Source organism: Rhodococcus sp. OS5 (assembly GCF_056837585.1).
Window position 1 is genome coordinate 1 of record NZ_CM166368.1, and the last position, 55,858, is coordinate 55,858.

Consider the following 55,858-nt stretch of genomic DNA (forward strand, 5'->3'; position numbering starts at 1 on the left):
CTGCAGCACACCCACTGTCGGCGAAACACGGGAAGGAACCACGTGAACGACGATCCCAACGCGCTCGCACGGGTCTGGGTCGACGTGGTTGCAGAACTCACGAGTGATGACCCCGGAAGTAATCTTCCGGCTTTGAGCAGCAAGCAGAAGGCATTTGTCCGTCTGGTGAGGCCTCTTACACTTGCTCAGGGTTTTGCACTTCTCTCGGTTCCATCGCCATTTGCTCAAGAGACGATCGAGCGCGATCTACGCGAGCCGATCCTGCAGGCACTCGGACGCCACCTCGGCGGCCAGGTCGAGGGACTCGGTGTCCGCATCGCACTCGAAGACGATGCCGACGCACCCGCCGAACCGGTCGAGGAGCGCACGGGCAGCCGTCAGTTCGAGTCGGTCAACTCATCGGGCGCATACCGTCGGCGCAGATTCACCGAAGGCGACGGCGAACCTTCGGACTCCGAGACTGCCGAGACCGAAGAAGTCGACGACGACCGCGAAGCACTCGCGAGCGTTCACGAATCGTGGCCGTCGTACTTCACGAAGCCGCCCGCTACTCCTTCTGCTTCGGGGTCCGGCGCCAACAGCCTCAATGCGAAGTACACCTTCGACACTTTTGTGATCGGATCGTCCAACCGATTCGCTCATGCCGCTGCCGTCGCGATCGCGGAGGCGCCGGCGCGTGCCTACAACCCCTTGTTCATCTGGGGAGCTTCGGGCCTGGGCAAGACGCACCTTCTTCACGCCGCCGGCCACTACGCACAGCGACTGTTCCCCGGCATGCGGGTCAAGTACGTCTCGACCGAAGAATTCACCAACGACTTCATCAACAGTCTTCGTGACGACCGCAAGGTCGCGTTCAAGCGTCGCTACCGGGAAACGGATGTCCTGCTGGTCGACGACATCCAGTTCATCGAAGGCAAGGAAGGTATTCAGGAGGAGTTCTTCCATACCTTCAACACCTTGCACAACGCGAACAAGCAGATCGTCGTTTCCTCGGACCGTCCGCCCAAACAGTTGGCAACCCTCGAGGAGCGTCTGCGGACGCGCTTCGAATGGGGCCTGATCACCGACGTTCAGCCGCCTGAGCTCGAGACGCGTATCGCGATTCTGAGCAAGAAGGCGAGGATGGATCGCCTCGAGGTCCCGCACGACGTCCTCGAGTTGATCGCCAGCCGTATCGAGCGCAACATTCGTGAACTCGAGGGCGCGTTGATCCGCGTCACCGCTTTTGCCTCGCTCAACCGCCAGCCGTTGGATCTGACGTTGGCCGAGGTGGTCCTGCGCGATCTGATGCCCGATTCGTCGAGCCTCGAGATCAACGCGGCGACGATCATGGCGGTGACGGCCGAATACTTCAACATGTCGATCGACGACCTGTGTGGGCCGGGTAAGGCCCGGCCACTCGCTCAGGCCCGCCAGATCTCGATGTATTTGTGCCGTGAGCTCACTGATTTGTCCTTGCCGAAGATCGGTCAGACGTTCGGCCGTGACCACACGACGGTCATGTACGCCGACAAGAAGATCCGTAAGGAAATGACGGAACGCCGCAAGGTGTACGACCAGGTTCAGGAGTTGACCGCAAGGATCAAGCAGCGCTCCAAGCGTTGACCTGCACTTATTTCGATCGATGCCGCTCGAGGCAGAGGTTCCCTCGAGCGGCATCGGTGTATTCGAAGGGTTCCACGTGCGGTCCCCTCGAGGGCGGTTGTCCACCTCGAGGGACGACACGCCGGAGTCAGACACGCCGATGAGAACAAACTCTTCGTTTCTTGTGAAAAGTATTCACATCTGTGGATAAGTGTGTTGATAACTCCGAAAGTCTGTGGAGTTCTCGAGGAGGAATCCGAAAACTTTCAGAGAGTGCACAGAGGGGGTCGATTGGTCCTCGAGTCTGTCCTCGAGAAGTGCACAGGCCCTCGAGGGGACCTACCAGCGTCGACAACCGTTGCTCCACAGATTGCACAGGACTTATTACTACTACTGAGAATTTCCTAGGAAAAGCTCTTTGAAAATAGTTCTGGGGACAACTCCTGTTGAGAACCTCGCCTCAGGCTGCGCTCGCCGCGGCTTCGGCTTTCCACTTGCGCCCTCGAGGGCATACGGTGGGCATCGCTTGGTCTGTGTCAGACTTCAAGTGAGCTGATGCAGATCCGCAGCAGACGAACATGCCTACCGAGAGGAATAACCCGGCGATGGAGCTTGGAAGCCTGAAGTTTCGCGTTTCCCGGGAAGAGTTCGCTGATTCAGTAGCGTGGGTTGCTCGTAGCCTGCCCTCGAGGCCGCCCGTGCCGGTTCTCGGCGGAGTTCTTCTCGACGCAACCGAAGCCGGCCTCACCGTTTCCGGGTTCGACTACGAGGTATCCGCGCAGGTCCGCGTCTCGGCAGATGTCACAACTGCAGGTCAGGCACTCGTCTCCGGTCGCCTCCTCGCAGATATCACCAAGTCGCTTCCCAACAAGCCGGTCGATGTGACCCTCGAGGGCACTCGCGTGCTCATCTCGTGCGGAAGCGCCAAGTTCTCCCTGCCCACGATGCCGGTCGAGGACTACCCCCAGCTTCCGACGCTTCCGCAGCAGTCCGGGTCCATTCCCGTCGACCTGTTCTCCGAAGCCATCAGCCAGGTAGCTGTTGCAGCCGGCAAGGACGACACCCTTCCGATGCTCACGGGTATCCGTGTCGAGATCGAACAGAATTCGATCGTCCTCGCCGCTACCGACCGCTTCCGTCTCGCCGTACGTGAACTCGAGTGGACTCCGGCCAATCCCGACGTCCAGGCTGCTGTTCTCATCCCGGCCAAGACTTTGTCCGAGTCCGCGAAAACGCTTGCCGGCAATGCAAATTCGCCGGTCGAGTTGGCTCTCGGCTCCGGTACGACCATCGGAAACGACGGACTCCTCGGCATCGTCAACGACGGACGCCGCACCACGACGCGCCTCCTCGACGCCGAGTTCCCGAAGTTCCGTCAGTTGCTGCCTGCTCAGCACACCGCGATGGCAACGGTCGAGGTCACGCCTCTCATCGAAGCCATCAAGCGTGTAGCACTCGTCGCCGAGCGTGGCGCACAGGTTCGCATGCAGTTCTCCGCTGACGGCCTGCTCCTCTCTGCGGGTGGCGACGACGCCGGCCGCGCGGAAGAGACGCTCAACGCGTCGTTCCAGGGCGAAGCACTCACCATTGCGTTCAACCCCGGTTACCTGATCGACGGGTTGAACTCGCTTCACAGCGAAAACGTTCTGTTCGGCTTCACCACTCCCAGCCGTCCGGCTGTTCTTCGCCCCGCGGCCGAGGAAGAGCCCACGGCAGACGAGTCCGGTAACTTCGCTGCGCCCTCGAGCGAGTACACGTACCTGCTGATGCCGGTTCGCCTTCCGGGCTGAGTGGAACCCCGCACTTCAGTTCGCGCCTGACCAGGGAGAACAGTATGAAGATCGGACTCGTAGGTCTCGGCAAGATGGGCTTCAACATGCGTGAGCGCTTGCGCGCGCATGGCCTCGAGGTGATCGGATACGACCCTCGACCGGAAGTCACCGATGTCGGGTCACTTGCCGAACTCGCTGCTTCCCTCGAGGGACCTCGAGTCGTCTGGGTGATGGTTCCGGCCGGTGAAATCACCCAGAGCACCATTGCCGAACTGGCGGATGCCCTCGAGGGCGGTGATCTGGTCATCGACGGTGGGAACTCGCGTTACACCGACGACGCTGTCCATGCCGAGCTTCTGGGCGCCCGTGGGATCGGTTTCCTCGACTGCGGTGTCTCCGGTGGCATCTGGGGCCGTGAGAACGGCTACGGCCTGATGGTGGGCGGATCCGAGCCCGACGTCGAGAAGGCAATGCCGATCTTCGACGCCCTTCGCCCCGACGGTGAGGCTGCAGACGGCTTTGTCCACGCCGGTCCCGTCGGTGCTGGTCATTACGCGAAGATGGTGCACAACGGCATCGAATACGGCCTGATGCAGGCGTATGCCGAGGGGTACGAGCTCCTCGAGGCGGAAAGCCTGATCGCGGACGTTCCCGGCGTGCTCCGAGCTTGGTCGAAGGGGACCGTCGTACGTTCGTGGTTGCTCGATCTGCTTGTCGACGCCCTCGAGGAAGATCCGGAGCTTGCGCAGATCACGGGCTATACCGAGGATTCCGGCGAGGGCCGCTGGACGGTCGAGGAAGCTATCAAGCACGCTGTGCCCGCTCCCGTCATCTCCGCTGCTCTGTTCGCGAGATTTGCTTCACGACAGGATGATTCACCGGCCATGAAGGCTGTGTCCGCCTTGCGCAATCAGTTCGGCGGTCACGCGGTCAAGAGCGCTTCGCCCAAGAATTCGGCTTCTGGAAGCTAAGTGTTCGTTCGTAGATTTTCGCTGCGGGACTTCCGATCCTGGGATTCGCTGACGCTTGACCTCACACCGGGAACAACCGTTTTCCTCGGTTCGAACGGGCACGGTAAAACCAATGTCCTCGAGTCACTCGGGTATCTGTCGACGCTGTCGTCTCATCGAGTGTCCACGGACGCACCGATGATCCGCAGCGGTTCCGCCAGTGCTTTTGCCGGTGCAACGGTGGTCAACAACGGACGCGAACTGACCATCGACGTCGAACTGATCGAGGGAAAGTCCAACCGCGCCAGGATAAATCAGTCTCCGACGCGTCGCCCACGCGAAGTGTTGGGGATTTTGCAGTCGGTGATGTTCGCGCCGGAAGATCTGTCGTTGGTTCGCGGAGATCCTGGCGATCGTCGACGCTATCTCGACGAGTTGTTGACGTCCCGGATACCCCGAATGGCTGCTGTCCGTGCGGATTACGACAAAGTTCTGCGTCAGCGCTCAGCCCTACTCAAAACTGCCGGTGCGGCTTTGCGTCGCGGTTCTCGTGGTGGCGAGTCCGACAACGTCCTCTCCACCCTCGAGGTGTGGGACGGGCATCTGGCCGCTCACGGCGCACAATTGTTGGCCGGGCGCCTCGAGTTGGTCCATGATCTGGCGCCGCATCTGGCGGAGTCGTATCGTTCCATCGCACCCGAATCCCGGCCGGCGTCGATTCGATACAAGAGCAGTCTGGGGTCCTCGTTGGATCCCGAATTCACCGACCCTGCAAGGATTTCCGGTATCGACGACGTTGCGTACCTCGAGGAGAGATTCCATCTCGAGTTGGCACAGATGAGGTCGAAGGAAATCGATCGCGGAGTGTGTCTGGTCGGTCCGCATCGGGACGATCTGGAGCTGATTCTCGGTGACAGCCCGGCGAAAGGCTTTGCAAGCCATGGTGAATCGTGGTCTTTTGCGCTTTCGCTGCGGCTGGCAGGTTTTGCCCTGTTGCGCGCGGACGGCAGCGACCCGGTCCTGATGCTCGACGATGTCTTCGCGGAATTGGACCGTCGTCGGCGTCGTGCGCTCGCCACCGTTGCAGCCACCGCCGAACAGGTGCTGATCACGGCCGCCGTTCCCGAGGATGTACCGGACGAACTCGAGGCGGCCAAGTTCGGCGTCGAAGCCTCCAATACCGGAGACGGTCGGATATCTCGGATAGTGCCCGTAGGCTCGGCAGATCAGGAGGTCGAGTTCGATGACTGAAGACAGCAGCGCCGCCCCGGAGCCCGAGCTCAAGGGGATCGATCTGGCGCGCCGTGCCCTCGAGGAGGCACGCGCGACAGCCAAAGCCAACGGTAAGGCCGTCGGGCAGGGGCGCTCGTCGCCCAAATACGGAAGCGGCCGCCCGCGTCGACGCAGCGGTTGGTCCGGCCCCGGCCCGGATGCGCGGGACCCTCAGCCGTTCGGTGCTCTCACCAGCGCTATCTCCAAATCGCGTGGGTGGTCCCCCAAGGTGTCCGAGGGCACGGTCCTCGGTCGGTGGCCGCAGGTCGTCGGAGAAGACATCTCCGCGCACGCCGAGCCGATCTCTCTGAAAGAAGGTGTTCTCAGCATCTCCGCCGAGTCGACGGCGTGGGCTACCCAGTTGCGCATGATGCAGTCCCAGATTCTGGCCAAGATCGCTGCCGCCGTCGGTGACGGCGTCGTGAAGACACTGCGGATCACCGGTCCGAGTGCGCCTAGCTGGCGCAAGGGAGAAAGGCATGTGAAAGGCCGCGGACCTCGCGATACGTACGGCTGAGGAAAACTCAACCAGGCCCTGGTTCTACCTATTACTTCGTGTTACAGTTAAAACTCGCTAGTGAGTGAACTGTGTCACAAGGCTGTCGTTCCCCACCGATCGGCAGGCATGAAGGAGTAGCTAGATGTCGCAGAAGATATCGACACCCGCTTCGTCGTTCGCCGAGCCGGATCACATCCTGTTGCAGGCTCGCAATGTCGAGTTCGACTGGTCCGATCTGCCCATGCACTGGATTCCGGGCGATCCGTTCAGCACACACGTTCTCAACGTGCTTCACCTTCTCCTCCCCGCCGGTGAGGAATGGTTTGTCGAGACCTTCAAGGAAGCTCTTCCTCTGATCGAGGACGAGAAACTCCGTGAGGACGTCGTCGGATTCATCGGCCAAGAGGCGATGCACTCCAACGCGCACTCGGGTGTCCTCGTCCATCTCAAGGAAAACGGCCTCGATCCGACGCCGTACACCCAGCAGATGGAGTGGGCATTCTCGAAGCTGCTCGGACCGCGTCCGATGACGGGTCTGCGTGCCGAGAATCACCTGGTGGAGCGCTTGGCGATCATCGCGGCCATCGAACACATCACTGCTTTCCTCGGCGACTGGGTGCTCAACGCCAAGGGACTGGACAAAGCCGGCATGCACCCGACCATGCTTGATCTCCTTCGCTGGCACGGCGCCGAAGAAGTCGAACACCGAGCCGTCGCGTACGACGTTATGCGCTACTTCGACAAGCGTGAGACCCGCCGGATCCGTACCCAGATCCTCGTCACGCCCGCAATCGTGTGGCTGTGGATTCGCGGTACCCGGTTCTTGATGCGCAACGATCCCGAGCTTGCCGCTCAGGCTCCCAGCCGTCGACGCCCCCACCTGTCCGATTTCATCGCGGCCGGTAAGCGCGGCACAGTTCCCACGTCGTTCGAGCTGGTCAAGCGGATGTCGACCTACTTCAGCAAGTCCTATCACCCCAGTAACGAGGGCTCGACCGCCCAGGCGGTGCAATACCTCGCGTCGTCACCCGCAGCCCAGGCGGCCGCACGGTGATTTCACTCTCGAGGGTCAAGGACGTCATCTCCGGGCACGACGGGTTGCCGCGGTTTCCGGCGCCACCCGATCTGTCCGGCAAGAACCGTCCCGACCGCGCCATGCGCATCACGGAGTTGTTGGCGGACAAGTACCTTCGGGTGTTGACGGCCTACGACTACAACCCCGAGATCGCGGGCCACAACCCCGACACGGCCATGAACATGGTGGTCAGCACACGTGAGGTGGTGGCAACCGACGAGAACGTCGTTCGCCTGCGCTTCGAATCCGCCGACGGCTCACCGATTCCGCCGTGGCATCCGGGTTCGCACCTGGACTTCCATCTACCTTCGGGTCTGCGGCGTCAGTATTCGCTGTGCGGCGACCCGGCCGATCGCACGGGATACAGCGTCGCGGTGCGCCGGATCCCCGACGGCGGTGGCGGTTCCATCGAGATGCACGCTCTCCAGCCCGGTGAGCACGTCACGGTACGCGGACCACGCAACGGCTTCCCGTTTGTCGGAGAAGGCAGCGCGTTGTTCGTCGCCGGCGGCATCGGTATCACGCCGATCATCGCAATGGTCCGTGCGGCAAGAGAATTGGGGATGGACTGGTACTTCGTGTACTCGGGCCGCTCCCGTGAATCCATGCCGTTCCTCGACGAGATCGCAACCTGGGATCCCGAGCGTGTCTTCGTGCGCCCGGACGACGAGTTCGGATTGCCCACCACCACAGACCTTCTCGGACGAGCGCCGGTCGGCGGCGCCGTGTACTGCTGTGGCCCGACGCCGATGCTCGATGCCGTCCGCCGCGGTTTCCGCGATACACCCTCCACCGCTTTGCATTTCGAGCGGTTCGGGGCTCCGCCGGTGATCGACGGCAAGGAATTCGAAGTGCAGCTTGTCAATTCGGGTCAGGTACTCACCGTGCCCGCCGACGAGTCCGCGCTCGACGTCATCAAGAAGACATTGCCCGGTGTCGGGTACTCGTGTCAGCAGGGTTTCTGCGGAACCTGTCGTGTGAAGGTACTCGCGGGTAAACCCGATCACCGCGAAAGGCGTCTGACCGACACCGAACAGGAAACGGAGATGCTCATCTGCGTATCCCGTTCCGACGGTGGACGTCTCGTTCTCGATCTCTAGATATTTCCCGACTCCGAAGGGTTCGACAATGTCGAAGCACTCTCCTGTCCATGCCGTGACCGCGCGTCGCGTGACCAACGGTTCCGTCAGCCTGGCCGTGTTCGAGCAGGGCAAGGCAGACGGCGAGACCATCGTCCTGGTGCATGGTTGGCCCGACACCCATGAATTGTGGAACCGCATCGTGCCTTTGCTAGCAGACGACTTCCGCGTCGTCAGCTACGACAGCCGCGGGGCCGGTGAGAGCACAATCCCCTCGAGGGTGCAGGACTACCAACTGAGCGCACTGGCCGGCGATCTTTTTGCCGTCATCGACGCGGTCAGCCCGGGCAAGCCGGTGCACGTCCTCGCGCACGACTGGGGATCCGTCGAAACGTGGGAAGCGGTCTGCGAGCCGGGTGCCGAAGAGAAGATCGCGTCGTTCTCGTCCATCTCGGGCCCCAATCTCGATCATCTCGGCAAGTGGATCCGGGCGAGCGCGTCCAAGCGTCGTTTCCTCGGCCCGGCGGCGCAGGGAATTGCGTCGGCCTACACCGTTCTGTTCCAGATTCCCGGCCTGTGCACCCTTCCGTTGCGTCTGTGGTTCTCCAAGCACTGGCCGGCGTTTCTGGGCTTCTTCGACGGTCTGGACCCCCGTGTGGTCAACACCGCGCCCACCATCGCCGACGACATGGTGAACGGACTCAAGCTTTATCGCGCGAACATCCGGCCGTCTCTCGGCAAGCCACGGGATCGGTACACGGACGTGCCTGTTCAGCTCATTCTGAACAAGTACGACAAAGCCGTTCGTCCGGTGGGATACGAAGACACCGAAAAATGGGTCTCCGACCTGCAGCGACGTGAAATTGCCGCGGGACACTGGTCGCCGTTTTCACATCCGGGTGAGGTTGCCGAACATGCGCGGGCATTTATCGCGAGCCTGAGAGAGCGTCGCTCGGAGAAGCAAAGTTCCTAGCGTTTCACCTTCCGGGGATCGTAAAAATTCGTCTGCGGCGCAGCCAGGGGTGTCATTGGCCGCTTCTAGTCGGTGCTTACCAGTAAGATGGTCAACGGTAACTAGCGGCAACATTCTCGAACCCGCTCCGACGACACCCGCAAGGGCTTGCTGACGGCTGCGCTCGAGTATTGACGGAGAAGGAGAGCTACCCACCCGTGGCTGCCCAGAAGTCAGATACAAGCACTTCCAGCAAGGACTACAACGCGTCGTCCATCACCGTCCTCGAAGGACTCGAGGCGGTACGTAAGCGTCCAGGCATGTACATCGGTTCCACCGGTGAACGCGGCCTGCACCACCTCATTTGGGAGGTCGTCGACAACTCGGTCGACGAGGCGATGGCCGGACACGCCACCAAGGTCGAGGTCACCCTCCTCGAAGACGGCGGAATCCGCGTCATCGACGACGGCCGTGGCATCCCGGTCGGCATGCACGCCTCCGGAGTTCCCACCGTCGAGGTCGTGCTGACCCAGCTGCACGCCGGCGGCAAGTTCGACTCCGACTCCTATGCCGTCTCCGGTGGTCTGCACGGCGTCGGCATCTCGGTGGTCAACGCGCTCTCCACCCGGCTCGACGTCGACATCAAGGTCGACGGCTACCGGTGGCAGCAGACGTACACCGATTCCAAGCCGGGAGAACTCGTGCAGGGCGACCCGACGAAGGAGACCGGCACCACCGTCAGTTTCTGGGCCGATCCCGAGATCTTCGAGACCACCCGCTACAACTTCGAGACCGTTGCGCGTCGTCTGCAGGAAATGGCCTTCCTCAACAAGGGCCTGACCATCACGCTGACCGACGAGCGCGCCGAGGTCATCGACGACGAAGCTGCCGAGGTGGCCGAGGCTCCCAAGTCTGCTGCCGAAGAAGCCGAAGAAGCTGCTCAGGCAGCGCCGCGTAAGTCCAAGACCCGTATCTACCACTACCCCGGTGGACTCGAGGACTACGTCCGGCACATCAACAAGAGCAAGACCCCGATCCACAACTCGGTCGTCGGATTCACCGCCAAGGGCACCGGCCACGAGCTCGAGGTCGCAATGCAGTGGAACTCCGGCTACTCGGAGTCCGTGCACACCTTCGCCAACACGATCAACACCCACGAGGGTGGTACCCACGAAGAGGGCTTCCGCGCCGCACTGACCGCAACGGTCAACAAGTACGCGCTCGAAAAGAAGCTGCTCAAGGACAAAGATCCCAAGCTCACCGGTGACGACATCCGTGAAGGACTCGCGGCCATCATCTCGGTGAAGGTCGGTGAACCCCAGTTCGAGGGTCAGACCAAGACCAAGCTCGGCAATACCGAGGTCAAGTCCTTCGTGCAGAAGGCGTGCAACGAGCACCTCGCGCACTGGTTCGAGGCGAACCCCGCCGACGCGAAAACCATTGTGAACAAGGCTGTTTCGTCGGCGCAGGCCCGCGTCGCCGCACGTAAGGCGCGTGAGCTGGTCCGTCGTAAGAGCGCGACCGACCTCGGTGGCCTGCCAGGCAAGCTCGCCGATTGCCGCTCCAACGATCCGGAGAAGTCCGAGATCTACATCGTGGAGGGCGACTCCGCAGGCGGCTCGGCCAAGTCCGGCCGAGACTCGATGTACCAGGCGATCCTCCCGCTCCGCGGAAAGATCATCAACGTCGAGAAGGCGCGTATCGATCGCGTCCTCAAGAACACCGAAGTCCAGTCGATCATCACCGCGTTCGGCACGGGCATCCACGACGAGTTCGACATCGCCAAGCTGCGCTATCACAAGATCGTGCTCATGGCCGACGCCGACGTCGACGGTCAGCACATCGCAACGCTGCTGCTCACGCTGCTGTTCCGCTTCATGCGGCCGCTCGTCGAGCACGGCAAGGTCTACCTCGCGCAGCCGCCGCTGTACAAGCTCAAGTGGCAGAAGGGTGCGCAGCCGGAATTCGCGTACTCCGACCGCGAGCGCGACGCGATGGTCAAGGCCGGCCTCGAGTCCGGCAAGAAGATCAACAAGGACGACGGCATCCAGCGCTACAAAGGCCTCGGCGAGATGAACGCCAAGGAGCTGTGGGAAACCACGATGGACCCGACGGTGCGCGTTCTGCGTCTCGTCACGCTCGACGACGCGGCTGCTGCCGACGAGCTGTTCAGCGTGCTGATGGGCGAAGACGTCGAAGCACGACGCAGCTTCATCACCCGCAATGCCCGGGACGTTCGTTTCCTCGACGTGTAGGCCTGCGGCCCTGTGAGCGGTTGCGGAGTCCCCGGACTCCTTTTCCGCGCACAGGGGCTTGCCCCCTCTTTTAAGAAAGTGAGCTCATGACCGACACCACGTTGCCACCGGACGGTCCGCAACACGACCGGATCGAACCGGTCGACATCCAGCAGGAAATGCAGAACAGCTACATCGACTACGCCATGAGCGTCATCGTCGGTCGCGCTCTGCCGGATGTCCGCGACGGACTCAAGCCGGTGCACCGCCGCGTGCTCTACGCGATGTACGACAACGGATATCGCCCAGACCGCGGATACGTGAAGTCTGCCCGACCGGTCGCCGAGACCATGGGTAACTACCACCCCCACGGCGACTCCTCGATCTACGACACGTTGGTCCGTATGGCCCAGCCGTGGTCGCTGCGTTACCCGCTCGTCGACGGTCAGGGAAACTTCGGCTCCCGCGGCAACGACGGCGCAGCCGCCATGCGTTACACCGAGTGCAGGCTCACGCCGCTCGCGATGGAAATGCTGCGCGAAATCGACCACGAGACAGTCGATTTCACCCCGAACTACGACGGCAAGACGCAGGAACCGACGGTTCTGCCCAGCCGTATCCCGAACCTGCTGATCAACGGTTCCAACGGCATCGCCGTCGGTATGGCCACCAACATTCCGCCGCACAACCTGCGTGAAGTTGCCGAGGCCATCTACTGGGCGCTCGACAACTTCGAAGCGGACGAGGAAGCCACCCTCGCGGCCGTCATGGAGCGCATCAAGGGACCCGACTTCCCCACGCACGGGCTCATCGTCGGTGGACAGGGCATCCAGGACGCCTACACCACCGGCCGTGGCTCCGTTCGTATGCGCGGCGTCGTCGAGATCGAAGAAGATGCCAAGGGCCGCACCACAATCGTCATCACCGAGCTGCCCTACCAGGTCAACCCGGACAACCTGATCACCTCCATCGCGGAGCAGGTTCGTGACGCCAAGATCGGTGGCATCTCCGACATCCACGACGAGTCCTCGGACCGCGTCGGCATGCGCATCGTCGTCACCGTCAAGCGTGACGCCGTTGCCAAGGTCGTGCTGAACAACCTTTACAAGCACACCCAGCTGCAGACCAGCTTCGGCTGCAACATGCTCTCCATCGTCGACGGAGTGCCGCGCACGCTGCGCCTCGACCAGATGATCCGTCTGTACACGGCGCATCAGCTCGAGGTCATCGTTCGTCGTACCAGGTACCTGCTTCGCAAGGCACAGGAGCGCGCCCACATCCTGCGCGGTCTGGTCAAGGCCCTCGACGCTCTGGACGAGGTCATCGCCTTGATCCGTGCGTCGCAGACCGTCGACATCGCTCGCGCCGGATTGATGGAACTCCTCGACGTCGACGAGATCCAGGCCGACGCCATCCTCGGCATGCAGCTGCGTCGTCTGGCCGCCCTCGAGCGTCAGAAGATCGTCGACGAGTTGGCCGAGATCGAACTCGAAATCGCGGACCTCGAAGACATTCTGGCTCGCCCGGAGCGTCAGCGCGCGATCGTTCGTGACGAGCTCAAGGAAATCGTCGACAAGTACGGCGACGACCGTCGTACCCGCATCATCGCCGCCGACGGAGACGTCAACGACGAGGATCTGATCGCCCGCGAAGACGTCGTCGTCACGATCACCGAGACCGGTTACGCCAAGCGCACCAAGACCGACCTGTACCGCTCGCAGAAGCGCGGCGGCAAGGGTGTTCAGGGTGCCGGCCTCAAGCAGGACGACATCGTCTCGCACTTCTTCGTCACGTCGACGCACGACTGGCTGCTGTTCTTCACCACGAAGGGCCGCGTCTACCGCGCCAAGGCTTACGAACTGCCCGAGGCGAGCCGTACCGCTCGCGGTCAGCACGTTGCCAACCTGCTGGCCTTCCAGCCGGACGAGCGCATTCAGTCCGTCATCCAGATCAAGACGTACGAAGACGCGCCCTACCTGGTGCTCGCCACTCGCAACGGTCTGGTCAAGAAGTCCAAGCTCACCGACTTCGACTCCAACCGCAGCGGTGGCATCGTCGCCATCAACCTGCGCGGTGAAGACGAACTGGTCGGCGCTGTCCTCTGCTCCGCCGAAGACGACCTCCTTCTCGTCTCGGCACAGGGCCAGTCGATCCGCTTCTCGGCCACCGACGAGGCACTGCGTCCGATGGGCCGCGCCACTTCCGGTGTCCAGGGCATGCGTTTCAACGGTGACGACGAGCTGCTCTCGCTCAACGTCGTTCGTGAAGGAACGTTCCTCCTGGTCGCCACCTCGGGCGGTTACTCCAAGCGAACCGGCATGGAGGACTACCCGGTGCAGGGTCGCGGCGGCAAGGGCGTGCTCACGATTCAGTACGACAAGAAACGTGGCACTCTGGTCGGTGCGCTCATCGTCGACGACGACGACGAGCTGTACGCGATCACCTCGGGCGGCGGCGTCATCAGGACGGCTGCCAAGCAGGTTCGTAAGGCGGGACGCCAGACCAAGGGCGTGCGTCTGATGAACCTCGGCGAAGGCGACACACTGCTCGCGATTGCGCGCAACGCCGACGAGCCCGAAGAGCTCGCTGCAGAGACCACCGACAACGCAGACAATGCCGATGGAGCTAAGGAGTCCTAGTGAGCACTCCCAACCAGCCGGGCAGTGACCAGAAGAGCGAAAGCACTTCAGGTTCGACGCCACCGAAGCCGGAGCAGGCAACTGCTCCGGCGGGGCCGCAGACCTCGAAACCTGCAGCTCCAGCGGACGGCGGACCCAAAGCTTCCGAGGCAGCTCCGGCGCCCAAGGCGCCGGAGCCGCCTCGCGGCCCGTCGGCTCAGAAGCCGGCGGGTGGGGCTTCCGACGCCGCGGGTGCGGCCAAGGGTCAAGCTCCTTCCGCTCCTTCAGTGGCTCCGGCTGCGCCGGTAACTCCGGCAAAGGGTGACGGTCAGGCTCCGCCGCAACCGGTTGCCAATCAGGCTCGTGGCAGCCTGGCGCCGCCGTGGCAACGCGGACCCCAGCCGCAGGGGCAGCCAGCTCAGAACCCGGCTGCTCAGAACCCGGCGTCCAAAGCCCCGGCGTCGAAGACTCAGCCACCGCAAAGTCAGGCGCCGCAAAGTCAGCCGCAGACCAACATCACGCGCCCAGCCGGCGCTGGTGCTCCTGCGGGTCGTCCGGCAGCTCCTGCCGGGGGTAAGCCGCCTGCGGGTCCGCAGCGTCCTGCAGCGGCCGGCCCGGCGCAGGGTGGTCCGGTGCAGGGTGGTCCGGCCAAAAACCCCGCGCAGGGTGGTGCGCCGAAGGGACAGCCGCAATCGGGTCGCCCCGCTGCCGGTGCACAGACGGGTCGTCCTGCCGGCAACCCGTCGGCACGTCCCGTCGTGACGGGAACGGCGGCTGCCGCAGCTACCGGTGGCGTCGCCGGCGCGGCAGCAGCCAAGGCTGTTACACCCTCGGGCACAAATCCCAAGGCTGCAAACGCCACGGTCGCCAATCCCACGGTCGCTAATCCGAAAGCAAAAGCCGCCGCGATCGACGGGCCGACTCGGCACATCGATCGCAAGGATCTACCGAAGGACATGCCTGACCTCTCCGAGGCCAAGCATCCGTTGCCTGCTGCGGTGAAGGGTGAGAAAACTCACGCCGTATCGGCCTCGGTCGTGGACGGTGCGCCGCTGCGCGCAACGGTCCAGATCCGTCGTATCGACCCGTGGTCCACGCTCAAGATCACATCCGTGATCTCGGTGTCGCTGTTCTTCGTGTGGATGGTGGCCGTCGGACTGCTCTACGTGGTTCTCGACGGCATGGGCGTCTGGGATCGCCTGAACAACGCGTTCACCGACATCGTTGCCGACGGCGGCTCCGACGGTCTGGTGACGGCCGGCCAGGTGTTCGGCTACGCCGCGCTGATCGGCATCGCGAACATGGTGCTTTTCACGGCACTCGTCACGATCGGATCGTTCATCTACAACCTCTGCAGCGACCTGGTTGGCGGCGTAGAGGTAACTCTCGCCGACCGCGACTGACCTGCGAAAACATTGCTCCGCCGGGCCCGTTTTGGTGTCAGCGGCCCGGTGGGGTAATCTTTGGAATCGGTTCAGGGGCCTATAGCTCAGGTGGTTAGAGCGCTTTACTGATAATGAAGAGGTCGGAGGTTCAAGTCCTCCTAGGCCCACTCCCATGTGCCGAAGAAGGGTTGCTGGAATGAAGGTTTTCCTGCTTGTCGGGGCCGGAATTCTGGTAGCTCTCGGGGTCACCAAGCTGATCAAAAGTCAGCGCGGAGACAAGGTTTGGCACGATTTGGAAACAGGATAGAACCTAGGTACTCTGACTCCGGTCAGAAAACCGAACGGGGCCTTAGCTCAGTTGGTAGAGCGCTGCCTTTGCAAGGCAGATGTCAGGAGTTCGAATCTCCTAGGCTCCACAGTAAGAAAACACCCTCCCGGGATCCGGGAGGGTGTTTTTGTATGCCGATGTCCGACCAGCCGGTGCCCGACTTGCCCGACTTGTGTGCCCCCTGTTTTTGAGCGAACGGCACTTTCGGCGCACTGGAGGCGATGAACATGCCGTTCGCTCGGAGTGGGGTGGCCAGAACCGCGCCCACTATGGACCGTTCGTCCCGAATTCTCCGGAAAGTCTAGTGGTCATAACCAGCCGGGCGTAGCGTGAGGAGAACCCAATTTCAGGAGGTTCGTAGTGCTTCACAACGACATTCCCAGCCACGGTGAAATTGCCGCACTCGCGGAGGTGGAGGGGCCCACCTGCATCACCATCGTGACTCCGACTGAAGATGCGCCGCAGGATCATGACAAAGCGCGCATCGCCTTCAAAGACCAGGTCCGCTCGGCACTCGCATCGGTGGAGGATCCGGCCGAGCGCAAGCTGTTCGAGGCCGAATACGCAGAGCTCGACGACGACGACGATTTCTGGCGCTTCCAGTCGCGCTCATTGGTCACGTACGCGACGCCGGACCGTCTGGTGACCTTCCGCCTCCCCAACCGTCTGCAGGCGCTCGAAACGGTCAGCGATCGGTTTCATCTCAAGCCACTGCTCCGTTCGGTGACGTTCCCCCAGACGGCGTTTGTTCTCGCTCTGGCAGAGGGTTCGGTGCGACTGATCGAGATCGCTGCCGATCAGCCGGCCGACGAGGTCCGTGTTCAGGGAATGCCGAAGAACGCTGCGGATCACGCGGGCAAGTCGTCAATCAACAGCCGTACCGAAGCGGGTCGGTTGTCGGGGTCGGACAGCCGAAAGTTGCGCGTCAATCAGTACGCCCGCGCAGTCGATCACGAGGTCCGCGGTGTGCTCGCCGGCCGTGACGTCCCCTTGATTCTGGCCGCTGCGGAACCCCTCGCGTCGGTGTATCGCTCCGTGAATTCGTACCGCCACCTGGTCGACAAAACCGTCGAGGGAAACCCGGAAGCCTTGTCGACGCAGGAAGTGGCGGACGGTTCGCGTCCGGCGCTCGACGACTTCCATGCCGAGCAGCTGGCGGCGGTGCGGGACACCTTCAATGTGCGCACGGAACAAGGTCGCACTCAAACCGACGTCGCCGACGTGGCAACAGCCGCGACGTACGGACAGGTCGACACCGTTTTCATCGACATCGATTCCGTCGTACCCGGAAGTCTCGATCCCCAGACGGGCGCTCTCACGACCGGTGAGTCGACTAACGGAAGCACCTACGGGGTCGTCGACGAGATCGCTCGTCGTGCGCTCCTGACGGGTGCACGGGTGCTCGCTGTTCGCGCGGAGGACATTCCGGGCGGCGGCGCAGTTGCCGCGATTTTGCGCTTCGCCCCGTAAACAGACTGGACGCGTGTGCGCTTCGTGACCTGATTCGGGCACGGGGCGCATACGATTCCGGCATGAAACGTGTGTGGGAACGGCTGCGCCTCTACTGCAAGACGCTGCACCCGGTCGGGCTTGCCTTTGCTCTGGTCTTCTTCACCTGGTCGATGAGTCCGTCCCTGTTGCCGCGCGCGTGGTACCTGCAGGGCGTTGCGACGGGCATCTCGCTCGCGATGGGATACGGCGTCGGCGTGACGGTCGCCTGGATGATCCGCAAGTGCGGCGTCGAACCGCAGTGGTCGGATCGCACCAAGAAGATCGGCTGGCGAATCCTGTTGGTCGCGGCCGTCATTCTGGTGCCGACGTTCTTGGTCCTCGGTTCGTGGTGGCAGCAGATCGTTCGCGATCTCGTGGAAGCTCCACGCACCAATCAAGCGAATTATCTTCTGGTGCTGATGATTTCGCTCGGAATCTGGTTCATCCTGCTCGAGGCAGGCCGTGGTCTTCGGTTCACCACCAACAAGCTCACCGCCGTCGCACTACGGTTCGTTCCCCTCGAGGCGGCGAAGGTCGGCAGCTTGATCGTCATCTTCGCCCTCGGCATCTTCATCGTGAACGGTGCGCTGTACAACGGGCTGATCGCCTTCGCGAACTGGAGTTTCTCCGGTGCGGATCACGAAACACCGGACGGCATCGAACAGCCCATGATTGCAGAGCGCAGCGGTTCGCCGATGTCCGCCGAGGCTTGGGATTCTCTCGGCCAGGAGGGGCGCACCTTCATGGGTAGCGGTCCCACCGCAGCCGAGATCTCTGCATTGACCGGACGTGAAGCGAAGCAACCGATCCGGGTGTATGCCGGACGTGAATCCTCGGACTCGATCAACGGTGTCGCACAGCGGGTCGTCGACGAGTTGGAGCGCACCGGCGGATTCGACCGCGGAACTCTCGCAGTTGTCACGACCACCGGTCGCGGTTGGGTGAACGAGGACGTCGCGTCGGCGTTCGAGTACGTCGAGGGCGGGGACACGGCGATCGCGTCGATGCAGTACTCGTTCCTTCCGAGTCCGTTGGCCTTCATCGCCGACCGTGAGACGCCGATGATCGCCGGCCGCGCGCTGTTCAACGCGGTCTACGCCAAGTGGATCGACTTGCCCGTTGAGACGCGACCCGAACTGGTTGTCTTCGGTGAGAGCCTCGGCTCCTACGGTGGCCAGGCCGCATTCGCCGGCGCTCAGGACATGATGACGCGCGTCGACGGCGCACTGTGGGTCGGAACCCCCAACTTCACTGCTCAGTGGCAGGAAATCACGGACAGTCGTGACTCGGGCTCACCGGAGATTCTGCCGGTGATCGACGGTGGCCAGGCAATTCGGTTTGCCGGTGATCCGGAAGATCTGGAGCTGAAGTCGGACTGGGACGACGATCGCATCGTGTACTGGCAGCACGCCAGCGACCCGATCACGTGGTGGTCCTTCGACCTGCTGCTCAACAAGCCGGACTGGCTCAAGGAACCGCTGGGTCGCGACGTGGATCCGGGAATGACATGGGTTCCTCTCGTGACCTTCTGGCAGGTCACCCTCGACATGGTCTTCTCGGCTGACGTCCCGTCCGGGCACGGTCACAATTACGGCGAGGATGCAGCGGACATGTGGGCCAAGATCCTGCACCCCGAGGCCTGGACCTCGGCTGATACCGACAAGCTTCGTTCGCTGCTGACCACCAATCTGGAGCCCACGAAGTAGTCGTAAACGGTTGTAATTCAGCCTGTTAAGGCGAAAACCTCACGAAAAAGTGTTACGTGAGGTATGTGTTACTCTGCGTTCGCTGTGTGCCAAGCCACAGCGCAAGCGAACGTGGGGAGATCGAAACGTGAAGAGCAGAGCATGGTGGGCGGCCGGGGTCTCCGTCGCGGCACTGGTCATGGGTGCTGTGACGGCCCCTGCCGCAACGGCGGAGCCGGCGGATTTCTACACGCCGCCGTCGGAGCTTCCGGCAGGTGCCAACGGAGATCTCATCAAGAGTGAGCCGTCACCACTGCTGCTGAGCGTGCCCGGATCGAACGGTGCGTGGCCGGCAACCGCCACCAAGATCATGTACCGAAGCGAGGACGCCAAGGGCGCCCCCGTTGCCGTGACGGGCACCTATCTCGAACCGTCGAACCCGTGGACCGGGCAGGGGGCGCGTCCACTGGTTGCCGCAGCGGTAGGAACGCATGGGCAGGGCGATCAATGCGCACCATCCAAGCTGTTCAACACCGGTATCGAGTACCAGTTCCCGACGGACGTCATGGTCGGCTACGAGTCCATCTGGGTGAACACGTTGCTGCTCAACGGCATTGCCGTCGTCGTCACCGATTACGAGGGCCTCGGAACTCCGGGCGATCACACCTACGTCAACCGTGAAGCCGAAGCACACGCGGTTCTGGACTCAGTGCGAGCCGCTCAGCAACTCCCGAACACGAGCATTCCCGCCGACGGCCCCATCGGACTGTGGGGTTACTCGCAAGGTGGTGGAGCTGCCGCTGCCGCAACGGAATTGAAGCCGTCATATGCTCCCGAGCTTGATCTCAAGGGCACGTATGCAGGCGCTCCGCCCGCCGATCTGGCGGCGACGCTGCAGCAGGTCGACGGCACGTTCCTCACCGGAGTGATCGGATACGCGCTCAACGGGATCCTTGCCCAGTACCCCGAGGTTCAGTCGCTGCTCGACGCCGAGATCAACGATCGCGGCCAACAGATGTTGGCCGCCACCAAGAACCAGTGTGTCGCCGAAAGTGGATTGCAGTTCGGCTTCCAGCAGTCGTCGAGCTTCACCAATTCCGGTGAATCACTCTCCGCAGTTCTGGCGCGTCTACCCATGGCGCAGGCAATCCTCGACGAGCAGAAGATCGGCAAGCTGACGCCGGAGTCGCCCGTGCTCATTCAGCATGGCCGCTCCGACGACATCGTTCCGTTCGGCCAGGGACAGCAACTGGCGCGAGACTGGTGCGGCAAGGGCGCGACGGTGCAGTTCTCCGTCAACGAACTGCCCCCGATCATTCCGGGACTGGCAATCAATCACGCGACGCCGTACCTGGTGGGTACCCCCGAATCCATCGGATACATGATCGATCGCTTCAACAATGTCCCGGCGCCGTCCAACTGCTGACGGCCAGGCATCGAAAAGCCCCGGAACACAGTGTGTTCCGGGGCTCTTGTATGTCGACTACGCGGTCTTCTCGGCCGAGTTCTCCTCGAGGCGCGGGGGTGCGGAAGCGACCGGCGGATGCTCGCGTCGGCGGCTCTTGAAGAACACCGCGCCACCGATCACCGCAACACCGGCGATGACGAACACCGTGACGCGCTTGCGGCCGCGAGGCTTCTCGGTGCGTTCCGCGGACTTCGTGGGGATAGCCTTTGCGCGCTCGACGCCCTTCTTGGTGAGGACTTTGCCCTGACGGCCCAGGAACAACCCGACCTGCCCAGCGCCGCGAGCGACCGACGTGGCGACCACCGCAGCGATGCGGCGAGCGTTGTCGGCTGCCTCGGACTCTTTGATGCGAGCCGCTGTCTCTTCGAGGTAGGCGGCAGTCTCGTCGAAGGTGTCCTCGACGCGGGCGCGCGCGTGATCGAAGGTGTCGGGCAACTGCGTGCTGAGGGACTCGGTCACTCGTGTCATGACTTCACTGTGCCATAACAGTGGGGCGAGGACAGGGAGACTTTTGCGGGGCGACATCCGCGAGAACGCCGGCAATGGCACGATGGTGGTGTGACTTCAACTCATCAGACCGCAACCGCAACGCTGCACACGAACCGCGGCGACATCAAGATCGCTCTGTTCGGCAACCATGCGCCGAAGACCGTCGAGAACTTCGTCGGCCTCGCCGACGGCTCGAAGGAGTACACCACCGCAAACGCCGCCGGCACCAAGACCGGCCCGTTCTACGACGGTGCCATCTTCCACCGCGTCATCGACGGCTTCATGATCCAGGGTGGCGACCCCACCGGAACCGGCACCGGCGGCCCGGGCTACAAGTTCGGTGACGAGTTCCACCCGGAACTGCAGTTCGACCGCTCCTACCTGCTGGCCATGGCCAACGCAGGCCCGGGAACCAACGGCTCGCAGTTCTTCATCACCACCGGCCCGACGCCGCACCTGAACCGTCGCCACACCATCTTCGGTGAGGTTCTCGACGACGATTCCAAGAAGGTTGTCGACGCTATCTCCTCCACCGCCGTCGATCGTGGCGATCGTCCGGTCGAGCCCGTCGTGATCAACAGCATCACCATCTCCTGAACAGGTAAAACAAGCAGATGACGAACCCCGGTTGGGGCGGCGGTGCGAGTGAGGGCATCCCGCCCCAACCGCGGTGCGTCCGCCATCCAGATCGACCCACCGCACTTTCCTGCAATCGTTGTGGACGTCCGGCGTGCCCGGACTGCCTCCGCGAGGCGGCGGTGGGATACCAATGTGTTGACTGTGTAGCTGCCGGCCAACGCGATGTCCGCCCCGTTCGGGGCGTCGCCGGAAACACCGTGAGCCCCGCCCGTGCGATCCCGATCGTGACGTACACCTTGATGGGGCTCAACGTCCTGGCGTTCCTCGCCACCTTCGCGCAGTCGCGAAGCATCATGAACAATCAGGTCGGCTCGTCGATCTTCGCGAACTGGGCACTCAATCCGGGTCTGGTCGCCAGCGGTGACTGGTTCCGGCTCATCGGCTCCGGGTTCTTGCACTTCGGCATCTTGCACCTCGCGGTCAACATGTACGCCCTCTACATCCTGGGGCGCGACACCGAAATCGTGATGGGCCGCTCCCGGTACGTCGGCATCTACCTGGTTTCGCTCCTCGGCGGTTCCGCCTCGGTGATGGCGTTCCAGCCGGTGTTCTCCTCGCTCACGGCCCTGTCCTGGACCGCTGGAGCGTCGGGTGCAATCTTCGGCATCATGGGCGCACAGGCCGTCCTTCTACTGCGTTTGCGTCGAAGCCCGGTCCCGATCATCTCGGTGATCGCGATCAATGTGATCATCAGCATTTCGCTGCCCGGGATCTCGTTCTGGGGTCACGCGGGAGGTCTGGTGGCAGGTGCTGCAACGGCCGCTGCCTTCCTGTACGCCCCACAGTGGTTGGGCGCCGGTGAGAACCGCGTGAAGGCGGTGCGGATCGGCTGGATCGCTTTTGGTGCCGTCACAGTGGTGACGTTGGGAGTCATCGTGCTCCGCGTCGTCCAACTGCGCGAACAGCTGGGAATCAGCTAGCAAGAATCCTAGGGCCCAGCCGTTCTATGGATCAGCCGCCGATGATGGACTCGCAGGCGAATGTGATCTCGAAGCTCGACGTCGCCGTCGGGTTGCCCTTGTCCCGGGCGCCGATTCCCTCGCCCGTCACCACGAAGGTACTGCCGTCCTGCTTGGCACTGGCAGATCCGCCGGGCAGGCCTGGTGCGTATCCGGCGGTGTACGGCAGACCGTTCGATCCACCCTCGCTTCCGGCGATTCCAGCAGTCTGAACCGTGCCGGATTCATCGACGAAGGCCGAGACGGTCAACATGCCGTAGGTGGCATTTTCCGCGTCGAGCAGTGTCATAACTGTCCTGCCGCCGTCCTTTGCGCACTTCGTCTCGAATTTGGCGTCGAGTGTCTTCCCGCCGACGGTGGCCGAGGATGTAGCGGACGAGGCGCCGGCAGCGCTCTTGTCGGAGTTGGTCTTGTCGGAGTCGCTGCCGCAGGCGGAGGCGAATAGAGCGACCGCCGCGATGGTGGCAGCGACTGCGGTGGAGGACCGGCGGGTCATCGTGGTCCGAACCAACTTCGTCATGTTCTGTCCTTCAAGTCACGCGGTGCGTCCGCACTTGCTCTGGCTGTTTCGCCGACAACACTAGCCAGTGACTTGGTGCTCGTAGCTCTAAACCCCCAGCTCAGACGGGTTTGTCGCCTTCGACTGTTCAGGGACGTTCGTCGGGCTGCCCGGGATCATCTGTCGGATCTTTGGGAGCAATCGCACATGCAGAGACGGCTTCTGTAGAGATTGTCCACATAGGTTGGGCTCGGTCGTGCTTCTACTGTGGCTTGAGTCACTTCGTAGATAGCAACGCTGACCTTTTCCGAGGAGTACCCCTGCAATGACCTCCACCGATAGCACCACCACTGACGGTGGGGTTGCGCCGAGCGAGATCGAAACTCGCGTGGTGAAGAAGGTAGCGCGCCGGCTGATTCCCTTCCTGATCCTGCTCTATTTCGTGAACTATCTGGATCGTACGAACATCGCTTTCGCCAAGCTCACCATGAGCGCCGACCTCGGTATGACCGAGACGATGTTCGGGCTCGCATCCGGACTCTTCTTCGTCGGCTATCTGTTGTTCGAGGTGCCGAGCAACCTGGCCCTGCACCGCTTCGGCGCCCGGCTGTGGATCGCGCGGATCATGCTCACCTGGGGCATCCTCGCCGCTGCGCTGGCATTCGTGCCCAACGTGGGCAGCCTCTATTTCCTCCGCATTCTGCTGGGAATCGCCGAGGCCGGCTTCTTCCCCGGAGTTCTTCTCTACCTGACCTTCTGGTTCCCGAAGAAGTACCGCGTACGCCTGATGGGCTTGTTCCTGCTGACACTTCCGCTCTCGTCGGCGCTCGGTGCCCCGCTCTCGGCGGCCATCATCCAGTACGGCGACGGCCTGTTCGGGTTGGCCGGATGGCGCGTGATGTACCTGATCGAGGGTCTGCCCGCCGTGATCTTGGCGTTTGTCGTCTGGTTCTACCTCACCGACCGTCCCGCCGACGCGAAGTGGTTGACCCTCGAGGAGCGCACCTGGCTGATGAAGTCGATGGCCGACGAGGAGAAAGAACTCGGCGACGCCGGTCACCAGTCGGCCGGCAAAACCCTGCGTGATCCCCGCGTCATCGGTTTCGGTCTGGTCTACTTCGGAATCACGTACGGCCTTTACGCTTTGAGCTTCTTCCTGCCCAGCATCGTCGCGGGATTCAAGCAGACGTTCGACACCGATTTCTCGCTCGTCGAGACCGGCCTGATCGTGGCCGTCCCCTACGCGATCGGCGCTGTCGCGATGGTGCTGTGGAGCCGCCATTCCGACAAGACCGGTGAACGAATGTGGCACGTTGCAGCCCCGACGCTCCTGGGCGCGGTATCCATTCCGATTGCGCTGTACCTGGATTCACCGTTCACCGTCATGATCGCGGTCTCGCTCACCGCCGTCGGCGTGCTGTGTGCACTCCCCGTCTTCTGGTACCTTCCCACCACGTTCCTGACGGGTGCCAGCGCGGCCGCGGGCATCGCCATGATCAACTCGATCGGCAACGCGTCGGGCTTCGGTGCTCCGTACATCACCGGCTGGCTCACCGATGTGACCGGAAATGCCAAGGCAGGACTGTGGGTGGTGGGCGCCGTGATGCTCTGTGCCGCAATCCTTGTGGTGGCGCTGGCAAAGCGATCGAGCAAGCCCGCTCAGATCTGACCGAGTTTCCCCGCACTGGCACGCAGCCGGATCAGGAGCGCAAGATCGAGCGCCTGGTCCGGCTGACGCCACTGTGTACCGATCAACCTGTCGATCGACTCGAGCCGTTGGTACAGGGTGTTGGCGTGAATCGCGAGCGCGGCGGCGGTCGCGGAGTGCTTGCAGTTGTGCGACAGGTACGACGCGAGGGTGTCCAATAGCGGAACGCCGCGTCGTTGCTCCTCCTCGAGGAGAGGACCGAGGGAACGATCTGTCAGGGCTTCCAGTTCTTCGCGGCCGGTGCGGCTGAGGAGAATTCGGTAAATGCCGAGTGAACTTGCCGGTTCCACGTGGGAGGCCCGCCCGAGAGTCTCGAGGACGTCGACGGTGTGCTGTGCCTCGACATACGCCCGCGCCAGACCTTCCGCTCCCACCGCGGGATCGGCGATTCCGACGGTCGGGTTCTCCGCCGGCTGCACCCACGCCGCCGCAACTGCTGCCGGTGACATTCCGGGAATCAGTGCGATGACTCGTGAACCATGTTCGGCAACAACGGTTCCTGACGGGAATGCAATTTCCTCGATACTGCGACGCGCACGGTCGACGGCGTCAGCCGGGCGGGCCACCACGACGGTGTATGAGCGGTCGGGGTTGAGTCCAGCCAGGCGGAACTGACCGGTGACTTCGGCCGGCGTCGGCGCTGGCCTGGTGATCAGATCGACCAGAAATGCGTCGCGTGCTCGACGGGTAGCTTCCCTGGCCGCCCGTTCGCCTACCAGCGCAAGCGCAATGGCCGGGGCTGACCTTTCGAGTGCCAATCTCATGGCGGCGGTGGGTTCCTGGCGCGAGAGTAGGAACAGAACTCCGAGTTGGTCACCGGCACTGCGTACTTCGGTGGCGAACAGGAACTGCTCACCGACGGTGAGCGTCACCTCCTGCTCGCGTCGGTCAGCGGCAAAGATGTCGAAGACCCGATGCACGCTCTCGCTCACCCGTTGCAGTCCCGGTGGAATCTCGGATGTTCCGGTCACGAAGAACACCGGCGAACCCGTCGACGCCGAGGTTTCCTCCACGAGTTCGCGAACACCGCCGCCGCGCAGGACAACCTGAGTGAGCGAACGATCCCAAGTCAGTGTCTGTTCGAGAAGTGCTGTGCGCTCGGCAAGTTCGGTGTTCGCTGCGTTCACTTCCGCAACCGTCGCGCGATAGCGTTCGAGAGAGCGGGCATTCTCGATCGCCACCGAGGCATGGGCTGCGAGTGCGGACAGCAACGCAACTTCCTCGTTGCCGAATCGGCGCTCTTGACGTTTGCACGCGCACAGGGCACCCAGGATCTTGCCGTTCAAAGTCAGCGGCACAGCCAGCAGGCCGCGCATGTTCTCGGCTCGCGCTGCGTCGTCGGCCGGTCCGATGTGTGCAAACGAGGGATCGTTTCGGTAGTCGGGAGACCAAGCAGGAGAGGAGTTCTCGACCACGCGACCGATGAGGCCTTCACGGAACGGAACTGTGAGGCCGAGCAGTTGCGACGTGTACGCCCCGCTCGTGACTTCGATGATCAAGATGTCGTCATGAATGAGAGCAAGGTACGAAAGGTCAACGCCGAGTAGTCGTTTGGCCTGATCCACGATCTCCTGCAGGAGGGCGTGGTGATCGTGCATCGTGGTCAGCAGTGACGCGATGTCGTTGAGTGCCCCGAGTTCGGTGGCGCGCTGTCGGCGCTGAGCCAGGAGACTTCGTAGTTGAAGTGCCGATCGGGCTTCTCGCTCGATTTCGGCGGCGGCCTCGGGGCCTGACCCAGCGGCCAACTGATCGCGGTGTTCGATCAGTTCCTCGGTGGATGCCTCGGCCAGGAGAAGCTGTAGCCAGTTCTCGTGCATCCGCGCTCCCTTGTCAGACCAACTCGTCAGACCAACTTGTCAGGCCAACGATGAGTATGGAGAGAATGTCCATACAGTTTCCGGTTTCTCGGAGTAAATCTACATGGGGCGGTGTAGCGGCCGTCACTATCGTGGAGACATGACACTCCTCGAGGCGCTCGGCTCGCAGATCGATGCGGATCGACTGATCACCGACCCCGACATCATGGCGAGCTACATCCACGACGACGCCGAGTGGGCTCCGTACGAGATGCCGGTCGCAGTGGTCCGCCCGCGCACAGCCGAGCAGGTACAGACAGTTGTGCAGGCGTGCATCGCCCACGGTGCGCCCGTCGTCACGCGCGGAGCCGGAACCGGTCTGTCGGGTGGAGCCAACGCAGTCGCCGGCGGCGTCGTGATCGCCTTCGACGCGATGAACGCCATCAAGGAGATCAACACCCTCGAGCGTTTGGCCGTGGTCGAACCCGGAGTGGTCAACGATCACCTCCGCGACGCCTGCGCCGAGCACGGCCTCTGGTATCCACCCGATCCGGCGAGCGCACCCTGGTCGACGATCGGCGGCAACGTCGCGACCAATGCCGGCGGCCTGTGTTGCGTCAAGTACGGCGTCACCAAGGACTACGTACTGGGCATGCAGGTGGTCACCGGAACCGGTGAGCTGGTTCGGCTCGGGCGTCGAACTGCCAAGGGAGTGGCTGGGTTTGATCTCTCGGCGCTCATGGTCGGCTCCGAAGGCACTCTCGGGGTGATCACCGAGGTGACCGTCAAGCTTCGTCCTCAGCGCGATCCCGAACGCACCATCGTCGGATACTTCGACTCCATCGTTGCTGCGGGCAAGGCCGTCGAGGCCGTCGCCGCAGACGGGCTCACGCCGTCGGCCCTCGAGCTGATCGATCGGCAGTGTCTCGTTGCCGTCGACGCCTGGAAGAACATGGGCCTCTCGGCTGACGCCGAGGTGGTCCTGCTCGGCCGCATCGACACACCGGGCGAGATCGGCGACGCCGAAGCTGAGCGAATGTTGGCCTGCTTCAACCGCTCTGGAGCTACCTGGAGCGCCAGATCCACCGACGAGGAAGAAGCCGACGCCCTGTTCTCCGCCCGGCGTCTGGCGTACCCCGCCCTCGAGCGGCTCGGCCCGGTGCTCACCGAGGACATCTGCGTCCCCAAGGCAGCGGTCCCGGAGATGCTGGCACGGATCGAGGCCATCTCGGCCAGGCACGACACGCACATCGCGAACATCGCGCATGCGGGTGACGGCAACCTGCACCCGCTGCTGATCACGCCACACGACGACGAAGCGGCGCGGAGGCGCGCTCAGGCCGCTTTTGCCGAGATCATCGACAACGCCCTCGAGTTGGGCGGAACCGTCACCGGTGAGCACGGCGTCGGCCTACTGAAGATGGGCGGCTTGGCGCAAGAACTGTCACCGGCCGTCGTCGCGATGCATCACGCGATCAAGGGCGCACTCGACCCCCACGGAATAATGAACCCCGGCAAGGTGATCTGAAAGGCTGGCTCCGTAACCGAATCGGTTTCCGGAGTTACGCCGTCGAAATGACGAGTTCCTACGCTCGAGTTGAACCGTTTGGCCAACTCGACGTATGGAGTCATGAATGTTCTCTTCCGATTTGACGCTGGCAAGTGTTGTTCCGCGGCGCGTGGACACGGTCGAGGCCGTCCGGGCGGCAATCGCTCTGGACGGCGCCGCGGTCTTCGGTGGCCTGCACTCCGAGGAAGATGCCATTGCCTTCGCGTCGAAGTTGCTCGGTGAGAAGTGCATTCGCGTCGGCCGCCAGTTCGAGGCGAGCGCCAAAAGTCAGGATGCCGAAGCCGCTGTCGTCGACACCCAACCGGTGGACGAACGCGGGCGCAAGCGCTCGTTCGGTATCTCCGGCGAGCGGATGACCGCCCACAACGACGGTTTCGCGTTCGGCGATTACGCTCCCGATTACCTGTTTCTGTGGTGCAAGCGCCCGGCGTACCCGAGTGGCGGCGACTCGTTTCTCATCGACGCGGTCAAACTGACCCAATTGCTCGCCTTCGATCCCGCAACAGCGGAGCTGGCCGAATTCTGTTGGAGCACAGACATCGACCATTCGGAACCGAACTTCCCGCAGAACACATTTGCGCCGATCGCCAGGACGGTGCCGAGTGGACGCAACCAGGTTCGCTATCACCCGTACCTCGCGCCGATCGCCGGTGAATCGGAAGTAGCGCAGTGGCCGCTGGTGAAGCAGTGGAGTGAGGCTGTGATTCACGTGCGAGACAGCGGTCCGATGTTCCGAGCAGAAGCCGGCGAGATGATCTGCATCGACAACTACCGGGTACTGCACGGCCGCGATGGATACACCGACCCCGGCCGTGAGCTGTACTCGATCTGGGGATGGTCGAGCGACGCAGTCGCGGTGCCGCAGCAGGCTCTCGACATCGTGCAGCCGGACCTCGCGGCACTGGCCATGTAACCAGCGCTTATTTCTCGGGCGGCACCAAACCGTGGACGGCGAGCACGTCCAGGACGTCCTCCGGTGACGTGCCGAGATCCCACCGTCCGAAGATCAACAGCTTCTCCGTGTCGGTGGGACGGTCGACGATGTCGATCTCGAGCATCGGGACGCGTCGACCCAGACGCGGGTAGCGGACGAGACGCACGCGGTCGATCTGTTCGCGGGTGAACTCGTGGCGGGCGCGCAATCGCTGCACCGCGATCGACTTGGTTCCCGCGTCTTCGATCACAGCCAGGCGGGGACGCTGACGCAGGGCGAGTCCGCCCATCACGAACAGCCCGATCACCGCGAGGGCGAGCAGGAAGCGTCCGGCAGGCTCCGTGGGCGCGATTATCGAGGCGATCGCGAGGGCAATTCCGCCGCCGAACATCGCGTAGACAACACCCATCGGAGTGGCCCACGAGATCACCTCCGTGACGTTGTCACGAGGCTGTGGATGAAATTCATCCTCGAGCATGTGGATAACTTCCTAGGTTGTCCACAGGAGTTATCCACAATGGGGATGAATGACACCCATGTAATTGAATGACGGTCACGATCCGGGTCGAATCAGATACTCGCTGGTCAGCGCCATCTCATGGTCATCACAAGGCCCACAACCATGAAGCCGAAGCCGACGAGGAAGTTATAGTTTCCCAAGTCGTTCATCCACGTGATCGAATCCGCGGCCAAGTAGTACACAATCAGCCATGCCAGGCCGACAAGCATGAATCCGAGCATCACCGAGACGTACAACGTGCTCGACGGACCCATCTTCACCTTCACCGGAGTGCGGTTTGCCGGGTTGACTGTGTAGTCGTTCTTCTTACGGACCTTCGACTTGGGCATGACGTCCTCGCTCTACGGTGTGACCTGCATGTGTTACCTACACGCTAACGTAGCTGTGTCCAGTTGGTCACCGGCCGACCTGCACAATCCGGGAGGAGCCACGTGTCTTCGGGTGAATCTTCACGAACCGTCTGGCACATCGGTGTACTTGCCGTCTGCCTGGTAGCCGGTCTGATGGTCGCCACGGCGCAACGATCCGCCGAGGAAAACCAGCTCCAGGTCACCGAAAGCACCAGGCTCTCCGATCTTGTCCGCAGCGCCCAGGCCAATGCCGAAAAAGTTTCGGCCGACCGGGACGAACTTGCCGCTCAGCTCGATTCCCTGCAGCAAGACGCCGCTCGGTCCGACGCCGGAGTGGCCGCCGCGCTCGGTGACATCAAGAACATCTCCGCCGACGCGGGACTGACGGAGATGACCGGCCCGGGTGTTGTCGTCACGATGACGGACGCTCCGCGCAACGCCGACGGCAAGTATCCGGTCGACGCCACCCCGGACGACCTCGTCGTGCATCAGCAGGACGTTCAGAGCGTCCTGAACGCACTGTGGGCCGGCGGGGCCGAAGCGGTGGGCATGCAGGACCAGCGGATCATCAGTACGTCGGCGCCGCGGTGCATCGGAAACACTCTTCTTCTTCACGGACGTACCTACAGCCCGCCGTACGTGATGAGCGCCATCGGTGACGTTGCGCGCCTCGAGGCGGCCCTCGCTGCCGAACCGGGCATTCGGATCTACAAGCAGTACGCGACCCGCTTCGGCCTCGGGTACACGCAGGCAACGCCGTCGCAGATCACGGTCCCCGCCTATACCGGCGGATAGCACAGGCGTTTACCCTGCTCTCATGAGGATTCTCGTCGTCGACAACTACGACAGCTTTGTGTTCAACCTGGTGCAGTACCTCGGCCAGCTCGGAACCGAAGCCGTGGTCTGGCGCAACGACGATCCACAACTGACGGCAGACCTCGAAGGTGCAGTAGCGCAGTTCGACGGCATTCTCCTGAGCCCGGGCCCCGGAACTCCGCAGCGCGCGGGAGCGACGATGGATCTGGTGAAGGTCTGCGCCGACACCAAGACCCCGCTGCTTGGCGTCTGCCTCGGACATCAGGCGATCGGTGCGGCTTTCGGCGGAACCGTCGACCGCGCGCCCGAACTGCTTCACGGCAAGACGAGTCTGGTTCACCACAAGGACGTCGGCGTCCTGGCCGGGCTGCCCGATCCGTTCACCGCTACCCGCTACCACTCGCTGACGGTTCTCGAGGACACCATTCCCGAGGAACTCGAGGTGACCGCACACACCGAGAGCGGCGTCGTGATGGCGATGCGTCACCGCGAACTGCCGATTCACGGCGTCCAGTTCCACCCCGAGTCCGTACTCACCCAGGGTGGGCACCGGATGCTCGCGAACTGGCTCGCAGTCTGCGGTGAGGCGCCTCCGGAAGGACTCGTCGCAGCCCTCGAGGCCGAGGTCGCGTCGGCGCTCGGTGGCGCATTACCCGCAATTCTCTGACACCTGTCCACAAAAAAGTGCCTCCCGGAAATCTCCGGGAGGCACTTTTTCACTTTGCTAGCGGCCGGGGATTCCGAGCGCTCCGACGCTGACGGTGATGACCGCGTCCTTGGAGATCTCCGAGCCCGGAGGCTGCGTCTGCGAGACGATCTTGCCCACCATTTCCGGGGTGAGCGTCGTGCTCTGGTTCTGCACCAGTTGCGATGCAGTTCCCGCCCAACCGGCTGCGCGAAGCGTGCTCAACGCCTCCGACACCGTCTTGTTGGTCAGATCAGGCATCGCGACCTGGTTGCCATTGGACACTCGTAGCGTCACGGTCGAACCCTTGGTGGCCGACGTACCGCCGGTCGGGTCGGTCGAAACAACCTGTCCCTTCGGCAGTCCCGAATCGATCTCCGTGATCTGGACGACGAACCCGGCACCTTCGATGTTGGGCCTCGCCACCTCTTCACGCTGACCGGTGACGTCCGGGACACGAACCTGCTCCGGTCCGGTGCCGACGGTGATCGAGACCGCGGAATCGAGAACAACCGACACTCCGACGGCCGGATCCTGATTGACGATCTTGTCGACCTCGGCGACGGTCGATGCCGCCTTGCCGATGGTCGGATCAAGTCGGAGTCCGACGGAGTTGAGCTTCTTCTCCGCGTCGTCCTGGCTCAGCCCGGTCAGGCGTGGGATCGCGACCTGCTCGGGTCCGGTGGACACGTCGATGGTGACGGTGCTGCCCTTCTCGATACGCACCCCGGCAACCGGACGCGTCGTGATGACGTTTCCGGCGGCGATCACCTTGTCCGTCTTCTGCTGACGCTCCACCTGGAATCCGGCGTTGGTCAGCGTCGCCTCGGCGACGTCGGCGGGCTGGTTGGTCAGGTCACCCGGAACGGTCACCATCTCGACCTTCGGCGAGTTCACCCGAATGAGGAAGAACGTCACCAGACCGATCACCAGAAGCGCCGCGATGCCCATCAGGGCGTAGCGTCCGCCCTTCTTCTTGGCAGGCGGCTCGGCGGCGCGAGTTGTCCTCGCAGCAACCGGCTCGACCGGATCGGGAGCAGTGCGGTAGTTCCCGGTGTCGGAGCCGACGGCGCCGAGGATGGTGGTGCGGTCCTCGTCGTTCATCACCATCGGCGCACTCGGACGCTGACCGCCCAGGACACGTACCAAGTCGCTGCGCATGTCGCCGGCGCTCTGGTAGCGGTTGGCCGGGTTCTTGCTCATCGCCTTGAGAATGATCGAATCCAGCTCGCGCGGAATGTCGGGATTGATCTCCGACGGCGTCTGCGGATCTTCACGAACATGCTGGTACGCCACGGCGACCGGTGAATCACCCTTGAAGGGCGGCTCGCCCGTCAGAATCTCGAACAGCACACAACCGAGCGAGTACACGTCCGAACGCGCGTCGACCTGCTCACCTCGCGCCTGCTCCGGCGAGAGGTACTGAGCGGTGCCGATCACGGCGGCCGTCTGCGTCATCGGGCTCGACGCGTCGGAAATGGCACGGGCGATACCGAAGTCCATCACCTTCACGGCGCCGGCACGGTTGATCATGATGTTGGCGGGCTTGACGTCGCGGTGCACGATGCCGTTGCGGTGGCTGAAGTCCAAAGCGGCACAGACGTCCGCGATCACTTCCATCGCCTTGCGCGGAGCCATCGGCCCGGTGCTGCGCACGATGTCACGCAACGTGTCGCCGTCGACGTACTCCATGACGATGTACGGCAGCGGCCCGGCGTCGGTCTCGGCTTCACCGGTGTCGTAGACGGCCACGATCGCCGGATGGTTCAGCGCGGCAGCGTTCTGCGCCTCACGACGAAACCGCAAGTAGAACGTGGGATCGCGTGCGAGGTCTGCACGCAGCACCTTGATCGCGACGTCGCGGCTGAGTCGGAGGTCGCGCGCCAGGTGAACCTCGGACATTCCGCCGAAGCCGAGAATCTCACCCAGCTCGTAGCGGGAGGAGAGATTGCGGGGTGTCGTCATTGGTCTTGTCCTAGCGGTTCTTCAGCGTCTCCGGGATCCGCCAACGGCTCAGTGGTCGTTGTGGTCGTCGTTGTCGTCGTGGTGGTGGTTGTGGTCGTCGGAGTTGTTGTGGTCGTGGTCGGCGTTGTCGTGGTGGTTGTCGGCTCGGTCGTTGTGGTCGTCGGCCGAGTCGTCGTTGTTGTCGGCTCGGTGGTCGTCGTCGTCGGCCGAGTCGTCGTGGTGGTGGGCTTGGTCGTCGTGGTGGTCGGCAACGTCGTGGACGTGACGACGGGCGGCGTCGGGTCGCTCGGACCGTCGGTCGCGATCCAGACTCCGCCGATGATCAACGCCAACAGGATCAATCCGCCGCCGGCCCACGCCACGGCCTTCTGTCCACTGGTCAGTCCGCCGGCTGCCGCGTCGTCCGCAGCAGCGGCGCCCGTCACCGGGCCCGCGTACGTCGGCGGCATGACCTGCGTGGCACCCGTTGCCGGCAACGCGCTCGCGGCACCGGTGGCGAGCAGACCGGGCGGCGGTGGACGTCTCCCTGCCCGAACGGCTGCAACGGCGTCGGCGAACTCGCCGCCACTGGCGTAGCGGCCGGCCGGATCCTTGGTCAACGTGATGTCGATGAGCTCGCGGATGTTCGGCGGCAGGTCGGCCGGCATCGGCGCCGGGGTTTCCTGCACGTGCTTCATCGCGACGGTCAGCGCGCCGTCACCGGTGAACGGGCGTCGACCCGAAAGTGCTTCGTATCCGACGATTCCCAGCGAGTACACGTCGCTCGCCGCGGTCGCGTCCTGACCGAGGGCCTGCTCGGGCGCGATGTACTGGGCGGTGCCCATCACCATTCCCGTGCGCGTGACAGGAGAGTTCTCGACGGCCTTGGCGATGCCGAAGTCCGTGATCTTCACCTGGCCAGTAGGCGTGATGAGGATATTGCCCGGCTTCACGTCGCGGTGCACGACACCGGCGTCGTGTGCGACCTGCAGGGCGCGGCCGGTCTGCTCGAGCATGTCGAGGGCATGCGGAACCGCCAGGCGGCCGACGCGTGCCAGGACGGCGTTGAGCGGTTCACCGTTGACGAGTTCCATCACCAGGTACGCCGTGGAATCACCCGAGCTGTCACGGGTCTCGCCGTAGTCGTAGATTCCGGCGATACCGGGATGGTTGAGCTGTGCGGTGGTGCGGGCCTCGAAGCGGAAGCGCTCCAAGAACTCCGGATCGGAAGAGAACTCGGACTTGAGTACCTTGACGGCGACGCGACGGTTGAGCCGGGAGTCGGTGGCTTCCCACACCTGACCCATCCCACCGGTGGCGATGAGACGGATCAATCGGTAACGATCGGCGATCAAAGCGCCGTTGTTCAACGCCACGGTTCAGCCCCCTTGGATTCCGGCTGCGATGACTGCACGACCGATCGGCGCAGCAACCGAGCCACCGGTAGCGGCGAGTCCGCGGTCACCACCGTTCTCGACGATGACGGCCACGGCGACCGTCGGATTCTGCGCCGGTGCAAAAGCGATGTACCAGGCGTGCGGCGGAGTTTCCCGCGGATTCACGCCGTGCTCGGCGGTACCGGTCTTGGACGCGATCTGAACGCCGGGGATCTTGCCGTCGCCGCCGGTGAAGTTCTCCGAGCCGATCATCAGATCGGTCAGCGTTGCCGCAACTGCCGGCGAGATCGCCTGACCCATCGACACCGGTGACGGCGTACTGAGATCGGTCAGATCCGGTGCCTGCAACTGGGAGATCAGGTTGGGCTGCATCCGCACACCACCGTTGGCGACGGTAGCGGCGATCACTGCATTCTCGAGCGGGGTCACCGCGACGTCGCGCTGGCCGATACTGGTCTGGCCGAGAGCCGCGTCGTCGGAGATGTCGCCGACGGTGCTGTCCGCAACCGGCAGCGGGATCGCGGGAGTGTTGGGTCCGATGCCGAAGGCGCTGGCCTCGTCCTTGATGGCGTCGGCGCCGTCCTTGATGCCCAGTTCGACGAAAGCCGTGTTGCACGAGCGCGCAAACGCGTCACGCAACGACGCCGTCGGGTTGGGGCCGCACGTGCTGCCGTTGTAGTTCTCGAGGGTCGTGCTGGTGCCGGGCAGCGTGATCTGCGGCGCCGCGGTCAGCTGGTCGTCCGGCGTCGCACCGTTGCCAAGAGCTGCAGCCGTGGTGAGCACCTTGAACGTCGAACCGGGCGGGTAGGTCTGCGAGATAGCGCGGTTGACCAACGGATCGTTGGGATCGGCATTGAGCTCGTCCCACGCCTTGGTGGTTTCGGCGCCGTCGTGGCTGGCAAGCAGGTTCGGGTCGTAGCTCGGAGTGCTGACCATCGTCAGGATGCGTCCGGTGCTCGGCTCGATCGCGACGACGGAACCGGTGTAACCCTTGCTGGTCAGCTGGTCGTACGCCACCTGCTGCATGGCCGGATTGAGCGTCGTGACGACGTTGCCGCCGCGCGGATCGCGTCCGGACACCAGGTCGAAGAAGCGCTGACTGAACAACCGGTTGTCCGAGCCGTTGAGAATCGGATCTTCGGTGCGCTCGAGGCCGGCGCTGCCGTACTGCATCGAGTAGAAGCCCGTGACCGGTGCGTACGGGTACGGATTCGGATACTCGCGCAGGTACTTGTACCGGTCGTCGGTGGCGCGGGAGGCGGCAAGCACCTGACCGGAAGCCGAGATCTGACCTCGCTGGCGTGAGTACTCGTCGAGCAGCACCCGCGAGTTGCGCGGGTCGGCTCGCAGGTCGTCAGCTTTGATGACCTGTACGTACGTGGCGTTGGCGAGGAGCGCGACGACCATCACCATGACGGCCATCGCGACGCGGCGCAGTGGAGTGTTCATACGCGCGGCATCATCTCGGTATTGGCGTCAGCGATTGGGGGCGGACCTTTCTTCTTCGTCACTACCGGCGCACGAGCCGCGTCCGAGATCCGGACGAGGATGGCCAGCAGTAGGTAATTCGCGAGCAGCGACGAGCCGCCGTACGACATGAACGGTGTAGTCAGACCCGTCAGCGGGATCAGCTTGGTGACGCCGCCGACGACAACGAAGATCTGGATCGCGATGGTGAACGACAGACCGGCGGCGAGCAGTTTGCCGAAGCTGTCGCGCACTGCCAACGCCGTACGCAGGCCGCGGACGATGAGAAGCAAGAACAGCATCAGCACAGCGGCCAGGCCGATCAAGCCGAGCTCTTCGCCGATGGTCGCGATGATGAAGTCCGTCTTCGCGAATGGCACCTGGTTGGGTCGACCACTGCCCAGACCTGTTCCGGCGATACCGCCGGTGGCCAGGCCGAACAGCGATTGCGAGATCTGATACCCGGTGTTGGCGTAGTCGCCGAGCGGGTCCAGCCAGGTGTCGACGCGCACGCGCACGTGTCCGAACATCTTGTAGGCGAAGAAGAATCCGATGGCGAGCAGTCCGCCGCCGATCACCAGCCAGCCCACACGTTCGGTCGCGATGTAGAGCATCACCAGCACGGTGCTGAAGAGCAGCAACGACGTACCGAGGTCGGTTTCGAAGACGAGAACGCCCACCGAGACGATCCAGGCGAGCAGGATCGGACCGAGGTCTCGGGCCCGCGGAAAGTCCATGCCCAGGAAGTGTTTACCGGCCGAGGTGAACAGGTCGCGCTTCGCGACGAGCACTGACGCGAAGAAGATGATGAGCAGGATCTTCGCGAACTCACCTGGCTGAATGCTGAATCCGGGCAGGCGAATCCAGATCTTCGCGCCGTTCACGCTCGAGAACTTCGCCGGCAGGATCGCAGGAATCGCCAGGAACACCAGACCTGCGAGGCCGAGGGTGTAGCTGAACCGCGCCATCAGGCGGTAGTCCTTCAAGAACACGAGCAGCAACACGAAACCGGTGATCGCCAGTGCAGTCCACATGACCTGCTGGTTCGCATCCGGTGACGGTGCCTCGACGCCGTTGTAGAGCGCAGTCTGTTCGTCGGCGAGGTCGAGTCGGTGGATGAGCACCAAACCCAGGCCGTTGAGCAGGGCGACGATCGGGAGCAACAGCGGATCGGCGTACGGCGCATACCGCCGAATTGCCAAGTGCGCGATCAGGAACAAGCCCGTGTACGCGAGCGCGTACTTGGCCAGATCGAGAGTGATCTTCTGTTCCTGGCTCGCCTCGACGAGCAGAAGCGAGACCGTCGTGATGATGACGGCAAAGCCCAGGAGCAGCAGCTCCATGTTTCGACGGGTCGACTGGACCGGCGCCGGGGCAAAACCTCCGGGCGGACTCGGAAAAGCCGTCCCCGCAGCTGCGTTGGACGACATCAGTTGACCGTCCTGCAAGTCTGACCGGGAATGTCGGTCGGCGTCGGCGTAGTCGTGGGTGCCGCCGTCGTCGGCGCAGCAGGCTCCCCGGGCGGTGCGGGGGGCGGCGTGGTCTCCGGTGCCGGCGGGGGAGTGGGCGTGGCCGTCGTCGTCGGAATCGGCTCACAACGAGGCAGCAGATCGCCGCCGATGAGACGGATCATCTGGCTCTGCGCATCCTCACGCTTGCCGGACGGCAACCCGGCGCGCACCTGCTCCTGCGCCGACGGCTGCAGATCCGTCACTTCGAGGATGTTGCAGTTGCTGGGAATCGCGTCGGGGGAGACGAGGGTCAGGACGTCGTCGTCGCCGACGCAACCCACCAGATCCGCGTCTTGCAGCGAGTAGCCGAGCACCGAACCGGGGATTCCGCGCAGCACCGTCACGCGACCGTTGTCTTCGCCGACGTAGTAGTTGTTGCGGATGACGGCGCGGCCGATCACGGCGCCGACGCCGACCAGCGCGATCAGCACCACGGCGAGGACCACCCACCACAACCGGTTCCGCTTCTTCTTCGGTTCCGGTTCGGGTTGGGAGACAACTCGCTTGGGCGTCGCGCGCGGCGGACGCATGGCAGCGGCGCGGCCGGCAGCGGTGTTGGGGGGAGGGGCGTCCTCTTCCTCTTCCGTCGACGCGGCGCCCGCGACGATGGGATGCGACTGGCCGTAGTCGAGGTCGATGACATCGGCGACGACGACGGTGACGTTGTCGGGACCGCCGCTGCGCAGCGCCAATTCGATGAGACGGTCGGCGCACTGCTCCTGCGAGCCCTCGCGCATCGTGTTCTCGATGGTCTCGTCGCTGACCACGTCGGAGAGGCCGTCGGAGCAGAGCAGGTAACGATCGCCGGCGCGGGCTTCGCGCACGGTGAGCGTCGGCTCGATCTCGTTGCCGGTCAGCGCCCGCATGATCAGGGATCGCTGCGGGTGCGTGTGTGCCTGTTCGGCGGTGATCCGGCCCTCGTCGACCAGCGACTGAACGAACGTGTCGTCACGGGTGATCTGCGTCAGGTGGTCGTCGCGCAGCAGGTAGGCGCGCGAGTCGCCGATGTGCACGAGGCCGAGCTTGCTGCCGGAGAAGAGGATCGCGGTGAGCGTGGTGCCCATGCCGTCGAGTTCGGGTTCTTCCTCGACGTGATCGGCGATGGAATCGTTGCCCTCGCGGGTGGCTGCCTCGAGCTTGCCGAGCAGATCCTCGCCGGGCTCGTCGTCGTCGAGATGCGCCAGGGCGGCAATCATCAACTGCGACGCGACCTCACCGGCCGCGTGTCCGCCCATACCGTCGGCCAAGGCCAGCAGGCGTGCACCGGCGTAGACGGAATCTTCGTTGTTGGAGCGCACGAGACCGCGGTCGCTGCGCGCCGCGTAGCGGAGAACAAGGGTCACGGGCGTAGCTCGATTACCGTCTTGCCGACGCGAACCGGGGTGCCCAGAGGCACGCGCACCGCAGTGGTGACCTTGGCGCGGTCCAGATAGGTGCCGTTGGTCGAACCGAGATCCTCGACGTACCAATCAGCGCCGCGCTGCGAGAGCCGCGCATGGCGCGTCGACGCGTAATCGTCGGTGAGAACGAGCGTCGAATCGTCGGCGCGGCCGATCATGACGGGTTGAGAACCGAGGGTGATGCGGGTGCCGGCGAGGGCGCCCTGCGTGACCACCAGGTACCGAGGCACCTTCGCCTTGCCCAGCGAGGGCAGGACCTTTCCGGCGCGGGTGTACCGCGGCGGAACCCTGACCCCGGAGCCGGCATAGATGTCGGAGCGGAGAGTGCGGAGGACTGCCCAGACGAACAGCCACAGTAGGAGCAGGAAGCCCGCCCGTGTGAGTTGCAGAATCAGGCCCTGCACGGCTGTCCACCTCCTTCTATGGCTCGAGCCCCGCCGCAGCGGGGTTCGAGCATTGTCGACTGGCAGCATCATAGGGGGCTCTGGGCCCCGAAGATCACGATACTGACAGCCGCGTGACGGCGGCGCGCCGACGGACCGCCGAATGTTCGATTGTTATCGGAAAAATCCTGGCGTCCGTTTCTCAGCTCAGAGAATGCGAACCAGAATCTCCGAGTGACCTGCACGAATGATGTCGCCGTCTGCCAGCTGCCAGTCCTGGACCGGTGCACCGTTGACGGTGGTGCCGTTCGTGGATCCCAGATCGGACAGCATCGCGGTGCGGCCGTCCCAACGGATGTCGATGTGGCGACGTGAGACGCCGGTGTCCGGGAGGCGGAACTGAGCTTCCTGGCCGCGGCCGATGACATTGCTGCCGTCGCGAAGCTGGAAGTGACGTCCGCTGCCGTCCTCGAGCTGCAGGGTTGCCGTCAGGCTCTGCGCCGTCGGTGCGTAACCGCCCTGCGGCTGGGCGTAGCCCTGCTGCGGGTAGGCCTGCGTCTGCTCGAAGTTGCCGCCCTGCTCGTAGCCGGCCTGCTCGTACGGCTGCTGTGTGTACGCCTGCTGGTCGTAGCCGCCCTGCTGGTAGCTCTGCTGGTCGTAGCCCGGCTGATCGTACGACTGGCCGTTGTACGGCTGCTGGTAACCCTGCTGGTCGTAGCCACCCTGCTGGTAGCCCTGCTGGTCGTACCCACCCTGGTACGCCTGCTGGCCGTAGCCCTGCTGATCGTACGGCTGCTGCTGGTAGCCCTGCTGGTCGTAGCCGCCGCCCTGCTGGTCATAGCCCTGCTGGTCGTAACCGGCCTGCTCGTACGGCTGCTGCTGGTTCGGGTACGCCTGCTGGTCGTAGCCACCCTGCTGCTGGTTGTAGCCCTGCTGGTCGTCGCCCGTGCGGTAACCGTCGCCGCGGTCGTAACCGTTCTGGTACGGCGCTTCCTGGCCCTGCGGAGCGGCGTAACCGCCGTCGTCGTGGGAGTACCCGTTCCGTGCCGGCTGCTGCGGTTCGGGCTGGCGACCCGCCGGTTCGCGGCTTGGTTCGTAGCCTGAGTTCTGCGTCATGGGGCCGGCTCCTGGTTGTGACGGGACTGGATTGGAAACAGGGGGAACAATCGGTGCGGGTCGCTGAGGCGGCCGTTGTGGAGGCCGCGACGAAACCTGCGGAACATGCGACGGCGGTGATGCCTGCTCGGCGTCACCATCCGGGTCGACGGTTCCGCGGGTGCGGAACTGACCGGTGTGGAGCGTAGGCGAAGGCTCGAATGTGACCGAGATATCGCCGTACGTCTGCCAACCCTGATCGCGGATGAAATCCTGCAGGTGTCGGCTGAAAGCTTTTGTCGTCAGTTCGCGATCGGCGGCCAACTCTTCGTGATCGGAGTTGTTGATGGTGATCACGTAGTTGTTGGGGGCGAGAAGGATTCCGCCGCCGAGGTGCTCGACGCGGTCACGTGCCTCCTGCTGGAGCGCCGCCTCTACTTCCTGCGGCACAACACCACCACCGAAGACCCGCGCGAATGCGTCGCCGACAGCTCCTTGGAGCTTTCGTTCGAATCGCTGCACGATGCCCATCGGGCCCTCCTCTCGCCTCGCATCTACGACGGCAAAATGCTCGGCAAGTAGCGCCGGCACCGCCTTGTCGCGTGTCGTCCAAACTGCTGTACAGGTTCCACGGTACTGTCAAATGTCGCTTCGGCAGTACCTGGCCGCTGTTTCAGCATGGTATCGGTTCTGGGCTTTTGGGTGCTCGGTGTTCATCGATTCGTGCCCTGAGCTGCACGAATAGAACTTTCAAAGTTTGTCGTGATAATGTTTCGGCGTTGCTCGGGCGAGTGGCGGAATGGCAGACGCGCTGGCTTCAGGTGCCAGTGTCCTTCGGGACGTGGGGGTTCAAGTCCCCCTTCGCCCACCACAAGACGAGGCTACAAACTCTAGCGAGTTTGTAGCCTCGTTTTTTGTTGTCGGCTATCTGGCCACAGCCTGGATGAAGCTCAGAACGAAGTCCAACGCGGTGCCTGCAAAGGAGTCGTTGACTGGTTGAGTGGCCGCGGCGGGCGCAGTGATCTGAGGGTTCATCATCCCTGGTGGCAGTGTGCCGGGTGGGAGATTGATGATGGCGTTGATGTCGTAGATGGTGTTGTCGGGACCGTTGGTCACCGAGAACGAGATACTGCCGAAGTCGGCGACCGGGCCATCGGCTGATGCAGTACCAACTGCACTGCCGAAGGTGATCGCGGCAGCGAGCGCGCCGACACCGAGGGCTGCGGTGGTTCGGGACAAACGAGTAGGCGTTTCGGGTCCATTCACAGATGTGCTCCCTTTCGTGGTGACAGCATCCGTGCGCGGGATGCCAAGCAGCCAGGAGATTGCAACCACTATCGAGGAAGATAACGGACATTCACCCCATGGCGGGGTGGTTCGGCACGAAGTGCTTCGTCGTTCCCAGCAGTCAGAGACTTGGGACTTGCCCGGGTGACTGCCCAGGAGATTCTTGTCGTCTTGGTTGAACGTCTGTTGGCCGACGAACCCTCAGTAACGGGTAAAACGTGACGTTCTCGCTCGACGCTGACCCCTTTCGTATGTACGTATATCCGTAGATGCGGACATACACGGAAAGCTAAATGGGGGTCCCACAAGGAGGCAACCCGGCGAAGCTCCAGACCGGGAACCTTTGGAAGGAAAAACCCGATCATGAACGACTTTAGCCTCCGGGCTGCCCGTATCCAGCTAGGCGCATTGCTCGCCGCACTCGCACTCGCGATCGTCATTGCACTCGGCATCACCACCGGCGCATTCGTACTTTCCTTCGCCGTACAACGCGACCTTGCAAGGCAAGCGCTGATCCCCGAACACCTGACCTGGATTTTCCCGGCGATCGTCGACAGTGCAATCCTCGGCGCGACCATCGCCATCGTCATCATCAGCAAGCTCAACATGAACAAACGCGACAGAGGCTTCTACATAGCGCTTGCAGTCAGCGTTGTCGTGATCAGCATCCTCGGAAACGCGTACCACGCCTATCACGCAGCAATCGCCGCACGGCAGTTCATCGTCGGTGGGGGAGACCTCGGGTTCAGTCCCCTCGCGAGTACAGCACCGCCCTCGACGTCGAGGCTCAACTCCTGTGCTCGCTGCTCTGGGCGCCGGCTGAGAGCGCGAAACGTGCCGTCGCAGCTCTGACCAGCGCAGACTTCTACCGGCCCGTGAACGCGGCACTGTTCACCGCCATCGAGGAGCTAGTCACTTCCGGCAAACCGCACAACAGTGCCCATGTCTTCGCCACCTTGCAGCAGGAAGGACGCACCAGCGGACACCTCGGGAAACAACTCACCAAAGCACTCACCGACATCACCACCATCGGCATCCCGTCCGCCGAACTCGAGCACAACATCGCAGCAGTCCTCACCCAGGCCTACCGGCGCGGATTCCGCGAAGCAGCACGATCCCTCGCCCAAGCCGCCGAAGAACTCCCCGAAGACCAACTGTTCGAACACCTGCTCAGCATCGGCCGCGAACGCCGCGCAGCCTCCCAACGCCTCGCAGCCATCCGCGAAGGCCGCCCATGACTAACAAACCGAGAGTGTTGAAACACAGCATCTTCGGAGTCCTCGCGCTCGCCGTCGCAGCCCTGGACTTCACCATCGGCACCAAACACATGATCACCGCCGGAATCATCGCCCTCACCGCCTCCGTCTACAGCTTCACCAAAGCCGCCAGCCTCCGAAAAGCCCCAAACGACAAAGGGAATCGACCATGACGACCGAAAAAGACACCAGCAAACCCGGCTGGAAAGCGCACACCGTCGTCGCGCTGATCAGCCTCGCCGTAGGCATCATCTTCCTCACCGGCGGAACAACCATTTCACTCATCGCCGGAACAAGCCTCCTCGGGCTTGCCGTCTACCACTACGTCGTAGCCCTACGCCTCCGCCGAGAACTCAAGACACCCGCCGAAGAGGAGGGTTGAACGTGAGCGACGACGAACACGATGCCTGGCAACTGCACCACCACGGAGCCAGCTGGGACGACATCGGCACCGAAATGGGATGCAGCCCCACCACCGCGCAAACCCTCGCAACCGCCTACGAGAAACGCACCGACAACGCCGCCGCACAAACCCAAAACACTCTGTTCTGAAAACCCGTCCGTAGGTCCGTGTCGGAGCTACCAGGCACAATCGCCGGAAACGACAGAAAGGAACGCCATGAACAACGAGATCACGAATGGCGGAATTGGCAGCGAACCCGATCGACGGACACTTCGACTTCGCGCACCTGCAAGCAATCCACCGACACCTACTCGGCGACCTGTACGAATGGGCCGGTGAAATCCGCACCATCGACACCGCGCCAGGCGATCTCGGCATCCTCCACGACCCACCCGCCGCCATCCCAGGCGAACTCGACCGAGTGTTCACCGACATCAACAGCGGCGTCTACGTCAACCACCACAGCCACGAAGCGTTCGTCCAGGACCTCGCCGGACACTGGGGAGATCTCACCAGTGTCCACCCGTTCGTCGACGGAAACTCCCGCACCCAAAGGGTTTTCTTCGACCAACTCGCACGCGACGTCGGATGGGCAATCGAATGGCGCGAACTCAGCGCCGACGCCGTCCAAGCCGCCCGCAACTTCGCCTACATCGACGGCGGAACCATCCTCGCCGACGTCCTACGACCCGCGATCAAACCTGTCACCGAAGTGCCCATGGACTCCATCGCCACCGCACCCCGCGAGAACGTCATGACGTTCCCCGCGCACTGGCAGGCGATGATCGAGCACTACGACACCATGCCCGAACAGACCTATACCTGGGCGAGCCAGATCAAACCCGAAGCACCACAACATGACCCACAGACCACCGAGATCCGGCCAGCCCCCAAGCCGGCCGCTCCGGAACCGGAACTAGCCGACCTCGACACCACCAAGTTTCACACCCACTGGAGCCCCGAGGTCGACCACCAACTCATGAACAGCCGCACCATCCCACAACACAGCAGCAGACCAGAAGGACCGAGACTGTGAGCATCATCGGATACGCCCGCGTCTCCACCCTCGAACAAAACCCCGAACTGCAAGAACACGCACTCCGCTAAGCCGGAGCGATCCGCATCTTCACCGACTACGAATCCGGCTCCAAAACGCAGCGCCCCCAGCTCACCGAATGCCTGAACTACCTACGTGACCACGACGGTGATGTCCTCGTCGTCTGGAAACTCGACAGGCTCGGACGATCCGTCCGCCACGTCATCGACACCGTTCACAACCTCGGTGAGCGCGGCATCGCATTCCGTTCCCTCACAGAAGGATTCGATACCACCACCGCAGGCGGCGAATTTCTCTTCCACATCATGGCAGCCCTTGCCCAAATGGAACGCCGCATGATCGTCGAACGTACTCATGCCGGCCTCGAAGCCGCCCGACGTCAAGGTCGACGCGGCGGCCGGCCGACTGTCATGACCCCGGAACGCACTGAACTCGCCCGTGCACTGCGCGAGCAAGGGAGGAGTCTTGACTCCATCGCTTCGACACTGGGCGTCGGTCGGTCCTCTGTCGGCCGTGCACTCCTGACGGCCATCCAATAGCTCGATCTTTTTCGGAAGACGGTAGTTCAGTTGTGAATCTTGTTGCAGTCTCTACGAATACCGATGGTACCGGTTGGCTCGGTGAGTGTCCTCTCGGAGGTTGAGGGGCTCGATCACGGTGGACTGACCGAGACTGATACCGACCGAAGCTCCTCAACAGTTTGTGGGCCACCGACTGCACCCGCCAGTGAGCCTAATCATGAAGGCTACGCGTTCGTCTCCGTCTCGTTGGAACGGAGACACGGAGACTTTAGCGCTGAACCGCGATGTAATTCGCTGTTGGAAGGGTGCTCCGCGAGGCTGGAGGAGGACTTCGGGACGGGGAGCCGTCCGGAGTCGAGGAAGATGATGCGACGTTCGATGTCGACGTGTGATTGCAGAATCGTCCGCAGAACCGTCCGAGGAGGGTGAAGCCGACAGCTGTTTGTACTCCGTGTAGCCACTACAGGTGTGGGGAGGCGCAGACCGGCGATCTTGGCTACGTAGGTGCGTCTGGTCGGTAGTGGGTCCGCATGGATGTGGCGTTGCGGCGTTTCCCCATACCGTTGAAGGTCTGTGGTCGGGGCGGGTTTGCGTTGGTGGTGTGTGGGATACCTCTGGGTTGCGGTATCGGGAGCACTCGAAAAGGATTTCGGGGCGCCGCGCAGACGACCTGCCTTCCGGCTGTCCGCTCGCCGGGGGTGGGTCAGCCCCGAAATGGGGCATCCTGGTACGGGCAGTGCCGGGATGCGCATCGGGTTCGCTGGCGTCGGCGCTCACACCTCGGCGCCGGCGAACCACCCTTTGGTTCGGGTTGCTGGTGCGGCGGGACCGCGGCGTCGTGGTGGGGTTTGGTGGTGGTGTGTTCGGGCATTCGTGAGTTGTTGACAAGTGGAGATCGGGGTTTTGCCCATTTTCGTCGTGTGCCGTCACGGTCTCGTGGGAGTGCGTGTGAGGTGTGGGATGGATGTCGTACGAAGCGCTGCTGTCGGTGATGGGTGGTTTCCTCCGCTCGATGCGGCTGCCGAAGCGTTGCAGGATCTGTATCGGGTGTTGAATCCGGCCGGTCACATCGAGAAGTATCTGAACCGGTTGTGTGAGCATGCGGTGGAGTTGATCGAGGATGCGGACATGGCGGGGGTGACGGTTCTCGATGAGGAGGGTGCTGCGTCGACGGCGGCGCGCACGTCCCGTGAGGTCGTCATAGTAGACGAGCTGCAGTATCGGTCGTGGGCGGGTCCGTGTATCGAGGCCGCGGAGAGCGAGCAGATCGTGGTGGCGGACCGCACGACTGCCAGTGAGCGGTGGCCGGGTCTGGCGTCCGAGGCCCGGCGATTCGGGGTGCAGAGTTTCCTGTCGATTCCGTTGCCTGCGCTCGAGCCCGGGGTGCGTGCGGGTGCGGTCAACGTGTACGGCAGCCGTGCGGACGGGTTCGCTCGTTCTGAGGTGGCGTTGATGAATTTGTTCACCACTGCCGCTGGGTATGCGATCGGCAGTACCGAACGTTACCGGGGTGCCCGGCAGTTGGCTCTGCAGCTCGAGCGTGCTCTCGATTCGCGGGCGGTGATCGATCAGGCGAAGGGGGTGTTGATGGCGGTCCACGGTGTCGATGCGGATGCGGCGTTCGCGATGCTGGTCGAGAGATCCCAACGCACCAACACGAAACTGCGGGCGGTGGCAGAGGATCTGCTGGCGAGTGTGCGCATCACCTAGAGATGATGACAAGCCCTCGCCGATGCCGGGCAATGAGCGTGCGAGGGTCCGCGTCCGGGGTCGTGCTGATCGGTTGATGTGAGGTGTGACTCCTCCGACCTGCCGCTGGGCCACCCTACGATCGGCACACACACACCGCACCCTCGTTGTGGGGCCGGAACTGTCTGGGTTTCCGAAACCAATGAGAGAGCACTGCATCACACGTGTCGCATTTCAGTCCGGTGAGGGCTGGTACTTTCAGCCGATCGGGTGCAGGGTGAGAATCGTCCCGGTCTGTGCTGGCTCGGGACTGTTGTTCTGCCGGACGTCGACTCCCATCCCCGTCCGGCAGAGCCCGTTCGTAGCGAATCGAGAACCGTTGGTTCGGTGACAAAGCAGGCTCCTCGGCAACAGACGCCTCGTTACCGAGCCACGGACGCGCTCGGAGTTCAGCGCTGGTCGTCGAGCGGGGAGATCGATTGTTCGAGCAGATATTCCTCGGGTGCCGGCCATAGGGTATCGAGTTCGGCGGAGAAGGCTTCCATAAATTGCCTTGCGCGAACTCCGTTCTGCCACAGGATGAACGAGGAGCTAGCTGCGACATTGCTCGACGAGTGTGTGAGTGCTTGACACCCCACCGTCAGTGGCACCACCAGGTCGTCGTCGGTGCCGGCAGGTCGTCGTCGGAACGAATGCGATCGTCCAGTTCCCCAAGGCCTCGGCGCCGACGACTGAACTTCTTCCCAGCCGAGTTCGTTGACGTCCTGCAACCGCGCGGATCTCCCAGAGCGCACGGTCATTGCCACGTCACGTTTCCTCAGTGCGTGAGCTGGGTAACAAATCGGGGGTCGGTGAAGGAGGGCTTGTGGTGGATGTCGCGTCGTGGACGGAGTCCGAAGAGCACGAAAGGTGGTGGCGCGAGATCGTGGGAATCGCACCTTTCGAAGACCGCCGTGTGGCAAGAGATGTCGGAGACTTGCCGTGTGCCAAGGATTCCACGGCCTCCGCAGGCACGAATGGAAGCCCGCTGCGTTTCGCGGCGTGACGGCGGCCTGAGAGCCGGCCTCATAGAAGGGTGGATGCACGGTGCTGAATGTTGTTCTGTTGCTTGTGATGCTGAGTATCGGCATGGGTGTGGTGATGTGTCTGGACTTCCGATGGCTTCGCTCTTCGGCTCGAGATGATCGTCGACGGTTTGCGTATCGGGGAGATGCGGGGATCCCCAAGTCGTAAATCTGTTTCTGACGGCTCAGGTCGCATACCAGCGACCTCTCTGATCGCCTCGCGCACTTCGTGTGTGAACCGTACAGTCGGCGTACGACGCGCGGGGTCAGCGCCTGAGCGTCCATGGTGACGGTACGGGTTGATACGCCGTCGTCGCAGTCGATGATTGAAGAAGCATCGGCTGGGGAAGCCGACCCGAATGGCTACTTACAGAGTGATCAATCCTGCAGGCGACGTCACCGCGACGCGCGAGATCGACAGCGCTGACGATGCGCATGCCTGGTTCGTCGATGCCCGCGCCGACAACTCGGAACTGGGATGGCGCATGGAAGTCCAGCATGACGGTGAATGGTCGTTCTTCGACGACACCGAGGGCGCATCCAGCTGAGCAGTCGCTCGACGGTTGTGACGAAGATGAGGGAGGACGTTCAAGCATGAGTCGACTACTCGCAGGAAAGAAAGTGGCATTCCTCGTGGCGACGGAGGGAGTCGAACAAATCGAGTTGACGGACCCGTGGGATGCGTTGGTTGCCGAACACGCTCAGCCGTCGATTGTTTCGACAAAATCCGGAACTATTCAGGCATTCAATCATCTCGACAAAGCTGACGTCTTCGACGTGGATGCGGTGGTCGAGTCGGCGAAGTCGTCGGAATACGACGCACTCGTCCTACCCGGTGGTGTGGCCAACCCTGATTTCCTTCGTGTGAATCCAGGGGCGGTGGCGTTCGCCCGGAGTTTCTTCGACGCCGGGAAGCCTGTCGCAGTGATCTGCCACGGACCGTGGACGCTGGTCGAAGCCGGCGTGGTCGCCGGTCGCACGCTGACGTCGTGGCCTAGTTTGCGTACCGATATCACGAATGCGGGCGGCACGTGGGTGGACGAAGAAGTCGTGGTCTGTACTTCAGGACCGAATACGTTGATATCGAGCCGCAACCCCGATGATTTACCGGCGTTCTGCGCGACACTGACCGACACGCTTCGGCAGCCCCAGGCATCGACGAGGACTTCCGAGGGAAGTTGACCGGGAGGTACATCGTGACTTCTACACCGCCCGAACCAGATCCGGACAATACCCCTGACCTGGAACCCGGAGGCGGGGTCAAGCCGGGGAGCACCCCGCCCGATGCTCCCCAGACGTCGGGATTGTCCGAACCCGAACCCGCGACCGTCAAACGCTTTTCAGGAACCGGAATTGCAGCGATGGTCGCGGTCGCGTTGGTTGTCATCGTTTTCGTCATCGCCGCGGTGGCCATACTGGCATGATTTCTGCGCTTCGGACCGAGCGGTGTCGCATGGCGATTCGTACACAGAAGCCGAGTGTCGGGGTGGACCTGACGCCAAGGGCGAGGTTCAGTGATTTCGGAGGGTATCGATCAGTTCGCTCTTCTTGAGTTTCGAATAACCGTGAAGATCCAGCTCTTTGGCACGCTTCTTCAATTCCTCCACCGTCCAGTCTTCGTACGGCGAAGACTTGCCCCCGGATTTACCCACACTCGACCGCCCACGATTGGCGGCCGCGTTGGAAATCCGTGCCGCCTTCTGCTTCCCGTACGAGGAGCCACGATCTATAGCGGTGCGCTTCCTGGCTATGAATACCGCCCGTTTCGAATCCTGCACATCCGCCAGTCGACCTCCCCGGACGACACTGACCACCGGAAACGAAGGGCAATTGGCACCACATCAGAAGCATCAATCTTGCATCTGATGCAACCCGTCTCCCTGGCCCGGATATGACGAAGCCGCCGGCACCGAAGGTGTCCAGTGGCTTTTCAGGATCGGTGCCCGTCTTGCGCTTATCGGCAAGCGGCCGCTCGAAGCGGCATTTCTTTCGGTGATACCCCGGCAGAACCGAACACCGACAGGTCAGGCGATCACCGCTGTCCGCGCCGGATGCGCCGCAGCAATCGACGCCGAACGCTGGCTGCTCGACAGCGGCGGCATCACCGCCAACACGTTCCACTCGGCCGGCCATACCGTAGACGCCGTCTGACTCTTACACCCAGCGAAAGGAACTTTGAGCGTGCTCTCGATTCGCGGGCGGTGATCGATCAGGCGAAGGGGGCGAAGGGGGTGTTGATGGCGGTGCACGGTGTCGATGCGGATGGGGCGTTCGCGATGTTGGTCGAGACGTCCCGACGTACCAATACGAAAGTCAGGGTCGTCGCGGAGGAATTGTTAGCGAGCGTGCGCACACCTAGAGATGACGAGGCCCCTCGAACGCGGCGATGGTGAGTTCTCCCGCCTATCGACGGCACGCCGCTTCGTGCCGTCGCAGCGTTCTGACCGGTCGATCGGAAGCTCTATGTGCGTTGGTCGTCGGCTGAAATGATTGTCTGACGTGCAACGTCCAGTAAATCCCGCGACTGATGACGTGCTGAAGCCTGGAGTTCGGAAAGCGCGGTCTGGGGGTCTGTATTGCGGCGGATCATCAAGATTCCGACTGCGCGTTCGATGTCGGCACGTGAGGCGATTCCTCGGCGCAGGGCGTTGGCGGCATGTTCGAGTCGATGGTCTGTTGCGATGGCGTCGAGCCCCGCTCCCAGATATTCGGCGATGACGACGACGAGATCGCGGTCCCGGTCCGTCTCTGCCACCGCTGAATGCGAGTACAGGTTCAGTGACCCGACCGGCTCGTTGTAGTTGAACAGTGGTATCGCGAGAAAACCTTCCAATCCGGCGTTGCGCGCAGCAATGCCGAGAGTGGGCCACCGTGTGCCTAACTGCTCGACCGACATTCGGACCGACCGACCCGTGCGCGATGCTGACAGGCAGGGTCCGTCACCGAGGAGATATTGCGTGCGATCGAATTCTTCTACACGTTCATCGGTAGGGGCGACGGTGAACGGTTCGCTGTCCAGTGATGCCGTGACACCGGCGTGATCAACACCGACAACCAGATCGACGGCGGCGATCGTGCATCGAATCATCAACTCCACGACTCGATCCGGGGAATCAGCCGGTATGGAGAGAGATTGTTCGAGGCGATCGATGAGTCGCGGCTCGCGACCCTGTGCTCGCGCGAAGGCGGCCGACGGTCGCGCGCGCGGATGAGAACTGTCGAAGTTCATGATTTCTTGCCCGATCCGCGCGGTGGAAGTGGTCCACCAATGAAAAGTGGCACCGACGCGGCCGACTCGGCCGCGCGCCTGAGAAGTACCTCTATTCGGTAATCTCGACTTTACGCCGGATCGGAGTGACCAGGCGCCGTGTGTGCCCCGTGAAGGCGACTGAGGAGGTGCGTCCTGTGAATGCAGATCCGAGAGGAAGTCAGGACACACCCGAATTTCCCGACGAATCCGAAAGTGAGAGAGGGCGCCGCGCATCAGTCGAGTTGCCGATGACCGCGAAACTGTGTCGACAGTGTTTGAGGCTGGCGGAAGTTCAAGGGGCGGCGATCACAGTGCTCAGCAGCTCTTCGTCGAGGGAATTGATGTACGCGACGGACTCGGTGGCACAACATCTCGACGAACTACAGTTCACCGGCGGTGACGGTCCGTGCGTTGATGCATTCACAACTGAGCGACCGATGTTCTGCAACGACACTTCCAGTGATTCCGCCAATGACATCTGGCCGGGGTTTGCCAGCGAGGCAGACAAAGCCGGTGTCGGATCGGTGTTCGCCTTTCCGCTCAGGGGCGGAGGTGATGTCTTCGGTGTGCTCGAACTGTACCGTCTCGATCCCATTGGCCTCGACGACGAGCAGATCGAATTGGCGACTGCGAGTGCCGCTGCGATTTCGATGGCGATTCTTGCCGAACTTCCTGTCACCGGTGATCTGGACGCTGGGATGCTCGTCAATGCCTTTCACCGACCCGAGGTGAACCAGGCAGTCGGGATGATCGCGATCCAACTTCGTGTCTCGGTCGAAGAGTCACTTTCTCGGCTTCGAGCCGCCGCGTACTCCTCGGGGAGGCCGATCTGGGAGATCGCCGCAGATGTCGTGAATCGGCGGATCCGATTCGCACACGGTGGTGAGGACGGATGACATCTGATTCGGAAAGATCGCGCAATGTCTCTGCAGTACTTGACGATGGGAGCCCAGGATGAACACCCCCGCAATACAATTGAGCATTGCCGAGGTGACTCATCTTCTCACCACCGACTTCGATTCCCTGCGTGTACTCGAAACGATCGTTGAGCGATCGAGACAGAATCTGAGCGGTGTGTGGTGCGTCCTCGTCGTGCGAAACGGGGAGCAAGGTTATCTTGATGTGTTGGTGGAGTCGGCAAATGCCGAGTTCGTTCCCGACCGGACTCTTGCCATATCGGGTCCGGCTGCGCTGAGCGCTGAGAGCGGAGCGGTTGTGATGGTCGACAGCTTCAAAGACGTGGGGGAGCGGTGGCGGAAATTCGGTCGCTCAGGACTCGAACATGGGCTGGGCGGGTGCCGCTGCTTTCCGATGAGGTTGGGTCGGACATCGCTCGGATCACTCGTGGTCTTTACTCACGATTCGTGGCACAGCGCGGAGCGTAGTAATGCATACGGGCAGTCGATGGCAGATTTGGCCGCTCTGACTCTGTCCACGGACAGTCGTCAGGATCGTCATTCGCAGGTGGTGACGGCGGTCAAGAAGCTGATCGCGGTCCGCGGCGACGTGGAACAGGCAGTCGGCATGATCGCCGAACTCGACGGTATTTCGATCGAACTCGCAACTGCACGGCTGGCGGAGAACGCGCGGCGACGAGGGATCAGCGCCGCGGCGTACTCGTCGTTGGTGCTGGCGAACCCGGATGCCCGGTGAGGCAGAGCCTCCTAGGTGGCACGAGCATGAAGTGATCCTTACCGGGAAGTTTTCGTATCGTATGCACTCTCAGACCCGGTCGTGCAGTCGTTCCCGAAAGAGCTGTTAGACAACGTATTCGGATACAGAGATGCCTCGGGTCGGCAGGGCGTTCCCTGCCCGGTTGGTGTAGTGCACCAGTCGGACAGGGAACCTCAGCGTTCGTCGTCGAGCGGGGCGGGTGTCGATTGTTCGAGCAGATCTCCCTCGGGCGCCGGCCATGGGGTGTCGAGTTCGGTGGTGAGGGCTTCGAGGTCGACGGCATCCACTGCATTCGGGTCGGCTGGGATGGTTTGTTCGAGGTAGTCGGTGTCGGGTGTCGCGTCGAGGGCTGAGCGAATGCGGTTGTCTTCCATGGCGGTGGCCCTTTCTCTGTCGGGCGATCACGGACGTTTCTCTGTGTCGTGTGTGTTTTTCCGGCGTAGGTGGGCGTTGTCTGCGCGTAGCCGGGTGTTGTCGCGGCGTAGTAGGGCGGTGCTGTCTTCGAGTTCGAGGACTCGTTTGATGCCGACGAGGTTGATGCCGTCGGCGATGAGTTCTGTGATGCGGCCCAGACGGGTGAGGTCCTCGTCGTTGTAGCGGCGGGTACCGCCGCGGGTGCGGGCGGGGGTGATCAGGCCGTACTGTTCGTAGAGTCGCAGCGTGCCGGCGGTGAATCCGGAGAGCTCCGATGTCACCGAGATCGCGTACAGGCCAGGGGGTTCGGCGATAGCGGGGTTGCGCGCCATGATGGTCCTCCCATCAAAGAAATTTCGATACCTGCGGGAAAGCTCTTGATCCGATGTGTGTTTGATGATATACCAAATCTACAGCATCTACTGTAGAAGTTCGGTGGATGCGGTGGTGGTAGTCAGTGAACGGTTCCAGTGACTTTTCCTGGAGGTGACCGAAAATGTTGATGCGCACCGATCCTTTCCGTGACCTTGACCGCCTGACCCGACAGCTGTTGGGTACTGCTTCGCAGCCAGCGGTGATGCCGATGGATGCATGGCAGGAAGGTGAGCAGTTCGTCGTCGAGTTCGATCTTCCCGGCATGGACCCGGATTCACTCGACCTCGATGTGGACCGCAACGTGTTGACGGTGCACGCCGAGCGGCCGGTTCGCGCCGGCGAGGCGGAGATGATTGCGGCTGAGCGCCCGCGCGGGGTATTCAGTCGTCAACTGTTCCTGGGCGAGAACCTCGACACCGACAATATCGAGGCCGGCTACGACGCGGGCGTGCTGAGGTTGACGATCCCGCTCGCGGAGCGGGCCAAGCCCCGCAAGATCGAGATCAGCAGCGCCGGGAACAGCAACGGGAGCAGCAAGGAGGTGGGCCACAAGCAGGAGAGCAAGCAGATCGATGCGTGAACAGCACGCCGGAACAGTCCGCAGTCCACAACAGCAGGTCTCGAGAGGGTGCAGCGACAATGACTGGGGTCGATGATGTCGAGATCGACCGCATCGCCGAGGATGAGCGTGAAGTAGCCGGCAGGGGTCGGGGTGGCTACTCGGAGTGGGAGAGGCTGGGTATCCACCTCTGGCACGAACTGGAATATGCTGCCGTGGTGGAGGATTCGGATCGGATTCTCGCCGATGCACTCACTCCGGCGGCGTGGGTGTTGCTCACCCGGATTGCCGGCTGCACCCTCGACCCCGGCTTGGTGGCCCCGCCGATCATGATGTCCCGGTATACGTATCGGGTTCCGGTGATGCGGCCTCGGGCGACCCAACGCTCCCCTCCACAGGGTTAGGGGCGTGGGCGGGCTTCTCGTTGCCCGGCCCTCGACGGCGCAGCGGGGGACCCTCGGGTGTGAGGACTTGCGGGCAGGGTCCGTGGGTTCTTGCGCGGTGGTTGCCGAGACGCTCACACACTGTGACGTCTTTTGCGAGTACCGAGCAGCAGCGGGTACAGGCCTTGGACGGTAGAAAGTGCGAGAAGTGTGACCGGCTCGGCAATCACCTTTTCCGGCGCGCAGCGTGAACGCACACCGTGCAGAGTTTCGTCCGAACACAATGTCTACGAGTTATTTTCGGTCTACCAGCTTCTTTCGACAGACGGCGAGGTTGCGTGATGGAACGGTACAGGTTCACGTTCGCGGACGGATCGACCGCCGAGGAGTTCTTCGATTCGGACAACGAGGCGATCGTGGCGGCGACGGCGGCCAACGGCGGTAGTAGTGGGGGATTGCATGTCCAGCGCTACGACCACCTCGGGGCGTTGTTGCCCACGAAACTGCCTCCCGGCGGGCACCGCGGCACATGGTGCCCGAAGATCGGCATGCCGAGCCCGGCGCTGGTGGCGGAGTCGACGGTCGATCCGACGTCGAAGCTGTGAAGGGTTTACAGGACCGTAGGCGGGGTAACAGGTGGTCAGAGGACATGAAGGAGTACTCGCATGGATGTCGATGACCTCGATGTGGTGGTGTGGCCGGAATCCGAGGAACGTGAAGCGTGGTGGCGTCAGGTCGTCACAGGGGGCAGCGCGGGTGCCGCGACGTCGACGATGACACCGAATCGGAGTATCGAGGACGCCTCTTCTCGGATTCTGCACGCTGCGTAGATTCGTCGAGAGCGCAATCCCACCCGCCATGGGCGGTGGCGTGTGTCCGCCGGTGGGGGTCGATAGTTCCCCGTCTGGAATCTATCGACGCCGTTGGCGGAGTGCAGTTGTGCGTCCTTCCCGTCGGCAAGGGCGTGCAGGGTCCGTCTGGTCGTTACTGACGAACGATCAGACGGACCTACTCGGCTCATGTCGTGTGGTCTGACGCCGTTCGGCCGAACCGCTTCTAATCTTCAATCCTCAATGTGTGAAGGACCTTTCAGATGAACGTTCAGACTTCGAGATCGAACTCGTGGCCGGCTGTGCACAGCGGTTCGATGAGTACTGCCGAGATCAAGGCTCGTATCGAGTCGATGTACGCCGACCGAGGCGCTCTCGTTCCGAAAGGCACCGGAACAAAGTCCTGAGTATCGGCTGGGACCGAGTTGGGAGCGGCAGTAGGTCGATCCGTGGCCGAGCCCCGGGAGTTCGCGGGTCAGGGTGCGGTGGGGAAACCGTAGCGGCGGCGCATGTGGGCGACGTCGTCGTCGGTGCACGCGGTG

The 55,858-nt window shown here is 62.9% G+C and carries 58 protein-coding genes, 3 tRNA genes and 2 pseudogenes (1 of these 63 cut by a window edge); 44 read left to right on the top strand and 19 right to left on the bottom strand.

From position 1 onward, the window contains the following. The first annotated feature begins 42 nt into the window (after positions 1-42). The 16 genes from dnaA to ACVZUB_RS00080 all read left to right on the top strand — a co-directional run bounded on the left by dnaA (position 43) and on the right by ACVZUB_RS00080 (position 20,350). Entirely contained in the window at positions 43-1,605 is a 1,563-nt protein-coding gene (dnaA, locus tag ACVZUB_RS00005; protein ID WP_003942491.1) for a chromosomal replication initiator protein DnaA, read from the top strand. A gap of 584 nt (positions 1,606-2,189) precedes the next feature. Continuing rightward, positions 2,190-3,374: a DNA polymerase III subunit beta gene (gene dnaN / locus ACVZUB_RS00010; protein ID WP_007729165.1), complete on the top strand. Its 1,185-nt coding sequence runs from the start codon at positions 2,190-2,192 to the stop codon at positions 3,372-3,374. Between the two features lie 44 nt (positions 3,375-3,418). After that, on the top strand, positions 3,419-4,327 hold the full coding sequence (gene gnd / locus ACVZUB_RS00015; RefSeq protein WP_047272670.1) for a phosphogluconate dehydrogenase (NAD(+)-dependent, decarboxylating): 909 nt from the start codon (positions 3,419-3,421) through the stop codon (positions 4,325-4,327). Then, positions 4,328-5,557 carry a DNA replication/repair protein RecF gene (recF, locus tag ACVZUB_RS00020; protein ID WP_217018170.1) on the top strand — a complete coding sequence of 410 codons (1,230 nt, stop codon included), beginning with the start codon at positions 4,328-4,330 and terminating at the stop codon, positions 5,555-5,557. It abuts the gene before it with no gap. Beyond that, positions 5,550-6,095, top strand: a complete 546-nt coding sequence (locus tag ACVZUB_RS00025) for a DUF721 family protein (RefSeq protein ID WP_003942471.1) — start codon at positions 5,550-5,552, stop codon at positions 6,093-6,095. Before recF ends, ACVZUB_RS00025 begins: the two co-directional genes overlap by 8 nt. A gap of 124 nt (positions 6,096-6,219) precedes the next feature. Then, entirely contained in the window at positions 6,220-7,131 is a 912-nt protein-coding gene (locus ACVZUB_RS00030) for a metal-dependent hydrolase (protein ID WP_007729174.1), read from the top strand. After that, a complete protein-coding gene (locus ACVZUB_RS00035) occupies positions 7,131-8,252 on the top strand; it encodes a PDR/VanB family oxidoreductase (RefSeq protein WP_039973074.1) in 1,122 nt (373 codons plus the stop codon). The genes ACVZUB_RS00030 and ACVZUB_RS00035 overlap by 1 nt, the downstream gene beginning before the upstream one ends. A gap of 28 nt (positions 8,253-8,280) precedes the next feature. After that, a complete protein-coding gene (locus ACVZUB_RS00040; RefSeq protein ID WP_007729179.1) occupies positions 8,281-9,204 on the top strand; it encodes an alpha/beta fold hydrolase in 924 nt (307 codons plus the stop codon). 197 nt (positions 9,205-9,401) lie between these two features. Continuing rightward, positions 9,402-11,438 (top strand): DNA topoisomerase (ATP-hydrolyzing) subunit B, encoded by a 2,037-nt coding sequence (gene gyrB, locus ACVZUB_RS00045; RefSeq protein WP_003942515.1) that lies wholly within the window; start codon positions 9,402-9,404, stop codon positions 11,436-11,438. An 86-nt stretch (positions 11,439-11,524) separates the two neighbouring features. Further along, the gene (gene gyrA, locus ACVZUB_RS00050; protein ID WP_047272672.1) at positions 11,525-14,056 is read left to right on the top strand and encodes a DNA gyrase subunit A; all 2,532 of its coding nucleotides are present in this window, start codon (positions 11,525-11,527) and stop codon (positions 14,054-14,056) included. Continuing rightward, positions 14,056-15,438 carry a DUF3566 domain-containing protein gene (locus ACVZUB_RS00055; RefSeq protein ID WP_482628051.1) on the top strand — a complete coding sequence of 461 codons (1,383 nt, stop codon included), beginning with the start codon at positions 14,056-14,058 and terminating at the stop codon, positions 15,436-15,438. Before gyrA ends, ACVZUB_RS00055 begins: the two co-directional genes overlap by 1 nt. A 75-nt stretch (positions 15,439-15,513) precedes the next feature. Then, positions 15,514-15,587 (top strand) — tRNA-Ile (locus tag ACVZUB_RS00060). A gap of 176 nt (positions 15,588-15,763) precedes the next feature. Then, positions 15,764-15,836: transfer RNA gene (locus ACVZUB_RS00065), tRNA-Ala, on the top strand. A 272-nt stretch (positions 15,837-16,108) separates the two neighbouring features. Beyond that, the gene (locus ACVZUB_RS00070; RefSeq protein WP_312638979.1) at positions 16,109-17,218 is read left to right on the top strand and encodes a baeRF11 domain-containing protein; all 1,110 of its coding nucleotides are present in this window, start codon (positions 16,109-16,111) and stop codon (positions 17,216-17,218) included. Positions 17,219-17,280: 62 nt separating this feature from the next. Then, a complete protein-coding gene (locus ACVZUB_RS00075) occupies positions 17,281-18,945 on the top strand; it encodes an alpha/beta hydrolase (RefSeq protein WP_003942500.1) in 1,665 nt (554 codons plus the stop codon). A gap of 127 nt (positions 18,946-19,072) precedes the next feature. Beyond that, positions 19,073-20,350, top strand: coding sequence for a lipase family protein (locus tag ACVZUB_RS00080; protein WP_482628052.1), 1,278 nt, complete (start codon positions 19,073-19,075; stop codon positions 20,348-20,350). A gap of 57 nt (positions 20,351-20,407) precedes the next feature. Here ACVZUB_RS00080 and ACVZUB_RS00085 read toward each other — a convergent pair whose 3' ends face one another. Further along, positions 20,408-20,860 (bottom strand): hypothetical protein, encoded by a 453-nt coding sequence (locus tag ACVZUB_RS00085; RefSeq protein WP_482628053.1) that lies wholly within the window; start codon positions 20,858-20,860, stop codon positions 20,408-20,410. 90 nt (positions 20,861-20,950) lie between these two features. Here ACVZUB_RS00085 and ACVZUB_RS00090 point away from each other — a divergent pair, with 90 nt between their 5' ends. Next, entirely contained in the window at positions 20,951-21,478 is a 528-nt protein-coding gene (locus ACVZUB_RS00090; protein ID WP_007729190.1) for a peptidylprolyl isomerase, read from the top strand. Positions 21,479-21,495: 17 nt separating this feature from the next. Then, positions 21,496-22,440, top strand: coding sequence for a rhomboid family intramembrane serine protease (locus ACVZUB_RS00095; RefSeq protein WP_064075687.1), 945 nt, complete (start codon positions 21,496-21,498; stop codon positions 22,438-22,440). A gap of 31 nt (positions 22,441-22,471) precedes the next feature. Here ACVZUB_RS00095 and ACVZUB_RS00100 read toward each other — a convergent pair whose 3' ends face one another. Then, on the bottom strand, positions 22,472-22,999 hold the full coding sequence (locus ACVZUB_RS00100; protein WP_482628054.1) for a lipoprotein LpqH: 528 nt from the start codon (positions 22,997-22,999) through the stop codon (positions 22,472-22,474). Positions 23,000-23,303: 304 nt separating this feature from the next. Between ACVZUB_RS00100 and ACVZUB_RS00105 the strand changes: the two genes are divergently transcribed. Continuing rightward, positions 23,304-24,647 carry an MFS transporter gene (locus ACVZUB_RS00105; RefSeq protein WP_064075278.1) on the top strand — a complete coding sequence of 448 codons (1,344 nt, stop codon included), beginning with the start codon at positions 23,304-23,306 and terminating at the stop codon, positions 24,645-24,647. On the opposite strand, the gene ACVZUB_RS00110 is transcribed toward ACVZUB_RS00105, so the two are convergent. Further along, entirely contained in the window at positions 24,638-26,503 is a 1,866-nt protein-coding gene (locus tag ACVZUB_RS00110) for a helix-turn-helix domain-containing protein (protein WP_482628055.1), read from the bottom strand. The genes ACVZUB_RS00105 and ACVZUB_RS00110 overlap by 10 nt on opposite strands. 139 nt (positions 26,504-26,642) lie before the next feature. On the opposite strand from ACVZUB_RS00110, the gene ACVZUB_RS00115 reads away from it, so the two are divergent. Beyond that, complete coding sequence (locus ACVZUB_RS00115) at positions 26,643-28,010, top strand: FAD-binding oxidoreductase (RefSeq protein WP_482628056.1); 1,368 nt, start codon at positions 26,643-26,645, stop codon at positions 28,008-28,010. Between the two features lie 106 nt (positions 28,011-28,116). Then, on the top strand, positions 28,117-28,965 hold the full coding sequence (locus tag ACVZUB_RS00120; RefSeq protein ID WP_064688052.1) for a TauD/TfdA family dioxygenase: 849 nt from the start codon (positions 28,117-28,119) through the stop codon (positions 28,963-28,965). Between the two features lie 7 nt (positions 28,966-28,972). Here the strand turns inward: ACVZUB_RS00120 and ACVZUB_RS00125 are convergent, their stop codons facing one another. Together ACVZUB_RS00125 and crgA are read right to left on the bottom strand one after the other, a co-directional pair. Further along, positions 28,973-29,464: a PH domain-containing protein gene (locus ACVZUB_RS00125; protein ID WP_003942511.1), complete on the bottom strand. Its 492-nt coding sequence runs from the start codon at positions 29,462-29,464 to the stop codon at positions 28,973-28,975. Between the two features lie 107 nt (positions 29,465-29,571). Then, positions 29,572-29,835, bottom strand: coding sequence for a cell division protein CrgA (gene crgA / locus ACVZUB_RS00130; protein WP_003942576.1), 264 nt, complete (start codon positions 29,833-29,835; stop codon positions 29,572-29,574). 102 nt (positions 29,836-29,937) lie between these two features. Here crgA and ACVZUB_RS00135 point away from each other — a divergent pair, with 102 nt between their 5' ends. Continuing rightward, positions 29,938-30,651 carry a DUF881 domain-containing protein gene (locus ACVZUB_RS00135; RefSeq protein WP_003942461.1) on the top strand — a complete coding sequence of 238 codons (714 nt, stop codon included), beginning with the start codon at positions 29,938-29,940 and terminating at the stop codon, positions 30,649-30,651. 22 nt (positions 30,652-30,673) lie between these two features. Beyond that, on the top strand, positions 30,674-31,339 hold the full coding sequence (locus ACVZUB_RS00140) for an aminodeoxychorismate/anthranilate synthase component II (RefSeq protein WP_003942537.1): 666 nt from the start codon (positions 30,674-30,676) through the stop codon (positions 31,337-31,339). 57 nt (positions 31,340-31,396) lie between these two features. Here the strand turns inward: ACVZUB_RS00140 and pknB are convergent, their stop codons facing one another. From pknB to ACVZUB_RS00175, 7 genes are all read right to left on the bottom strand, one after another. Continuing rightward, complete coding sequence (gene pknB / locus ACVZUB_RS00145; RefSeq protein ID WP_007729221.1) at positions 31,397-33,322, bottom strand: Stk1 family PASTA domain-containing Ser/Thr kinase; 1,926 nt, start codon at positions 33,320-33,322, stop codon at positions 31,397-31,399. Continuing rightward, a complete protein-coding gene (locus tag ACVZUB_RS00150) occupies positions 33,319-34,677 on the bottom strand; it encodes a protein kinase domain-containing protein (RefSeq protein WP_063315330.1) in 1,359 nt (452 codons plus the stop codon). Before ACVZUB_RS00150 ends, pknB begins: the two co-directional genes overlap by 4 nt. A gap of 3 nt (positions 34,678-34,680) precedes the next feature. Further along, complete coding sequence (locus tag ACVZUB_RS00155; protein ID WP_007735774.1) at positions 34,681-36,147, bottom strand: peptidoglycan D,D-transpeptidase FtsI family protein; 1,467 nt, start codon at positions 36,145-36,147, stop codon at positions 34,681-34,683. Then, entirely contained in the window at positions 36,144-37,595 is a 1,452-nt protein-coding gene (locus ACVZUB_RS00160) for an FtsW/RodA/SpoVE family cell cycle protein (protein ID WP_007735775.1), read from the bottom strand. Before ACVZUB_RS00160 ends, ACVZUB_RS00155 begins: the two co-directional genes overlap by 4 nt. Continuing rightward, positions 37,595-39,019, bottom strand: coding sequence for a PP2C family protein-serine/threonine phosphatase (locus ACVZUB_RS00165; protein ID WP_007735776.1), 1,425 nt, complete (start codon positions 39,017-39,019; stop codon positions 37,595-37,597). The genes ACVZUB_RS00160 and ACVZUB_RS00165 overlap by 1 nt, the downstream gene beginning before the upstream one ends. Then, positions 39,016-39,480, bottom strand: coding sequence for an FHA domain-containing protein FhaB/FipA (locus ACVZUB_RS00170; RefSeq protein WP_003943418.1), 465 nt, complete (start codon positions 39,478-39,480; stop codon positions 39,016-39,018). Before ACVZUB_RS00170 ends, ACVZUB_RS00165 begins: the two co-directional genes overlap by 4 nt. Before the next feature lie 186 nt (positions 39,481-39,666). Next, on the bottom strand, positions 39,667-41,085 hold the full coding sequence (locus tag ACVZUB_RS00175; protein ID WP_020905627.1) for a DUF3662 and FHA domain-containing protein: 1,419 nt from the start codon (positions 41,083-41,085) through the stop codon (positions 39,667-39,669). Between the two features lie 254 nt (positions 41,086-41,339). Here ACVZUB_RS00175 and ACVZUB_RS00180 point away from each other — a divergent pair. After that, positions 41,340-41,425 (top strand) — tRNA-Leu (locus tag ACVZUB_RS00180). A 53-nt stretch (positions 41,426-41,478) separates the two neighbouring features. On the opposite strand, the gene ACVZUB_RS00185 is transcribed toward ACVZUB_RS00180, so the two are convergent. After that, positions 41,479-41,820, bottom strand: coding sequence for a hypothetical protein (locus ACVZUB_RS00185; RefSeq protein WP_312638009.1), 342 nt, complete (start codon positions 41,818-41,820; stop codon positions 41,479-41,481). A gap of 384 nt (positions 41,821-42,204) precedes the next feature. Between ACVZUB_RS00185 and ACVZUB_RS00190 the strand changes: the two are divergent. The 8 genes and pseudogenes from ACVZUB_RS00190 to ACVZUB_RS00225 form a co-directional block, all read left to right on the top strand. Continuing rightward, positions 42,205-42,600 (top strand): annotated as a pseudogene (locus ACVZUB_RS00190) (DUF2637 domain-containing protein); the annotation flags it as partial. Between the two features lie 44 nt (positions 42,601-42,644). Then, complete coding sequence (locus tag ACVZUB_RS00195; RefSeq protein ID WP_482628558.1) at positions 42,645-43,079, top strand: DnaB-like helicase N-terminal domain-containing protein; 435 nt, start codon at positions 42,645-42,647, stop codon at positions 43,077-43,079. A 14-nt stretch (positions 43,080-43,093) separates the two neighbouring features. Continuing rightward, positions 43,094-43,270: a hypothetical protein gene (locus tag ACVZUB_RS00200; RefSeq protein ID WP_172403474.1), complete on the top strand. Its 177-nt coding sequence runs from the start codon at positions 43,094-43,096 to the stop codon at positions 43,268-43,270. Further along, positions 43,267-43,479, top strand: a complete 213-nt coding sequence (locus tag ACVZUB_RS00205) for a hypothetical protein (protein ID WP_054781723.1) — start codon at positions 43,267-43,269, stop codon at positions 43,477-43,479. Before ACVZUB_RS00200 ends, ACVZUB_RS00205 begins: the two co-directional genes overlap by 4 nt. A gap of 2 nt (positions 43,480-43,481) precedes the next feature. Beyond that, positions 43,482-43,649, top strand: a complete 168-nt coding sequence (locus ACVZUB_RS00210) for a hypothetical protein (RefSeq protein WP_165638552.1) — start codon at positions 43,482-43,484, stop codon at positions 43,647-43,649. Positions 43,650-43,735: 86 nt separating this feature from the next. Beyond that, positions 43,736-44,536, top strand: coding sequence for a Fic/DOC family protein (locus ACVZUB_RS00215; RefSeq protein WP_063315327.1), 801 nt, complete (start codon positions 43,736-43,738; stop codon positions 44,534-44,536). Positions 44,537-44,679: 143 nt separating this feature from the next. Then, positions 44,680-45,096, top strand: a complete 417-nt coding sequence (locus ACVZUB_RS00220; RefSeq protein ID WP_482628559.1) for a recombinase family protein — start codon at positions 44,680-44,682, stop codon at positions 45,094-45,096. 942 nt (positions 45,097-46,038) lie between these two features. After that, a complete protein-coding gene (locus ACVZUB_RS00225) occupies positions 46,039-46,788 on the top strand; it encodes a GAF and ANTAR domain-containing protein (protein ID WP_054781727.1) in 750 nt (249 codons plus the stop codon). 428 nt (positions 46,789-47,216) lie between these two features. Here ACVZUB_RS00225 and ACVZUB_RS00230 read toward each other — a convergent pair whose 3' ends face one another. After that, positions 47,217-47,567 (bottom strand): hypothetical protein, encoded by a 351-nt coding sequence (locus tag ACVZUB_RS00230; RefSeq protein ID WP_058036951.1) that lies wholly within the window; start codon positions 47,565-47,567, stop codon positions 47,217-47,219. A gap of 623 nt (positions 47,568-48,190) precedes the next feature. Here ACVZUB_RS00230 and ACVZUB_RS00235 point away from each other — a divergent pair. The 3 genes from ACVZUB_RS00235 to ACVZUB_RS00245 are packed head-to-tail and all read left to right on the top strand — an operon-like array spanning position 48,191 to position 49,255. Next, the gene (locus tag ACVZUB_RS00235; protein ID WP_058036953.1) at positions 48,191-48,379 is read left to right on the top strand and encodes a hypothetical protein; all 189 of its coding nucleotides are present in this window, start codon (positions 48,191-48,193) and stop codon (positions 48,377-48,379) included. A 46-nt stretch (positions 48,380-48,425) separates the two neighbouring features. Then, entirely contained in the window at positions 48,426-49,013 is a 588-nt protein-coding gene (locus tag ACVZUB_RS00240; RefSeq protein WP_054781740.1) for a type 1 glutamine amidotransferase domain-containing protein, read from the top strand. Between the two features lie 14 nt (positions 49,014-49,027). Beyond that, the gene (locus ACVZUB_RS00245) at positions 49,028-49,255 is read left to right on the top strand and encodes a DUF6480 family protein (protein ID WP_054781741.1); all 228 of its coding nucleotides are present in this window, start codon (positions 49,028-49,030) and stop codon (positions 49,253-49,255) included. Between the two features lie 87 nt (positions 49,256-49,342). Here ACVZUB_RS00245 and ACVZUB_RS00250 read toward each other — a convergent pair whose 3' ends face one another. Beyond that, positions 49,343-49,582, bottom strand: a complete 240-nt coding sequence (locus ACVZUB_RS00250) for a DUF7218 family protein (RefSeq protein WP_482628560.1) — start codon at positions 49,580-49,582, stop codon at positions 49,343-49,345. A 274-nt stretch (positions 49,583-49,856) separates the two neighbouring features. Here ACVZUB_RS00250 and ACVZUB_RS00255 point away from each other — a divergent pair. Then, positions 49,857-49,982: pseudogene (locus ACVZUB_RS00255) on the top strand (thioredoxin-disulfide reductase); the annotation flags it as partial. After that, the gene (locus ACVZUB_RS00260) at positions 49,979-50,224 is read left to right on the top strand and encodes an ANTAR domain-containing protein (RefSeq protein WP_308115469.1); all 246 of its coding nucleotides are present in this window, start codon (positions 49,979-49,981) and stop codon (positions 50,222-50,224) included. The pseudogene ACVZUB_RS00255 and the gene ACVZUB_RS00260, both read left to right, overlap by 4 nt. A 68-nt stretch (positions 50,225-50,292) precedes the next feature. Here ACVZUB_RS00260 and ACVZUB_RS00265 read toward each other — a convergent pair whose 3' ends face one another. Continuing rightward, complete coding sequence (locus tag ACVZUB_RS00265; protein WP_482628057.1) at positions 50,293-51,060, bottom strand: GAF and ANTAR domain-containing protein; 768 nt, start codon at positions 51,058-51,060, stop codon at positions 50,293-50,295. A 269-nt stretch (positions 51,061-51,329) separates the two neighbouring features. Between ACVZUB_RS00265 and ACVZUB_RS00270 the strand changes: the two genes are divergently transcribed. Continuing rightward, complete coding sequence (locus ACVZUB_RS00270; protein ID WP_482628058.1) at positions 51,330-51,977, top strand: GAF and ANTAR domain-containing protein; 648 nt, start codon at positions 51,330-51,332, stop codon at positions 51,975-51,977. Positions 51,978-52,035: 58 nt separating this feature from the next. Further along, on the top strand, positions 52,036-52,734 hold the full coding sequence (locus tag ACVZUB_RS00275) for a GAF domain-containing protein (RefSeq protein ID WP_042445280.1): 699 nt from the start codon (positions 52,036-52,038) through the stop codon (positions 52,732-52,734). 194 nt (positions 52,735-52,928) lie between these two features. Here ACVZUB_RS00275 and ACVZUB_RS00280 read toward each other — a convergent pair whose 3' ends face one another. Together ACVZUB_RS00280 and ACVZUB_RS00285 are read right to left on the bottom strand one after the other, a co-directional pair. Beyond that, complete coding sequence (locus ACVZUB_RS00280) at positions 52,929-53,129, bottom strand: hypothetical protein (RefSeq protein WP_042445278.1); 201 nt, start codon at positions 53,127-53,129, stop codon at positions 52,929-52,931. Positions 53,130-53,156: 27 nt separating this feature from the next. Beyond that, entirely contained in the window at positions 53,157-53,501 is a 345-nt protein-coding gene (locus ACVZUB_RS00285) for a MerR family transcriptional regulator (RefSeq protein WP_054781737.1), read from the bottom strand. 164 nt (positions 53,502-53,665) lie between these two features. On the opposite strand from ACVZUB_RS00285, the gene ACVZUB_RS00290 reads away from it, so the two are divergent. The 5 genes from ACVZUB_RS00290 (at position 53,666) to ACVZUB_RS00310 (ending at position 55,723) form a co-directional block, all read left to right on the top strand. Then, positions 53,666-54,124, top strand: a complete 459-nt coding sequence (locus ACVZUB_RS00290) for an Hsp20/alpha crystallin family protein (protein ID WP_158171149.1) — start codon at positions 53,666-53,668, stop codon at positions 54,122-54,124. Beyond that, a complete protein-coding gene (locus tag ACVZUB_RS00295) occupies positions 54,121-54,507 on the top strand; it encodes a hypothetical protein (protein ID WP_482628059.1) in 387 nt (128 codons plus the stop codon). Before ACVZUB_RS00290 ends, ACVZUB_RS00295 begins: the two co-directional genes overlap by 4 nt. Before the next feature lie 320 nt (positions 54,508-54,827). Then, entirely contained in the window at positions 54,828-55,091 is a 264-nt protein-coding gene (locus tag ACVZUB_RS00300) for a hypothetical protein (RefSeq protein WP_054781739.1), read from the top strand. A 60-nt stretch (positions 55,092-55,151) separates the two neighbouring features. Next, a complete protein-coding gene (locus ACVZUB_RS00305; RefSeq protein ID WP_156423042.1) occupies positions 55,152-55,316 on the top strand; it encodes a hypothetical protein in 165 nt (54 codons plus the stop codon). 263 nt (positions 55,317-55,579) lie between these two features. Continuing rightward, entirely contained in the window at positions 55,580-55,723 is a 144-nt protein-coding gene (locus tag ACVZUB_RS00310; RefSeq protein WP_164490684.1) for a hypothetical protein, read from the top strand. Between the two features lie 68 nt (positions 55,724-55,791). On the opposite strand, the gene ACVZUB_RS00315 is transcribed toward ACVZUB_RS00310, so the two are convergent. Next, positions 55,792-55,858: the 3' portion of a hypothetical protein gene (locus ACVZUB_RS00315; RefSeq protein WP_256082775.1), read on the bottom strand. It continues 59 nt past the right edge of the window; the window shows 67 of its 126 coding nt (coding positions 60-126); the start codon falls outside the window, past its right edge; its stop codon occupies positions 55,792-55,794.

Bases quoted from the DNA above. Each gene is read 5' to 3' on its own strand.
- dnaN (WP_007729165.1), top strand. From the start codon at position 2,190: ATGGAGCTTGGAAGCCTGAAGTTTCGCGTTTCCCGGGAAGAGTTCGCT.
- gnd (WP_047272670.1), top strand. From the start codon at position 3,419: ATGAAGATCGGACTCGTAGGTCTCGGCAAGATGGGCTTCAACATGCGT.
- ACVZUB_RS00025 (WP_003942471.1), top strand. From the start codon at position 5,550: ATGACTGAAGACAGCAGCGCCGCCCCGGAGCCCGAGCTCAAGGGGATC.
- ACVZUB_RS00030 (WP_007729174.1), top strand. From the start codon at position 6,220: ATGTCGCAGAAGATATCGACACCCGCTTCGTCGTTCGCCGAGCCGGAT.
- ACVZUB_RS00040 (WP_007729179.1), top strand. From the start codon at position 8,281: ATGTCGAAGCACTCTCCTGTCCATGCCGTGACCGCGCGTCGCGTGACC.
- gyrA (WP_047272672.1), top strand. From the start codon at position 11,525: ATGACCGACACCACGTTGCCACCGGACGGTCCGCAACACGACCGGATC.
- ACVZUB_RS00075 (WP_003942500.1), top strand. From the start codon at position 17,281: ATGAAACGTGTGTGGGAACGGCTGCGCCTCTACTGCAAGACGCTGCAC.
- ACVZUB_RS00085 (WP_482628053.1), bottom strand. From the start codon at position 20,860: ATGACACGAGTGACCGAGTCCCTCAGCACGCAGTTGCCCGACACCTTC.
- ACVZUB_RS00095 (WP_064075687.1), top strand. From the start codon at position 21,496: ATGACGAACCCCGGTTGGGGCGGCGGTGCGAGTGAGGGCATCCCGCCC.
- ACVZUB_RS00100 (WP_482628054.1), bottom strand. From the start codon at position 22,999: ATGACGAAGTTGGTTCGGACCACGATGACCCGCCGGTCCTCCACCGCA.
- ACVZUB_RS00105 (WP_064075278.1), top strand. From the start codon at position 23,304: ATGACCTCCACCGATAGCACCACCACTGACGGTGGGGTTGCGCCGAGC.
- ACVZUB_RS00110 (WP_482628055.1), bottom strand. From the start codon at position 26,503: ATGCACGAGAACTGGCTACAGCTTCTCCTGGCCGAGGCATCCACCGAG.
- ACVZUB_RS00115 (WP_482628056.1), top strand. From the start codon at position 26,643: ATGACACTCCTCGAGGCGCTCGGCTCGCAGATCGATGCGGATCGACTG.
- ACVZUB_RS00120 (WP_064688052.1), top strand. From the start codon at position 28,117: ATGTTCTCTTCCGATTTGACGCTGGCAAGTGTTGTTCCGCGGCGCGTG.
- ACVZUB_RS00125 (WP_003942511.1), bottom strand. From the start codon at position 29,464: ATGCTCGAGGATGAATTTCATCCACAGCCTCGTGACAACGTCACGGAG.
- crgA (WP_003942576.1), bottom strand. From the start codon at position 29,835: ATGCCCAAGTCGAAGGTCCGTAAGAAGAACGACTACACAGTCAACCCG.
- ACVZUB_RS00140 (WP_003942537.1), top strand. From the start codon at position 30,674: ATGAGGATTCTCGTCGTCGACAACTACGACAGCTTTGTGTTCAACCTG.
- pknB (WP_007729221.1), bottom strand. From the start codon at position 33,322: ATGACGACACCCCGCAATCTCTCCTCCCGCTACGAGCTGGGTGAGATT.
- ACVZUB_RS00155 (WP_007735774.1), bottom strand. From the start codon at position 36,147: ATGAACACTCCACTGCGCCGCGTCGCGATGGCCGTCATGGTGATGGTC.
- ACVZUB_RS00160 (WP_007735775.1), bottom strand. From the start codon at position 37,595: ATGTCGTCCAACGCAGCTGCGGGGACGGCTTTTCCGAGTCCGCCCGGA.
- ACVZUB_RS00175 (WP_020905627.1), bottom strand. From the start codon at position 41,085: ATGGGCATCGTGCAGCGATTCGAACGAAAGCTCCAAGGAGCTGTCGGC.
- ACVZUB_RS00205 (WP_054781723.1), top strand. From the start codon at position 43,267: ATGACGACCGAAAAAGACACCAGCAAACCCGGCTGGAAAGCGCACACC.
- ACVZUB_RS00215 (WP_063315327.1), top strand. From the start codon at position 43,736: ATGGCGGAATTGGCAGCGAACCCGATCGACGGACACTTCGACTTCGCG.
- ACVZUB_RS00225 (WP_054781727.1), top strand. From the start codon at position 46,039: ATGGATGTCGTACGAAGCGCTGCTGTCGGTGATGGGTGGTTTCCTCCG.
- ACVZUB_RS00230 (WP_058036951.1), bottom strand. From the start codon at position 47,567: ATGACCGTGCGCTCTGGGAGATCCGCGCGGTTGCAGGACGTCAACGAA.
- ACVZUB_RS00235 (WP_058036953.1), top strand. From the start codon at position 48,191: ATGGCTACTTACAGAGTGATCAATCCTGCAGGCGACGTCACCGCGACG.
- ACVZUB_RS00240 (WP_054781740.1), top strand. From the start codon at position 48,426: ATGAGTCGACTACTCGCAGGAAAGAAAGTGGCATTCCTCGTGGCGACG.
- ACVZUB_RS00265 (WP_482628057.1), bottom strand. From the start codon at position 51,060: ATGAACTTCGACAGTTCTCATCCGCGCGCGCGACCGTCGGCCGCCTTC.
- ACVZUB_RS00270 (WP_482628058.1), top strand. From the start codon at position 51,330: ATGACCGCGAAACTGTGTCGACAGTGTTTGAGGCTGGCGGAAGTTCAA.
- ACVZUB_RS00275 (WP_042445280.1), top strand. From the start codon at position 52,036: ATGAACACCCCCGCAATACAATTGAGCATTGCCGAGGTGACTCATCTT.
- ACVZUB_RS00280 (WP_042445278.1), bottom strand. From the start codon at position 53,129: ATGGAAGACAACCGCATTCGCTCAGCCCTCGACGCGACACCCGACACC.
- ACVZUB_RS00285 (WP_054781737.1), bottom strand. From the start codon at position 53,501: ATGGCGCGCAACCCCGCTATCGCCGAACCCCCTGGCCTGTACGCGATC.
- ACVZUB_RS00290 (WP_158171149.1), top strand. From the start codon at position 53,666: ATGTTGATGCGCACCGATCCTTTCCGTGACCTTGACCGCCTGACCCGA.
- ACVZUB_RS00300 (WP_054781739.1), top strand. From the start codon at position 54,828: ATGGAACGGTACAGGTTCACGTTCGCGGACGGATCGACCGCCGAGGAG.
- ACVZUB_RS00305 (WP_156423042.1), top strand. From the start codon at position 55,152: ATGGATGTCGATGACCTCGATGTGGTGGTGTGGCCGGAATCCGAGGAA.
- ACVZUB_RS00310 (WP_164490684.1), top strand. From the start codon at position 55,580: ATGAACGTTCAGACTTCGAGATCGAACTCGTGGCCGGCTGTGCACAGC.